The sequence below is a fragment of the Glaesserella australis genome (genome assembly GCF_003260095.1).
Classification (GTDB): domain Bacteria; phylum Pseudomonadota; class Gammaproteobacteria; order Enterobacterales; family Pasteurellaceae; genus Glaesserella; species Glaesserella australis.
This window is the reverse complement of sequence record NZ_PTPX01000017.1, coordinates 112,483-170,153: the sequence shown is the minus strand read 5'-3', so window position 1 is coordinate 170,153 and position 57,671 is coordinate 112,483. Positions and strand designations below refer to the sequence as shown.

The 57,671-nt window shown below is 40.5% G+C and carries 47 protein-coding genes, 1 tRNA gene and 1 riboswitch (2 of these 49 only partly in view); of the genes, 19 read left to right on the top strand and 29 right to left on the bottom strand.

Annotation, left to right across the window (positions count from 1 at the left end; all coding sequences use genetic code 11):
* The 5 genes from C5N92_RS09105 to C5N92_RS09085 form a co-directional block, all read right to left on the bottom strand.
* Positions 1 to 874, bottom strand: partial view of an ABC transporter permease gene (locus C5N92_RS09105; protein WP_111750537.1) — the 5' portion only. The gene continues 80 nt to the left of window position 1, outside the view; the window shows 874 of its 954 coding nt (coding positions 1-874); it begins with the start codon at positions 872 to 874; its stop codon lies off the left edge, out of view.
* A 167-nt stretch (positions 875 to 1,041) separates the two neighbouring features.
* Positions 1,042 to 2,631 (bottom strand): ABC transporter substrate-binding protein, encoded by a 1,590-nt coding sequence (locus C5N92_RS09100; protein ID WP_111750536.1) that lies wholly within the window; start codon positions 2,629 to 2,631, stop codon positions 1,042 to 1,044.
* Between the two features lie 231 nt (positions 2,632 to 2,862).
* Positions 2,863 to 3,330, bottom strand: coding sequence for a ribonuclease HI (gene rnhA, locus C5N92_RS09095; RefSeq protein ID WP_111750535.1), 468 nt, complete (start codon positions 3,328 to 3,330; stop codon positions 2,863 to 2,865).
* 78 nt (positions 3,331 to 3,408) lie between these two features.
* A complete protein-coding gene (gene purU, locus C5N92_RS09090; RefSeq protein WP_111750534.1) occupies positions 3,409 to 4,245 on the bottom strand; it encodes a formyltetrahydrofolate deformylase in 837 nt (278 codons plus the stop codon).
* Positions 4,246 to 4,418: 173 nt separating this feature from the next.
* On the bottom strand, positions 4,419 to 4,829 hold the full coding sequence (locus C5N92_RS09085; protein ID WP_111750533.1) for an H-NS family histone-like protein: 411 nt from the start codon (positions 4,827 to 4,829) through the stop codon (positions 4,419 to 4,421).
* Positions 4,830 to 5,052: 223 nt separating this feature from the next.
* Positions 5,053 to 5,222, top strand: a riboswitch (Lysine riboswitch).
* 128 nt (positions 5,223 to 5,350) lie between these two features.
* On the opposite strand from C5N92_RS09085, the gene C5N92_RS09080 reads away from it, so the two are divergent.
* Positions 5,351 to 6,898, top strand: a complete 1,548-nt coding sequence (locus C5N92_RS09080; protein WP_111750532.1) for a Na+/H+ antiporter NhaC family protein — start codon at positions 5,351 to 5,353, stop codon at positions 6,896 to 6,898.
* Positions 6,899 to 6,972: 74 nt separating this feature from the next.
* Here the strand turns inward: C5N92_RS09080 and C5N92_RS09075 are convergent, their stop codons facing one another.
* Positions 6,973 to 7,605 carry a SanA/YdcF family protein gene (locus C5N92_RS09075; RefSeq protein WP_111750552.1) on the bottom strand — a complete coding sequence of 211 codons (633 nt, stop codon included), beginning with the start codon at positions 7,603 to 7,605 and terminating at the stop codon, positions 6,973 to 6,975.
* Positions 7,606 to 7,677: 72 nt separating this feature from the next.
* The gene (locus C5N92_RS09070; RefSeq protein ID WP_111750531.1) at positions 7,678 to 8,574 is read right to left on the bottom strand and encodes a DMT family transporter; all 897 of its coding nucleotides are present in this window, start codon (positions 8,572 to 8,574) and stop codon (positions 7,678 to 7,680) included.
* 244 nt (positions 8,575 to 8,818) lie between these two features.
* Between C5N92_RS09070 and metX the strand changes: the two genes are divergently transcribed.
* Positions 8,819 to 9,892, top strand: coding sequence for a homoserine O-acetyltransferase MetX (gene metX / locus C5N92_RS09065; protein WP_111750530.1), 1,074 nt, complete (start codon positions 8,819 to 8,821; stop codon positions 9,890 to 9,892).
* 21 nt (positions 9,893 to 9,913) lie between these two features.
* Here metX and recO read toward each other — a convergent pair whose 3' ends face one another.
* The 6 genes from recO to C5N92_RS09035 all read right to left on the bottom strand — a co-directional run bounded on the left by recO (position 9,914) and on the right by C5N92_RS09035 (position 15,946).
* The gene (gene recO, locus C5N92_RS09060; RefSeq protein WP_111750529.1) at positions 9,914 to 10,630 is read right to left on the bottom strand and encodes a DNA repair protein RecO; all 717 of its coding nucleotides are present in this window, start codon (positions 10,628 to 10,630) and stop codon (positions 9,914 to 9,916) included.
* The gene (era, locus tag C5N92_RS09055; RefSeq protein ID WP_005711218.1) at positions 10,630 to 11,532 is read right to left on the bottom strand and encodes a GTPase Era; all 903 of its coding nucleotides are present in this window, start codon (positions 11,530 to 11,532) and stop codon (positions 10,630 to 10,632) included. Before era ends, recO begins: the two co-directional genes overlap by 1 nt.
* A gap of 106 nt (positions 11,533 to 11,638) precedes the next feature.
* The gene (gene rnc, locus C5N92_RS09050) at positions 11,639 to 12,310 is read right to left on the bottom strand and encodes a ribonuclease III (protein ID WP_111750528.1); all 672 of its coding nucleotides are present in this window, start codon (positions 12,308 to 12,310) and stop codon (positions 11,639 to 11,641) included.
* Positions 12,311 to 12,397: 87 nt separating this feature from the next.
* Complete coding sequence (gene lepB / locus C5N92_RS09045) at positions 12,398 to 13,360, bottom strand: signal peptidase I (protein ID WP_111750527.1); 963 nt, start codon at positions 13,358 to 13,360, stop codon at positions 12,398 to 12,400.
* 75 nt (positions 13,361 to 13,435) lie between these two features.
* The gene (gene lepA, locus C5N92_RS09040) at positions 13,436 to 15,229 is read right to left on the bottom strand and encodes a translation elongation factor 4 (protein WP_111750551.1); all 1,794 of its coding nucleotides are present in this window, start codon (positions 15,227 to 15,229) and stop codon (positions 13,436 to 13,438) included.
* Between the two features lie 339 nt (positions 15,230 to 15,568).
* Positions 15,569 to 15,946 carry a hypothetical protein gene (locus tag C5N92_RS09035; protein WP_165827753.1) on the bottom strand — a complete coding sequence of 126 codons (378 nt, stop codon included), beginning with the start codon at positions 15,944 to 15,946 and terminating at the stop codon, positions 15,569 to 15,571.
* A gap of 249 nt (positions 15,947 to 16,195) precedes the next feature.
* Between C5N92_RS09035 and metH the strand changes: the two genes are divergently transcribed.
* From metH to C5N92_RS09005, 6 genes are all read left to right on the top strand, one after another.
* Positions 16,196 to 19,882: a methionine synthase gene (gene metH, locus C5N92_RS09030; protein WP_111750525.1), complete on the top strand. Its 3,687-nt coding sequence runs from the start codon at positions 16,196 to 16,198 to the stop codon at positions 19,880 to 19,882.
* A gap of 68 nt (positions 19,883 to 19,950) precedes the next feature.
* Positions 19,951 to 20,811 (top strand): FRG domain-containing protein, encoded by an 861-nt coding sequence (locus C5N92_RS09025; RefSeq protein ID WP_111750524.1) that lies wholly within the window; start codon positions 19,951 to 19,953, stop codon positions 20,809 to 20,811.
* A 215-nt stretch (positions 20,812 to 21,026) separates the two neighbouring features.
* Entirely contained in the window at positions 21,027 to 22,112 is a 1,086-nt protein-coding gene (locus C5N92_RS09020) for a Fic family protein (RefSeq protein WP_111750550.1), read from the top strand.
* Positions 22,113 to 22,321: 209 nt separating this feature from the next.
* On the top strand, positions 22,322 to 23,161 hold the full coding sequence (locus C5N92_RS09015) for a DUF72 domain-containing protein (RefSeq protein WP_111750523.1): 840 nt from the start codon (positions 22,322 to 22,324) through the stop codon (positions 23,159 to 23,161).
* 85 nt (positions 23,162 to 23,246) lie between these two features.
* Positions 23,247 to 24,164, top strand: a complete 918-nt coding sequence (locus C5N92_RS09010; RefSeq protein ID WP_119863507.1) for a DUF5672 family protein — start codon at positions 23,247 to 23,249, stop codon at positions 24,162 to 24,164.
* A 32-nt stretch (positions 24,165 to 24,196) separates the two neighbouring features.
* Entirely contained in the window at positions 24,197 to 24,649 is a 453-nt protein-coding gene (locus C5N92_RS09005) for a hypothetical protein (protein WP_111750521.1), read from the top strand.
* Positions 24,650 to 24,700: 51 nt separating this feature from the next.
* Here the strand turns inward: C5N92_RS09005 and gyrA are convergent, their stop codons facing one another.
* A complete protein-coding gene (gyrA, locus tag C5N92_RS09000) occupies positions 24,701 to 27,355 on the bottom strand; it encodes a DNA topoisomerase (ATP-hydrolyzing) subunit A (RefSeq protein WP_111750520.1) in 2,655 nt (884 codons plus the stop codon).
* Positions 27,356 to 27,455: 100 nt separating this feature from the next.
* Positions 27,456 to 28,223 carry a TOBE domain-containing protein gene (locus C5N92_RS08995; RefSeq protein WP_111750519.1) on the bottom strand — a complete coding sequence of 256 codons (768 nt, stop codon included), beginning with the start codon at positions 28,221 to 28,223 and terminating at the stop codon, positions 27,456 to 27,458.
* 191 nt (positions 28,224 to 28,414) lie between these two features.
* Here C5N92_RS08995 and modA point away from each other — a divergent pair, with 191 nt between their 5' ends.
* From modA to C5N92_RS08975, 4 genes are all read left to right on the top strand, one after another.
* Positions 28,415 to 29,173 (top strand): molybdate ABC transporter substrate-binding protein, encoded by a 759-nt coding sequence (gene modA / locus C5N92_RS08990; RefSeq protein ID WP_111750518.1) that lies wholly within the window; start codon positions 28,415 to 28,417, stop codon positions 29,171 to 29,173.
* Between the two features lie 105 nt (positions 29,174 to 29,278).
* Positions 29,279 to 29,986: a molybdate ABC transporter permease subunit gene (modB, locus tag C5N92_RS08985; RefSeq protein WP_111750517.1), complete on the top strand. Its 708-nt coding sequence runs from the start codon at positions 29,279 to 29,281 to the stop codon at positions 29,984 to 29,986.
* Entirely contained in the window at positions 29,986 to 31,053 is a 1,068-nt protein-coding gene (gene modC, locus C5N92_RS08980) for a molybdenum ABC transporter ATP-binding protein ModC (RefSeq protein WP_111750516.1), read from the top strand. The genes modB and modC overlap by 1 nt, the downstream gene beginning before the upstream one ends.
* Positions 31,054 to 31,135: 82 nt before the next feature.
* A tRNA-Ile gene (locus C5N92_RS08975) sits at positions 31,136 to 31,212 on the top strand.
* Between the two features lie 236 nt (positions 31,213 to 31,448).
* Here the strand turns inward: C5N92_RS08975 and C5N92_RS08970 are convergent.
* A complete protein-coding gene (locus C5N92_RS08970) occupies positions 31,449 to 32,474 on the bottom strand; it encodes a TrmH family RNA methyltransferase (RefSeq protein ID WP_111750515.1) in 1,026 nt (341 codons plus the stop codon).
* Positions 32,475 to 32,620: 146 nt separating this feature from the next.
* On the opposite strand from C5N92_RS08970, the gene suhB reads away from it, so the two are divergent.
* Both suhB and dxs read left to right on the top strand, forming a co-directional pair.
* Positions 32,621 to 33,433 (top strand): inositol-1-monophosphatase, encoded by an 813-nt coding sequence (gene suhB / locus C5N92_RS08965; protein WP_111750514.1) that lies wholly within the window; start codon positions 32,621 to 32,623, stop codon positions 33,431 to 33,433.
* A gap of 54 nt (positions 33,434 to 33,487) precedes the next feature.
* A complete protein-coding gene (gene dxs, locus C5N92_RS08960) occupies positions 33,488 to 35,341 on the top strand; it encodes a 1-deoxy-D-xylulose-5-phosphate synthase (RefSeq protein WP_111750513.1) in 1,854 nt (617 codons plus the stop codon).
* A 54-nt stretch (positions 35,342 to 35,395) separates the two neighbouring features.
* Here the strand turns inward: dxs and msbA are convergent, their stop codons facing one another.
* From msbA to C5N92_RS08920, 8 genes are all read right to left on the bottom strand, one after another.
* On the bottom strand, positions 35,396 to 37,174 hold the full coding sequence (gene msbA / locus C5N92_RS08955; RefSeq protein ID WP_111750512.1) for a lipid A ABC transporter ATP-binding protein/permease MsbA: 1,779 nt from the start codon (positions 37,172 to 37,174) through the stop codon (positions 35,396 to 35,398).
* A 79-nt stretch (positions 37,175 to 37,253) separates the two neighbouring features.
* A complete protein-coding gene (locus C5N92_RS08950) occupies positions 37,254 to 37,952 on the bottom strand; it encodes an LrgB family protein (protein WP_111750511.1) in 699 nt (232 codons plus the stop codon).
* Entirely contained in the window at positions 37,945 to 38,340 is a 396-nt protein-coding gene (locus C5N92_RS08945; protein ID WP_111750510.1) for a CidA/LrgA family protein, read from the bottom strand. The genes C5N92_RS08950 and C5N92_RS08945 overlap by 8 nt, the downstream gene beginning before the upstream one ends.
* 33 nt (positions 38,341 to 38,373) lie before the next feature.
* Positions 38,374 to 40,290 (bottom strand): DNA repair helicase YoaA, encoded by a 1,917-nt coding sequence (yoaA, locus tag C5N92_RS08940; RefSeq protein ID WP_111750509.1) that lies wholly within the window; start codon positions 40,288 to 40,290, stop codon positions 38,374 to 38,376.
* Positions 40,291 to 40,347: 57 nt separating this feature from the next.
* Complete coding sequence (locus C5N92_RS08935) at positions 40,348 to 41,685, bottom strand: replication-associated recombination protein A (RefSeq protein ID WP_111750508.1); 1,338 nt, start codon at positions 41,683 to 41,685, stop codon at positions 40,348 to 40,350.
* Positions 41,685 to 42,173 (bottom strand): rod shape-determining protein MreD, encoded by a 489-nt coding sequence (gene mreD / locus C5N92_RS08930; protein WP_111750507.1) that lies wholly within the window; start codon positions 42,171 to 42,173, stop codon positions 41,685 to 41,687. The genes C5N92_RS08935 and mreD overlap by 1 nt, the downstream gene beginning before the upstream one ends.
* The gene (gene mreC / locus C5N92_RS08925; RefSeq protein WP_111750506.1) at positions 42,173 to 43,219 is read right to left on the bottom strand and encodes a rod shape-determining protein MreC; all 1,047 of its coding nucleotides are present in this window, start codon (positions 43,217 to 43,219) and stop codon (positions 42,173 to 42,175) included. Before mreC ends, mreD begins: the two co-directional genes overlap by 1 nt.
* A gap of 92 nt (positions 43,220 to 43,311) precedes the next feature.
* Positions 43,312 to 44,364, bottom strand: a complete 1,053-nt coding sequence (locus tag C5N92_RS08920; RefSeq protein WP_111750505.1) for a rod shape-determining protein — start codon at positions 44,362 to 44,364, stop codon at positions 43,312 to 43,314.
* 292 nt (positions 44,365 to 44,656) lie between these two features.
* On the opposite strand from C5N92_RS08920, the gene pntA reads away from it, so the two are divergent.
* The gene (gene pntA / locus C5N92_RS08915; RefSeq protein WP_111750504.1) at positions 44,657 to 46,186 is read left to right on the top strand and encodes a Re/Si-specific NAD(P)(+) transhydrogenase subunit alpha; all 1,530 of its coding nucleotides are present in this window, start codon (positions 44,657 to 44,659) and stop codon (positions 46,184 to 46,186) included.
* Between the two features lie 11 nt (positions 46,187 to 46,197).
* Positions 46,198 to 47,571, top strand: coding sequence for a Re/Si-specific NAD(P)(+) transhydrogenase subunit beta (gene pntB, locus C5N92_RS08910; RefSeq protein WP_111750503.1), 1,374 nt, complete (start codon positions 46,198 to 46,200; stop codon positions 47,569 to 47,571).
* Positions 47,572 to 47,676: 105 nt separating this feature from the next.
* On the opposite strand, the gene C5N92_RS08905 is transcribed toward pntB, so the two are convergent.
* The 4 genes from C5N92_RS08905 to sixA all read right to left on the bottom strand — a co-directional run bounded on the left by C5N92_RS08905 (position 47,677) and on the right by sixA (position 52,290).
* Entirely contained in the window at positions 47,677 to 49,503 is a 1,827-nt protein-coding gene (locus C5N92_RS08905; protein WP_111750502.1) for a monovalent cation:proton antiporter-2 (CPA2) family protein, read from the bottom strand.
* 88 nt (positions 49,504 to 49,591) lie between these two features.
* Positions 49,592 to 50,464: a pirin family protein gene (locus C5N92_RS08900; protein WP_111750501.1), complete on the bottom strand. Its 873-nt coding sequence runs from the start codon at positions 50,462 to 50,464 to the stop codon at positions 49,592 to 49,594.
* A gap of 144 nt (positions 50,465 to 50,608) precedes the next feature.
* Positions 50,609 to 51,514, bottom strand: coding sequence for a pirin family protein (locus C5N92_RS08895; protein WP_111750500.1), 906 nt, complete (start codon positions 51,512 to 51,514; stop codon positions 50,609 to 50,611).
* A 293-nt stretch (positions 51,515 to 51,807) separates the two neighbouring features.
* A complete protein-coding gene (gene sixA / locus C5N92_RS08890; RefSeq protein ID WP_111750499.1) occupies positions 51,808 to 52,290 on the bottom strand; it encodes a phosphohistidine phosphatase SixA in 483 nt (160 codons plus the stop codon).
* 130 nt (positions 52,291 to 52,420) lie between these two features.
* On the opposite strand from sixA, the gene pyk reads away from it, so the two are divergent.
* From pyk to C5N92_RS08875, 3 genes are all read left to right on the top strand, one after another.
* Positions 52,421 to 53,860 (top strand): pyruvate kinase, encoded by a 1,440-nt coding sequence (gene pyk, locus C5N92_RS08885; protein WP_111750498.1) that lies wholly within the window; start codon positions 52,421 to 52,423, stop codon positions 53,858 to 53,860.
* Positions 53,861 to 53,942: 82 nt separating this feature from the next.
* The gene (gene recD / locus C5N92_RS08880) at positions 53,943 to 55,892 is read left to right on the top strand and encodes an exodeoxyribonuclease V subunit alpha (RefSeq protein ID WP_111750549.1); all 1,950 of its coding nucleotides are present in this window, start codon (positions 53,943 to 53,945) and stop codon (positions 55,890 to 55,892) included.
* A 95-nt stretch (positions 55,893 to 55,987) separates the two neighbouring features.
* The gene (locus C5N92_RS08875) at positions 55,988 to 57,544 is read left to right on the top strand and encodes a SulP family inorganic anion transporter (RefSeq protein ID WP_111750497.1); all 1,557 of its coding nucleotides are present in this window, start codon (positions 55,988 to 55,990) and stop codon (positions 57,542 to 57,544) included.
* 27 nt (positions 57,545 to 57,571) lie between these two features.
* On the opposite strand, the gene C5N92_RS08870 is transcribed toward C5N92_RS08875, so the two are convergent.
* On the bottom strand, positions 57,572 to 57,671 hold the 3' end of the coding sequence (locus C5N92_RS08870) for a hypothetical protein (protein WP_111750496.1). Its footprint extends 542 nt past the window's final position; the window shows 100 of its 642 coding nt (coding positions 543-642); its start codon lies beyond the right edge, outside the window; its stop codon occupies positions 57,572 to 57,574.

Below are 57,671 nucleotides of genomic sequence, written 5' to 3'. Positions count from 1 at the left end.
TAGTAAGTACAACACCTTGAACTAAGTGTAAGTCATGGTTAACAATACCGTTGAAAATGAGTTTTCCCATCCCTGGTAAGTCAAAGATTTGTTCAATAACAACAGCACCACCTAATAAGTAACCGACACGTAAACCTAATACGGTCACAGGTGTAATTAATGCATTACGTAATACGTTGTGTCTAATGACGGTTGAATAAGGGACGCCGTTACCAATCGCGGTACGTACATAATCTTTATCCATCTCTTCAACCATAGATGTACGCACTACACGGATAAGTGATGCACAAACTGGGATCGCTAACGCAAGTGAAGGTAAAATCATTGAGTTTACATAGCCACTGACGCTTTCACTAAATGGAGTAAATCCGCCCGATGGTAGCCAGTCTAATTCAAGTGAGAACCATTGAATTAATAAGATACCTAGCCAGAAAGATGGCGTTGCGACTGCAGCAACAGAAAGTAGGCGAATCACTTGATCTGCAAAACGGTCACGATAAAGTGCAGCAATAACGCCAAGAGAGAATGAAATAATCGCAGCAAGAAAAACACCGATAAAGGTTAATTGTAGGGTTAAAGGAAATGCTTTACCGATTAACGATGTAATAGGTTGCTCTGGTGGTGTTGTCATACCAAAGTCTAATACCAAGACATTACCAATGAATCGAATATATTGAACAATAATCGGATCATTTAATCCATGTTGTTCACGATAAAGCTCTTTGGCTGCTTCACTTGCACTTTCCCCGAGAGCAACTGTCGCAGGATCTCCAGGTGTAAATTGTAAAATGATAAAAACTAATGCACTAACGCCAAGCATCATAATGGGGAGAGCCATTAATCGACGTAGTAACAGACGAAGTACGATTTCCATTTTTTTCTCCGACTACAAGAAAGGTTAGTGAGATGAGTTATTGTTATAAAGAAACAAGCGGGTCGATCAGGTTAATAATTTGCAAATTTTTAAGCTTATCTCACCGCTTGTAAACATTTCCAAAGGAAGACCTCTATTCCCCTTTAAGAGAAGGGGAATATTTTAAATTATTTACGTCCAACGCCGATGAATGAAAGACCTGTTGTTGGAATTGGTTGGAATCCATCTAATGATTTATCATTCCAAGCCGTTGGTAATTTACGGTGCACAATTGGATAGAGCGGCACGTTTGCTGCAATAATGTTGATCGCTTTTTCCCATGCTGCTTTAGCGTCAGCAGGTTCTTTTGCTTTAATTGCAGTATCAAGTAACTCTTGTAATTGTGCATACTCAGGTGTGTCAGACCAACCGAAACGTTTTTTCGGCCATACATCGCCACGGTACCACCAGCTTAATAAGAGATCTAAGTCATTACTGAATACTGATGGGTCACCCGGTGCCATCACGACTTCATATAAGCCTTTATCTACATGGCCACCATACAATGCACCTGATTGTAAGTGTTGTAGGCTCACTTTCACGCCTGGGATCTTATTCCAAGATTCAAGCACTAATGGCGCACACTCTTTCACCCAAGAATGGTCTGTTGAAAGTAATTGGAATTCTAATTTATCAATACCCGCTTCTTTCAATAATGCTGCTGCTTTTGCAGGATCATAATCATATTGCGTTGATGCTTTTACATAATCAGGGTGGGTATCTTGTACATAAGAAGTTGCCGCTTTCGCATTGCCAAGGAATACCACATCGATAAGTTTTTGAGTATCCAAGCCATAGTGTAATGCTTGACGTACTTTTGGATTATCAAACGGCGCTTTCTTACAGTTAAACATTAAGAACAATAAACCAAATGATTGAACAGATTCCACGCTACCTTTACGTTTTAAGCGTTCTGCATCTAAGTATGGTACGCTTTCCATCGCTTGAGTACGACCTGATTCTTGTGCTGTAACACGAGCAGCGTCATCATTGAGTAAGAACCAGCTCATTTTCTCAACACGCGCTGGATATGGACCGTTGTAAGCATCATAAGCTTCAAACACAATACGGTCATCTTTCACTGCAGAAACAAATTTATATGGGCCTGAACCGACTGGGTTTGCATCGAAAGTGGTTTGTCCAACTGATTCTACAACATGTTTTGGTACAATTTTGACGATACCTAAACGAAGTTTGAAGATAGAGAATGGATATTTAAGTTTAAACTCAACCACTTTCTCATCAACAGCTTTGACTGATTCAATAAATGGAATGAATTGTGCAAAGAGAGACGCTTTTGCAGGATCTAAAACGCGTTCATAAGAATAGACTACGTCTGCGGTTGTTACTGGTTTACCATCGTGGAAAGTTGCCCCATCACGAAGGGTGACACGCCAAGTGACTTCATCAATTTGCTCTGGCTCTTTTGCAGCAAGTGCAAGATATGGTTGACGTGTCGCTGGATGTAAATCTACTAAACCTTCAAAGAAGTGCATGTTTGCAGCAAATGATGATGCACCACTTGATGTTGCAGGGTCAAAACCTGTTGATAATGGATAAGCAATACCTGCTTCAATCGTAGAACCTTTTGCTGGTGCTGCATATGCTTTAGAAGCAAATGAGCCGATAGAACCAGAAAATGCAAGTCCAGCCCCTACGCCTGCAACTAACTTCATAAAGCCACGGCGAGATTCATTGTGTTCAAAATGTTTAGTCATATAAGACTCCTTGGTTAGTGTCGTTTGTATAGTATGGTTGTGTGTACTACAACACACTTTAAACAACCACAGAACTTCGCATTTAACCTTATTTTTGAAGTGTTTTAATCAAAAATAAAACTAAAAATGGATTAAAAACATCATAACACTAACAGGAGTGATGTCAACATATAGTCAAGATAAGTATTTACATTTGTGATCTATGTCACGAAATAAGCGGAAGAAGATACATTAAGAATTCGGCTGATAGCCCGTATCTTCTAAAGAAGGACTGGCTGCACCAGATTTAGCTAATTGGTCACAAAGTTCGTTCTCTCTATGACCAGAATGCCCTTTAACCCATTGCCATTCCACTTGGTGACGAGCAATCGCTTTATCTAAGGCAATCCACAAATCCTGATTTTTCACAGGTGTATTATTGCTCGTTTTCCAATGATTTTTTTTCCAGTTAAAAATCCATTGTTGAATGCCATTTTTCATATATTGACTATCGCTATGTAAAGAAACACGACAAGGCTCTTTTAAGGTATTTAGCGCTTCAACAACGGCACGTAACTCCATACGATTATTCGTCGTTAGATTGTAACCTTTTGAGATCTGTTTTTCACGTCCTTGGTAGCGCAACAAAATACCGATTCCCCCAGGACCTGGATTTCCCAAACAAGAACCATCGGTAAATATTTCAACAAATTTCATCATAAATTATAAACAAAAGGGCAATAATGCCCTTATTTTTGATTGACAAGCGGCAAGATTTAGCACATTTTTTGTAAAATCTTACATTACAATCGTTTTATTTTGATAAACAAATACACGATCTGCAAGTACTAATTCTAATGCACGGCTCAATACCGTTTTTTCTACATCTCGCCCTGCTCTCATCATTGCATCTGCCGTATAAGTATGATCGATGTTGATCACATTTTGCATAATAATCGGGCCTTGATCTAGCTCATTATTAATAAAATGTGCCGTTGCACCAATAATTTTAACACCACGTTCATACGCCTGTTGGTATGGTTTTGCACCAATAAACGCAGGTAAGAATGAATGGTGAATATTCACCACACGATTTGGATAACGCTCCACAAACTCAGGATTTAGCACTCGCATATATTTTGCAAGGACAATATAATCTGGTGCATAGTGATCGATTTGCTCGGCGAGTAACTTATCATGCTCTACACGGGTTAAACCTTCATGGCTAACCAAATGGAAAGGAACATCAAAACGTTCTGCCAAACTACGCAGTGTATCGTGATTACCAATCACAGCAGCAATTTCAACATTTAAACCACCATAATAGGTTTTCATTAAGATATCTCCTAAACAATGCGCTTCTTTTGTTACTAAAATCACAATACGCTTTTGTTTTTGGGTAATCAATTTATAACTAGAGCCTTCAGGTAAGGTAAATTGTAAATCCGCTAATAGTGTTTGGTCGTTAAAAATCCCCTGCAATTCGGTACGCATAAAAAAGCGCCCTGTATTACTGTCTACAAATTCACTATTTTTGATAATATTTAGTTGATGCTTATAGCAAATATTTGTAATTTTTGCGACTAACCCTGTTGCATCGGGACATTCTGTTAAAAGAGTTTTATTTTCGATCATATAATTATATTTTACCTATCAATAAAATTATTAAAATCAATGATATAATTATTTCAGTTTAACTTTATGTATACCTTTATATAAAGTAATTAATCTCTATTAAAGCGAAAAAATCTAATAAAACATAAAATAAAACCCACAATAAATGTGGGTTTTACTTTATATGGTTTTAATTAAATTTCAAAATCAGATAATGATTTACCCGCATCTAGAGCTTGTTGAATTTCACGCGGTGTTCTACCTTGCCCTGTCCAAGTTTTCTCATTACCGTTTACATCAATAAATTTATATTTCGCTGGGCGTGGAGCTCTTGGTTCACGTTTTTTACGCTCTACGCTCTCCCCCGCAAGCAGTAGCACAAGTTCTTCAGCAGAAATACCATCTTGATTTAATAATTCACGATACTTATTTAAGCTTTCTAAACGTTTTGCGTTTTCTGCTTCTTGAGCTTCAATCTCAGCGCGTTTCTCTTCGATCACAATAGCAATTTTCTCTGCGATCGATTCTAATTGTTCTAAAGACGCTTCACGAGCAACCACACGTAAACTACGAATATTTGATAAAGATTTTAATAAATCTGACATTTTATTCTCCTAAAGTTATTTTAATAATTCATTTACTCTTCAATTTTACTGAAACTACTTTATCATATCCTAATATATTTTTCTGGTAAATATAAAAAACTAAATTTCAGAAAAAATATGAAGAGATCGGAGTTCAAATGAATAAATCATCTTCATTTCTGTAGCGAAATTTTCTCTCCCCTATTGGCAACTGCTATATCTTCAGGTAATCTAGTGAAGTCCTACAAATTGTAGAGGTGCGACTGCAATAAGTATTCTTTTAGAGTGGAAAACGATGAAAAAAGAAGAAAGGTGTAGCCGCCGAAATCAATTAAGCGTCATCTTAATTGGTTGGTATCGTTATCGAAAGGAACGATACTGTCATAGCTTAGGCTATGGAGTGCTACTGTTAGGCTGGGTTTTTTTAGTTCACCATTCCCTTCCTTAAAATATTTATACTCATTACTAAGTGTAAGTGTATTCAGTAGATCTCTTTCTTTGTTTGGCAAATTTTATTAATTAAAAACAATCTTAGAGGTTTTATGAATCTAGTTGATTATTCAAGTTCTATATGGTCGATAGTACCAGCGCTCTTAGCGCTAGTGCTTTCTATTGTTACTCGTCGAGTATTAGTGTCTTTAAGTATTGGTATTATTGTCGGTGCGTTAATGCTCACTGGCGGAAATCCGATTGACGCATTTTTGCATTTAAAGAAAAACGTTGTTTCACTCATTTATGGTGAAGAAGGCTTAAATTCTAACAATGTGAATATTATTCTCTTCTTGCTTTTACTTGGTGTATTAACAGCATTATTAAGTATTTCAGGTAGTAACCAAGCATTCGCAAATTGGGCACAACAACGTATTAAGGGCAAGCGTGGCGCAAAATTAATGGCTGCTGCATTAGTTTTTGTGACTTTCATTGATGACTACTTCCATAGTCTTGCCGTAGGCGCAATCGCTCGACCTGTGACAGACAAATTCAAAGTCTCTCGTGCAAAATTAGCCTATATTCTTGACTCTACAGCTGCGCCTATGTGTGTATTGATGCCAATTTCAAGTTGGGGCGCTTATATCATTACTCTTATTGCAGGTTTACTGACTACTTATAGCATCACACAGTACACCCCATTAGGTGCATTTATGGCAATGAGTGCAATGAACTTCTATGCTATTTTCTCAATGATCTTGGTTTTTGCTGCAGCTTATTTCTCAATCAACCTTGGTTCTATGACTCGCTTCGAACAACAGGCTGAACAAACTGCACAGGTAAATACCGAACAGCAAATTGCAGAAACAAAAGAGACAGGTAATGTAATGAACTTAATTTTACCTATCATCACATTAATCTTCGCAACACTCGCAATGATGATGTATACAGGTAATCAGGTTCTCGCAGAAAATGGCAAACCATTTGATATTTTAGGCGCTTTTGAAAATACGACTGTAGGAATTTCATTAGTTATCGGTAGCTTAAGTTCACTTGCTGTTGCAACCTTATTGATTATGTTTGGTCGTAAAGTAAGTTTAGGGGACTATATTAAATCCTATGCTATTGGAGCAAGATCGATGCAAGGTGCCATCACTATCTTATTCTTTGCATGGACAATCAATGGTATCGTGAGTGATATGCAAACAGGTAAATACTTATCAACTCTCGTTGCTGGTAATATTGATCCTGCATTTTTACCTGCTATCTTATTTATTTTAGGTGCAGCAATGGCATTCTCAACGGGAACAAGCTGGGGTACTTTTGGTATTATGTTACCGATTGCAGCAGCAATGGCTGCAAATGCAGAACCTGCATTATTGTTACCTTGCTTATCTGCAGTCATGGCTGGTGCGGTTTGTGGTGACCACTGTTCACCAATTTCGGATACAACGATCTTGTCATCTACTGGCGCACAATGTAATCACATGGACCACGTGACATCGCAATTGCCTTATGCCGTAACCGTTGCTACAGCATCTGCAGTAGGCTACTTAGTGCTTGGCTTTACTCAATCAGCATTGCTTTCATTTACAGTAACAGCCGCTGTACTTGTTGCATTAGTCTTTATTTTTAAAGCGAAACAAACACAAACTGCTTAAATAAACATAACAACAAGCGGTCATTATTTGCAAAAAATTTGCACTTAATGACCGCTTATTTTTATAAATCAATTTTATGGGGCAGTAATTTGTGAAGGCTCTAATGTTGAAGCATCTGCGCCTAAAAGTAGCCTAATCGCCATCGCTGTTCTAGCAAAAAATTCCCTGATTCTCACTTTATAATGTCCATCAGGATATTGGGCTGCAAAACAAATTGCATCAATATTCTTAAATCTTGCTACTAATAATGCTCTCTCACAATGAAACTGTTGAGAAACAATAATAAATTGGTTTAAACGAAAGACTTTATCTGCCCGAATAATTGAATCCAACGTAGAATAGCCTGCATAATCTTGTTTAATATTTTGCAGTGGAATCCCCATTCTACGCAAATCTGTTGTCATCATTTTAGGCTCATTATAATACGCTGTTTTATTATCTCCGCTCATCAATAAATAATGAGCTTTATTGTGTAAAAATAGAGACTTAGCTGCTTCTAAACGATATTTATAATAAAGATTTGGTTGCCCTGATAAATAAAATTTTGCCGTACCAAGCACTACGGCATACTCTCGTTTGGGTAATTTTTCAATATCGGTATAAATTTGATCTCGAACTAAATAACCTGTTCCAAAATCAATCGCGAGCATAAACAGAAACAAAACAGCACAGAGCTTCAAAAGTGGTTTTACAAGACGTCGCAACATCTTTGAGCATTTTTTTAAAAAATGCTCCTTTCCTTGAGTTTGTTGTGATACTTGTAAATGTTCCATACATACCTAATCTGTTTTTGTCGTTTGCTTTGTTTCTGCGTGCGTAATATACATTGTCGCCCCAATGATAATTGCCGCCCCTAACCAAAGTTTACCCGGCGGCACCCAGTTAAAGACAAGCCAACCTGCTAAAACGTTCAATGGTAATTTAATAAAATCAAACGGTTGAATATAAGACGCATCGGCTAAATTATAGGCTTTGGCAACCGCAAGCTGTGCTAATGCGGTTAAAAAGCCCAATAAAATTAAAAAGCCAAAGTCACTAAACGAAGGCAAACTAAAACCTTCAGGGCTTAAATTCGTCAATGCAATCAATAAGTTAAATGGCGTAATTAAAATAAAGAGATAAGCCACCATGGTCGTTGGTGAATCATCACTGGATAATTTTTTCACCATCAATGAATAGCACGCCCAGAAGAACGCAGCTGCAACAGGTAACAATACGATCCAATCAAAATTTTCTGCCCAAGGTTCTAAAATAATCATCGCCCCGATAAAACCTAAGAAAGTGGCAACCCAACGTTTCGCATCCACTTTCTCTTTTAAGAAAAGCCCTGAGCCGATAGTCACAAATAGCGGCGAAGTCATTAACAAAGCAATTCCTTGCCAAATCGGAATAGGGTGAGCCAATGCCATTGTCCAACATTGAATCCCGATTGCCGAAAGAAAGACTCGAAAACAGTGTTGCCCAAAATGTTTCGTTTTTAATGACTGAAAAAAGCCCATATTCGCCATGCTTGGCATTAAAAACACAAAGGCAACTAAATATTGCACTAGCGCAATCACACTCGCATCAATATTTGAAACGGAAGTTAATTTTGGGATCAGCGTATTCACACAAGCAAATAGAAAGCCTGCGGTAATAATGGCTATTGCTCCCTTAACGGGTTGATGGTTTGACATAGAAATCCAAATAAAGAAATCAAATGGCGATAAGCATAGCCGAGACAAGAGAAATTGCAAGAATATTCCCTGTTTCTCGAATGGAATTTGAAAAATTTTATGCAAATCTGACCGCTTGTTTTAGCCGTTTAAAAATCTAGACGTTTAGATGTCTAAAATTTCTTGACGAAATCCTTTGCTCTCCGTAAACTTGCTTCTATTCATAGCAAGCGGTTGCTTTTTACCGTTTTTTGTAAGGATTTCTATGGCACAGCAGATTACTCTTTTTGATGATATTCCCCTTGAGCTTGTTCTTGGTGGAACCCTTTCGCCTGTCAATGTCGCTTACCAAACTTACGGTACATTGAATGCGGAAAAAAGTAATGCCGTGCTGTTGTGTCACGCCTTAACGGGCGATGCGGAGCCTTATTACGCACCGCCTGCGGATAAAGGCTGGTGGCAAGATTTTATCGGCTCAGGGCTAGCGTTTGATACGGATAAATACTTTTTTATCTGCTCGAATGTGTTAGGCGGTTGTAAAGGCACAACAGGTCCTGCCTCGATTAATCCAAGTACAAATAAACCTTATGGCAGCCAGTTCCCCGTCATTACGGTACAAGATATTGTGAAAGTACAGAAAGCCTTAATTGATAAGCTCGGCATTACACAACTACAAGCGGTGGTCGGTGGCTCTTTTGGTGGAATGCAAGCGACTCAGTGGGCAGTAGATTATCCTGAACGGGTGAGAAATGTGGTCAATCTCTGTTCTTCTTTAACCTTTAGTGCTGAAGCGATTGGCTTTAACCACGTGATGCGACAAGCAATCATCAATGATCCCCACTTCAACAATGGCGACTATTATGACAGCACACCGCCAGACAACGGTTTAAAAATCGCCCGAATGCTCGGTATGCTTACCTACCGTACCGATGTTCAACTCGCCAAAGCCTTTGGGCGTGAAGTAAAACAGACTGGTTCTATTTGGGGCGATCATTTCCAAGTGGAATCTTACTTGAGCTATCAAGGGGTGAAATTTTTAGACCGTTTTGATGCTAATAGCTATTTACGCTTATTAAGAGCCTTAGATCTCTACGATCCAGCACTCACCTACGCTAGCGAACAAGAAGCACTGGCTCGAATTAAAGCAAACTACACCCTAGTTGGTGTAACAAGCGATCAGCTCTTCAAACAAATTGACCTACACAAAAGCAAACAACGACTCGAAAATGCAGGCGTTAATGTCGATTTCTACGAATTTCACTCCGACTTTGGACACGATGCCTTTTTGGTCGATTACCCGTTCTTTGAAGAGATGATTAAGAAAGGGATTGCGAAATAACCAATCCGAGAAGTAAATAATTTACTTCAGCCTATTCGGCAAAATTGTTTGAAACAGCTCTCGGCTTTTGAGCGGTGCAGAACCTAAATAAGGCTTGAGGGCAATGCGAGTAAAACGTTTTGCTGCCTGTTGTGTCTCTTTATCGGAAAAATCCAGTGCATCAAAAGCTAACAGATCTTTGCCAAGAAAACTGTGGTTGTTCTGTAAAAGGGAAGCAATAAAGCCTTCATTTTCACGGAATTGATAGAGCATTTGCGGATCGACAGGCTTGCCTGTGGCGGCACATTCGCAGAAATTCACGCCGTAGCCGAGTGCTTTTAAGGTTTGAAACTCAAAGGTGCGTAAAATCGGTTCGATTTCATTCGGCTGGCTAGCAAGTTTGGTGACACAATGGAGATAATGCTGAAATAATTCTGGGTAAGCGGTATGATTTTCCAAAACTCTTGCAAGCACTTCATTCACATAAAAACCGCTATACAAGGCAAGGGTTTGCATCGGTAAGGTGAGCGATGCTGCTTCGACTTTGGTTAAGGTTTTCAAATCGCCCTTACCACTCCAACGTAGCAACAAGGGCGTAAAAGGTTGTAGCAATGATTTTAACGGCGAACGAGATCGTCTTGCCCCTTTGGCAAGTAAGGTGATCCGCCCGTGATGTTCTGTGAAAAAATCAACAAGCAGACTGCTTTCGCTGTACTCTCTGCGATGTAGTACAAAGCCACGTTGCCATTGTTCGATCATTATTCGTCAATATAACCCAAACTTCTCAACGCACGTTCATCATCTGCCCAACCTGCTTTGACTTTCACCCATAATTCAAGATGAACTTTGTTGTCAAATAAACGCTCCATATCCGCACGGGCTTCGGTGCCGATCACTTTGATCTTCTGACCTTTATTACCGATCACCATTTTTTTCTGCCCTTCACGTTCCACCAAAATCAAGCCGTTAATTTCGTAAGTACCACGTTCATTGGTTTTGAACTGCTCGATTTCTACCGTTACAGAATAAGGCAACTCCTCCCCCATAAAACGCATTAATTTTTCACGGATAATTTCCGATGCCATAAAGCGTTGCGAACGGTCTGTGACATAATCTTCAGGGTAATGGTGAATGCCTTCTTTGAGCGACTCACGCACAAATTTCTCTAAAATATGCACATTTTTGCCACGTTGAGCCGAAATCGGAATGATCTCTTTAAACGGGAATTTCTGCGATAAAGCGGTAAGATGTGGCAATAATTCTTCTTTTTCCTTGATGTTATCCACTTTGTTGATCGCCAAAATCACAGGGGCTTTGGTCGAACGCAGTTTGTTCAACACCATTTCATCATCGTCCGTCCATTTCGTGCCTTCCACCACAAAAATCACCATATCCACATCACCAATCGCACTGGCTGCGGCACGGTTCATCAAGCGGTTAATCGCACGTTTTTCTTCAATATGTAGCCCTGGTGTGTCCACATAAATCTCTTGATACGCCCCTTCGGTTTTAATCCCTAAAATACGGTGACGAGTGGTTTGTGCCTTGCGTGACGTTATCGAAATTTTCTGTCCTAGAATTTTATTTAGTAGCGTTGATTTCCCTACGTTCGGGCGACCAACAATGGCAATAAAGCCACAATAGGTTTTTTGATCTGTCATTTTTTGTTCTCTTTAAAAAGAAATTTGTAGGGTGGGTCTTGACCCACCAATAAAATCAAGATATTGCGTTAAAATGGTGGGTCAAGACCCACCCTACATTATGATGTTATTTTATCCCCAACACCCCAATCACTTTTAACGCCGCATCTTGCTCTGCTTTGCGGCGGCTGGTACCTTTGCCGATAAAAATCTCGTCAATTTTTTCTACTTTACAACTCACGGTAAAGGTTTGGTTATGGGCTTCGCCTTTAATATCTGTTACTTCATAAGTTGGGAGCGGTAATTTCCGACCTTGTAAATACTCTTGTAAGCGAGTTTTCGGGTCTTTTTGAGCTTCGCCGGGTTGCATTCCGTTAAGCAGTTCTTGATACCAATGGTGAACTCGTTCCATTGCTTTATCAATGCCTGCATCTAAATAAACAGCGGCAATAATCGCTTCCACACAATCAGATAAAATCGATTCACGGCGATAGCCACCACTTTTCAACTCCCCTGCCCCCAATTTCATATATTCACCCAGTTCAAACTGACGAGCAACAATCGCAAGGGTCTGCTCTTTGACAAGGGCGGCACGCATACGGCTTAATTCGCCTTCGTTTGCTTTGGGAAATTTTTCATAGAGAGCTTTGCCAATGGCAAAATTGAGAATCGAATCGCCTAAAAATTCAAGGCGTTCGTTATTTTTAGAGGCTGCACTGCGATGAGTGAGCGCTTGGCTGAGGTAATCAAGGTTAGCAAATTGATAACCTAATTTTCTTTGTAATCGTTCTAGTTGCATAAATTTAGACGTTGTAGGGGCGGACCGATGTGTCCGCCCATTTATATTCAATTTTACGGGCGGACACATCGGTCCGCCCCTACATATTTATTTGATTGATGTAAACATTCTCTCAAAACGTAATCCACTTGGGAATTCGTTCGGCTTTTTATCAAGACTTAACCAAATAACGCTTGCTTTACCGACCATATTTTTTTCAGGCACAAATCCCCAAAAGCGACTGTCTTCGCTATTATCACGGTTATCGCCCATTACAAAATAGTGTCCTTCAGGCACTACCCATTCACCCGCAGGAATACCGTCTTGTTTGAAGAAATACGGCTCATAATTAAAGGCTTGCGGATTGTTCAGAATTTGGTGAGTCACATCGCCAATTTCGGTACGTTCAACCTGCATTTCGCCGTGATAGAAGAAGTCAGGGTTTGGTGTTCCACCTTCATATTTAAACACCATTTCTTTGCCCGAATCACCGTGAATTACCGTTAAATTGCGAGTATGGAAATCATATTTCACACGGTCGCCACCCACGCCCACAACACGTTTGATGTAATCCACGTGTGGCTGTTTTGGGGCTTTAAACACAGCAATATCGCCACGCTCTGGTTTGCCGACTGGAATTAAGGTATTTTGCCAAATCGGATCTTTAATACCGTAACCAAACTTATTCACGAGCAAGAAATCGCCTACGCGTAATGTTGGCTCCATCGAACCGCTTGGGATTTGGAACGGCTCAAAAATAAACGAGCGTAAAATAGTAACAAGAGCCAATACACCAAACAGTGAAGCAAAAAAATCACCGACAAGGGAACGTGGCTGAATGGCTGCTTTTTCTTCCGCTGTCAGCGGTTTGCCTAAGCGTTTTTCTTCACGCTCAATCGCACGCAAGCGGCGTGGTTCGGCACTAAATTTGTAAAACGACCAAAAGCCACCGCAGATGATCACTAAGCCGACTAACACGATTGAAATGGTGTTTGGCAGCTGCATTGAGTCTAACACTTTCCAAACGCCGTAGAGTACGGTGATAAAGCCAATAGTTAAGATATTGCTCATTTATTCTCCTTAAATATAACTTCGCTCCCCCCGCTTGCGGGGGGAGCTGCCGAAGGCTGAGGGGGGAATGTGGTATTAATCCTTCCCAACGTGCAAAATCGCTAAAAACGCTTCTTGTGGGACTTCCACGTTACCGAGCGATTTCATTCGTTTTTTACCTTCTTTCTGTTTCTGCAACAGTTTTTTCTTACGGCTCACATCACCGCCATAACATTTTGCCAACACGTTTTTACGCAACTGTTTGACCGTTGAACGAGCGATAATGTGGTTTCCGATTGCCGCTTGAATAGCAATGTCGAACTGCTGACGTGGAATTAACTCTTTCATTTTTTCCACTAACTCACGACCACGATAAGGGGCATTTGCCTTATGTACAATCAATGCCAACGCATCAACACGTTCACCGTTGATCATAATATCCACACGCACCATATCTGCTGCTTGGAAACGTTTGAAACCATAATCTAATGACGCATAGCCACGAGAAGTTGATTTCAAGCGGTCGAAGAAGTCAAGCACTACTTCACCCATTGGGATTTCATAAGTTAACGCCACTTGATTGCCGTGATACACCATATTAGTTTGCACACCACGTTTTTCAACGCATAGGGTGATCACGTTGCCCAAAAACTCTTGTGGTAACAACATATTACATTCCGCAATCGGCTCACGGATTTCTGAAATGTTATTAATTGCTGGCAGTTTTGACGGACTATCAACGTAAATCGTTTCACCATTAGTTTGTTCAACTTCATAGACTACCGTTGGGGCTGTAGTGATCAGGTCTAAATCATACTCACGCTCCAAACGCTCTTGGATAATTTCCATATGCAACAAGCCTAAGAAGCCACAACGGAAACCGAAACCTAACGCCGTTGAATTTTCAGGCTCATAAAATAAGGATGCATCGTTTAGGCTCAATTTGGCTAAGGCATCACGGAACGCTTCATAATCATCAGAGCTAATCGGGAATAAACCTGCATAAACCTGCGGTTTGACCTTTTTAAAGCCTGGCAACACATCGCTTGCTGGATTGTGATGATGCGTTAAAGTATCGCCTACTGGTGCACCTAAAATATCTTTAATCGCACAAACCACCCAACCTACTTCACCTGTTTTTAGCTCGGTAGTATCTACTTGTTTTGGCGTAAAAATACCGAGACGATCTACGTTATAAGATTGCCCTGTACTCATCACCTTGATTTTGTCGCCTTTTTTCAGTACGCCATTTTTCACACGCACAAGGGAAACCACGCCCAAATAGTTATCGAACCACGAGTCGATAATTAATGCTTGCAAAGGTGCTTCAGGATCGCCCTCAGGGGCAGGAATTTTCGCCACGATCTCTTCTAAAACAAGGTCGATCCCCACGCCTGTTTTTGCCGAACAACGCACCGCTTCCATTGCATCAATGCCGACAATATCTTCAATTTCTTCGGCAACACGTTCAGGATCTGCCGCTGGCAAGTCGATTTTGTTTAAAATCGGCACTACTTCCAAATCCATTTCGATAGCGGTGTAACAGTTCGCTAAGGTTTGAGCTTCCACGCCCTGCCCTGCGTCCACCACCAACAACGCCCCTTCGCACGCCGCAAGGGAGCGAGACACTTCATAGGAAAAGTCCACGTGTCCTGGCGTATCGATAAAGTTTAATTGATAGGTTTGACCATCTTTAGCTTGATAATTTAAAGTTACGCTTTGTGCTTTAATGGTAATACCACGCTCACGCTCTAAATCCATTGAGTCCAATACCTGAGCTTCCATTTCACGATCCGACAAACCACCACAGGTTTGGATCAAGCGGTCAGATAAGGTGGATTTACCATGGTCAATGTGAGCAATAATAGAAAAGTTACGAATATTCTGCATTTTCATAAGGGCAGTAAATGTCCTATTTTAATTGTGATTGATAAAAGAAAAATAATCGGCGGATTTTACCTGAAAATTGTGCCAAAGGGAAAAGAAAGCGGTGAGATTTCGGGGGAAATTTGCAAATTTATAGAAGAAACAGACCGCTTGTAGAAAGAAACTTGATGCATTTTCCATAAATTAAGCAGTAATGTAAAAATGCTGTTTACTTATTATATAGTTTTAATGTTTCATCTATTAAAGTAAGTAGGAGAGAAATTGACACTAAAACGATAAAATGCAAGCGGTCACTTTTTGCTGAATTTTTCAGGGAAGTGACCGCTTGTTCAAAGAGTTAAATTAGTACCAATCCTTTTCTGTCACTGCCGTAGAAACATTTGTAACCATATTGGTGCTTGTGTCAATTCTTACTCGAAGATGTTTCACATTTTTCTTCTCTTTAATTGGCTCAACTAGCTTTCCTGAACCGAAAACAATCGCTAATGGTAAGGTGATAGGCAACATTACTGTCGGTGTATAGTTCATATGTTTATCATAAGATTCATAGAACCAAAGCTCGTTTAAATTACCTTCTAGCGTTATTTTGGTTGGTTCACCCATTAATTCACGAACTTGATTTTTCGTAGTTTTATTGGCGATAATTTTGCTTTCTATTGAGGTTAATGTTTGCTCGCGTAGTTTGGTACTACCTTCGTGATTTACTGTACAAGCCGTCATTGTTAATACAAGTGTTAAGCAAAGAAGCGTTTTTTTCATTTGTAGATCCTTATAAAAAGTGAGTTAAAAAAGCCACCAAATTGTACAAAAAAAAAACAAAATGCAATCAACCCATAAAAGATTGCATTTTGTTAAAAATAATTTAATTGATGAAAAATAATACAAATTTCTATTATAAAAGATAAGGTTTGACACTCCCCACGCTCGCCCCTATTATTCTTCCAATTCAGATGATTTACGGGATTTCTTATGCAACACACTAAAACCACTCAATTAAAGACCGCACTTTCACAACGTATTCTGATTTTAGACGGTGCGATGGGGACGATGATTCAACAATTTAAACTGACGGAAGCGGATTTCCGTGGTGAGCGTTTTAAAGATTCCAAAATTGATCTGCGTGGCAATAACGATCTGCTTACCCTAACGCAGCCGTTAGTGATTTCGTCTATTCACGAAAAATATCTTGAAGCTGGGGCGGATATTATTGAAACCAACACCTTTAGCTCCACCACCATTGCGCAAGCGGATTACGACTTACAAGCGGTCGCTTATGAGCTGAATTTTGCAGGGGCAAAATTGGCTCGTATTGCGGCGGATAAATACAGCACGCCTGAAAAACCCCGTTTTGTTGCGGGGATTTTAGGGCCGACAAATAGAACTGCGTCTATTTCGCCGAATGTCAACGACCCGGGTTTTCGTAACATCACTTTTATGGAATTGGTTGATGCCTATGCGGAAGCGACCCGTGGCTTAATCGAAGGCGGTTCGGACATCATTATGATCGAAACCATTTTCGACACGCTGAATGCTAAAGCGGCGGCGTTTGCCATTGACCAAGTGTTTGAAGAATTGGGCGTAGAATTACCGATTATGATTTCAGGCACGATCACGGACGCATCAGGGCGGACGCTTTCAGGGCAAACTACGGAAGCCTTTTATAACTCGCTCCGCCACGCCAAACCGCTCAGTTTTGGCTTGAACTGTGCTTTAGGCCCGAAAGAGTTGCGTCCTTATGTGGAAGTGATGTCGAAAATTTCGGAAACCTATGTGTCGGTGCACCCGAATGCCGGCTTACCGAATGCCTTTGGCGGCTATGATTTAGGGGCGGAAGAAATGGCGGCTCACATCAAAGAGTGGGCGGAAAGCGGTTTCTTGAACATTGTCGGCGGCTGTTGTGGTACAACGCCTGAACATATCAAAGCCTTTGCGGACGCGGTGGCTAACATTCCGCCACGTCAATTGCCTGAAATCAAAATCGCAATGCGTTTGTCGGGCTTAGAGCCGTTGAACATTGATGACGAAAGCCTGTTTGTAAACGTGGGCGAGCGTAATAATGTGACGGGTTCGGCGAAGTTTAAACGTTTGATTAAAGAAGAAAAATTCGCAGAAGCCATTGAAATTGCCATTGACCAAGTGGAAAACGGCGCACAGGTGATCGATGTCAATATGGACGAAGCCTTGCTCGACTCGCAAAAATGTATGACCCGTTTCTTAAACATTATGGCGACTGAACCTGATGCGGCGAAAGTGCCGGTGATGATCGACTCATCGAAATGGGAAGTGATTGAAGCAGGCTTGCAATCGGTGCAGGGCAAGGGGATTGTGAACTCCATTTCGCTCAAAGAAGGGGAAGAGAAATTTATCCACCAAGCGAAATTGGTTCGCCGTTATGGTGCGGCGGTGGTCGTGATGGCGTTTGACGAAGTGGGGCAAGCGGACACCGAAGAACGCAAGGTGGAAATCTGTACTCGAGCCTACCGCATTCTCGTTGATCAAGTGGGCTTTCCGCCTGAAGACATTATTTTCGACCCGAACATTTTTGCCATTGGCACAGGGATTGAAGAACATAACAACTACGGCGTGGATTTTATCAATGCTACAGGTCGTATTAAACGCAGCTTGCCGCACGCCAAAATTTCGGGCGGTGTGTCGAATGTGTCCTTCTCATTTCGTGGCAACAACGTGATGCGAGAAGCCATTCACGCGGTGTTCCTGTATCACGCCATTAAGCAAGGTATGGATATGGGGATTGTGAATGCTGGGCAGTTGGCGATCTACGATGATCTCGACCCTGAATTGCGTGATGTGATTGAAGATGCGGTGTTAAACCGTGTACCAGACGGTACGGATCGTTTGCTGGAAATTGCAGAAAAATACAAAAATGTGACCGCTAGTAACGAAGACACTGGCGTGGCGGAATGGCGGACGTGGCCAGTGGAAGAACGTTTGAAACACGCCCTTGTGAAAGGGATTACCAACTACATCATTGAAGATACCGAAGAAGCTCGCCAAAAATTCCCGACACCGCTTGAAGTGATCGAAGGGCCGCTAATGGCAGGTATGGACGTAGTGGGCGACTTGTTCGGTGACGGCAAAATGTTCCTACCGCAAGTGGTGAAATCCGCTCGTGTGATGAAGCAGTCTGTTGCTTATTTGGAGCCGTTTATCAACGCCGCTAAACAGCAAGGTTCATCGAGTGGTAAAGTGGTGATCGCCACCGTGAAAGGCGACGTACACGACATCGGCAAAAATATCGTGAGCGTGGTGTTGCAATGTAACAACTTTGAAGTGATTGATTTGGGTGTAATGGTGCCTGCGGATAAAATCATTCAAACGGCAATTGACGAAAAAGCGGACATCATCGGCTTGAGCGGTTTGATCACACCGTCCCTTGATGAAATGGAGTATTTTTTAGGCGAAATGAACCGCTTGAATTTGAACATTCCAGTGCTTATCGGTGGTGCAACCACATCAAAAGAACACACGGCAATCAAGCTCTATCCAAAATACAAGCACGAAGTGATTTACACCACCAACGCATCTCGTGCGGTGACGGTCTGTGCGGCGTTGATGAACCCTGACACCAAAGCGGAATTGTGGGAGCGAATGAAGAAAGAGTACGAGCAAATTCAAGACGCTTTCGCCAACAAAAAAGCCCCACGCAAGCAATTATCAATTGAAGATGCTCGCAAAAATGCCTTTGACGCTTTCGGCGGCGAATGGGCGGATTATAAAGCTCCCGAGCCAAAACAGACGGGCATTGTGGAATACAAAAACGTACCGATTGCGACTTTACGCCAATTTATCGACTGGTCGCCGTTCTTCAGACTTTGGGGCTTAATGGGCGGCTATCCTGACGCCTTCGACTATCCAGAAGGCGGCGAAGAAGCCCGCAAAGTCTATAACGACGCACAACGTGTGTTGGACGAATTAGAGCAAAACCGCAAGCTCAACCCAAGCGGCATTATGGGGATTTTCCCAGCGAACAGCGTAGGCGATGATATTGAAATTTATCAAAATTCTGACTGCACTTTATTGGCAGGCAAAGCCTACAATCTCCGCCAACAAAGCGAACGGGGCAAAAACAGCAAAAGCCCGTACAACCTGTGCTTGAGCGACTTTATCGCAAGCAAAGCAAGCGGCAAACAAGACTGGTTCGGAATGTTCGCCGTTTGTGCAGGCATTGAAGAACACGACTTAGTGGAAGGCTACAAAGCCGCTGGCGATGACTACAACGCTATCTTACTCCAAGCTGTCGGCGACCGTTTAGCCGAAGCAATGGCGGAATACTTGCACTTTGAACTGCGTATCAAAGTGTGGGGCTACACTGACGAAAGTTTAGACAACGACCGCTTAATCCGTGAAGAATACATCGGTATCCGCCCAGCCCCGGGCTACCCAAGCTGCCCTGAACACACGGAAAAACAGATCATCTGGGATTTACTCGAAGTCGAACAACGCATCGGAATGAAACTCACCGAAAGCTACGCAATGTTCCCAGCCGCCAGCGTCTGCGGTTGGTACTTCACCCACCCAGCGAGTAATTATTTCACCCTTGGCAGAATTGATGAAGACCAAGCGGTTGATTATGCAAAACGCAAGGGGTGGAATGAGAGAGAGATGGTGAAGTGGTTGGGAGTGGCGATGAAGTAAGAACAGAAAGTTTTTACTTAATGCTATATTTATTATACATCTCATAAATAATTGAAGGAAGAAAATATATGCCGAATAAACCTATCAAAAGTTTAACTGGATTTATTAGGAAAATTTCAGATCTATCAGAACAGTTACAGAATGATGAAATTTTACTTTTTCGCGGACAACGGAATAAAATACATCATTTAAATCCGAATGTATTAAGAGATAAAAATAATCATCCGAAAAATGAACACATTATGTTTAGAGAACTAATTTCTCTATATCCCGATAGATTTGGGAGTGATAAAAATACATTAGAACAACTAATTAGAGCTCAACATTATGAATTACCAACTAGATTACTTGACCTTACATTTAATCCACTAGTTGCATTATATTTTGCGATTGGTGATCTTCAAAATAAAGAGTCTGTAAATGGTAAAATATTTATATTGAAAATAAAAAAAGATAAGTTTAAATACTATGATAGCGATACTGTTAGTTGTATTGCGAATCTTGCGTACTTATCTTTTGATGAAAAACAAGAGATTATTGACAGCTATAAAAAAAATCCCAATATTACGAGAAAAGAGTTTTGTAATCTAACACCTATAACTCGATTATTACATTTCATAAAAGACGAAAAGCCACATTTTCACAATAATATAGATCCAAATGATTTATTTAAAGTGGTTGCTATTCGTTCTAAAATGAATAATGAAAGAATCATTGCACAATCAGGATCTTTCTTATTATTTGGGTTGAATATAAAAGATCTAGATCTACAGAAAAATATTGATGGTATAGATATTCGGAGTATTGAAATTCATAAGAATAATAAGGAAAAAATAAAGAAAGACTTAGATAGTTTATCTATCAATGACGCGTCAATGTTTCCTAGTATTTCAGAAGCAGCTAAATATATCAAAAATAAATATGAATAATATCCTATAGCTTATGCATAAGTGAGCTACTCCGTAGCTCTTGCTTATTTGTATCGTCCAGCTCCAGCGGAGCTGAATTATGCGTAACCCCGTACGGCTTGCCGTGCGGGGATTCTCTCTCATTTTGCGATCTCCATCGAAAAATCTCACTTTTCTATTCAACAAAACCACAACAAGCGGTAAAATTTGCTAAAAATTTTGCAAATAAAGTACAGATGAACAACGATCCATTCAACGAATATCTCCGCCATATTGAAGCGGATAAAAAAGAGAAAGGCTATGCGTGGCAAACGGCTATCGGCTTGCAAGATGTCGATGGTTTAAAGCCTTCTGCTTATCTTATTGAAACCGCCATTAAAAATATTGAAGGCGAGATTAGCCTTGAAACCGCAGAGCAATGGATTAGTCGTTATTATGAAGCGAAAAGTCCTTCTGTTGCTAATAATGACCGTACGGAAGAGGCGGATAAAGTCTCGGTGCGTATTGCAAAATTGCTGTCTGAACCCGCTTTTTCGTTTAATGCTCATCAGTATTTAGCCATTCATAAATACCTGTTTCAAGATATTTACCCACACGCTGGGCAAATTCGGACTTACAATATCACTAAAAAAGAGTGGATATTGGAAGGTGCAACGGTAACATACGGCACGGCTTCTGAGTTGAAAGCCACATTAGAATATGATTTGGAACAAGAGCGAAATTTCAGTTATAAAAATTTGTCGATGACGGAAATCATTGAACATTTGGCAGTGTTTATTTCAAGATTATGGCAAATCCACGTATTTGAAGAAGGCAACACACGCACCACTGCGGTATTTTTTATCAAATATTTAAAAACTTTAGGCTTTGAAGCCACGAACGATATTTTTGCTGAAAATGCGTGGTATTTCCGCAATGCATTGGTGCGAGCCAATTACAATAATTTGGCAAAAAACATTTATGAAACCAATGAATTTTTGATTTTGTTTATCCGTAATTTATTACTGAATGAAAACCATCTTTTGAGTAATCGGCTGCTACATATCAATCCAAATCAACTTCCCCAAAAACAGGACATTAAAGAACAAAAACAGGATATTGAAAGCCTTTTCGCCAATAAAACAGGATTTTCAAAGAAAACCCAACAGCATATTGAAACACTCTACCATACATTCGGGGGGCAAGTTTTTTCTCGTGCAGATGTTATAAATCAGCTAAATTTATCCGCTTCCCCTTCATCAGAATTGCTTAGAAAAATGTTGGAAAACGGCATTATTGAAAACGTAAAAGGGCTAGGGAAAGGGAAATATCGATTTATCTAGGGCTTACGCCCTAACTTACGCATAAATGAGCTACTCCGTAACTCCAGATCATTTGTATATTCCAGCTCCAGTGGAGCTGAATTATGCGTAACCCCGTACGGCTTGCTGTGCGGGGAAATAAATTTGCAAATTTTTCCCCAAAACAGACCGCTTGCATTTCTTTTTATTCTCCTTAAACTCATCACTTTCTTATTTTTAACAGAACTAAAATGCACACACCCCACATTTACATCGGCACAGGCGGTTATAGCGATATGGATTTAGTCGGGACGCTCTATCCGTTTGGTACGGATAAAGCCGATTTTTTGTCGATTTATAGCCAACATTACGACACCATTGAGATCAACAGTACTTTTCACGCACCGATTGGTTATAAGGCGGTGCAAGGTATGGTGGAAAAAGCGGAAGGGCGGTTGCAGTTTTCTGTGAAATTACATCAAGATTTTAGCCATCAACGCACGGCAACTGCGGAACAGGCTCAGGCGTTTTTAGCTGCGTTACAACCTTTGCGTGAAAATAACTGTTTAGCCAATTTATTTGTGCAGTTTCCATCCAGTTTTGAACGTAACCACGCCAATCGCTATTATCTGGCGGAGTTGGTTTCGTGGTTTAACGGCTATCCCCTTGCGATAGAGTTTCGTCATACCAGTTGGCATACGCCGTCGGTGTGGAATTATTTTCAAGATAAGGAAAATTTGATTTGGTGTAATGTGGATTATCCGCAAAATATCGGTTTACCTGCCTTTCAATTTTATGCCAATCAACGCACTGCTTATTTGCGTCTGCACGGTCGTAACCCGAACTGGTGGAAAGCACAATCGGCTCAAGAACGCCACGATTATCGTTATAGTGAAATGGAGTTGAAACAGTTGTCAGCTTTGCTGAATCAGCACAGAGCCAACTTTGACCGACTTTATCTCTACTTTCAAAACACCACGAAAAGTCACTCTTTTTATAATATTGAGCGTTTGAAAGATTATTTAGCGGAATTCAGTTTTAGCATCAAAACTAAACCTGACTTTTTGGTAGGGCAACAGAGTTTGTTTTAATGAGAAAACAAAAGGTTTTTTGTGAAGATTCTGTTAAAATCAATCATATTTTAATATCTTTAGATGATTAAATACTAATTTAACTATGGCTAAAAAAACATTAACTATTGTCAGTGTCACTGGCTCTCAAGCCTATGCACAGGGTGCAGTTTATTCTATTGAAACTAGTTTTCTAGAATTGCAACATAAAATTTCTCATATTGAATGTTTATTGATCAGCCCTGAACGACCATATTATTGTCCTTCATATATTAAACATATTCCTTGTAAACCTTTTAGCTATTTGGAATATAATCTTTTTATGCTTTATGGATTAGGGCAGTTTATTAATACGGATTTTTGTTTAGTTGTACAAAATGATGGTTGGGTTATAAATGGAAATAATTGGAAAGATGATTTTTTCAATTATGATTATATTGGTGCTCCAGTACCTGATCTGATTGAAGTTGTTAATAACCAATATGTTCGACGTTTTGATATTGATTTTTGGCAGAAACATAAAGATAACTTACCACCAAATATTTATGAGTCCCAAAATGGTGGTTTTAGTTTGAGAAGTCGTAAATTATTAAATGCACCTAGAGCATTAGGACTATCTTTGGAAATAAGTAATTTTGAGTCTTTCCAGCAGATTCCCCTTGAAATGAAATGGAATTTTAATAGTGATATTAGACATGCGGAAGACAGCTATTTATCTTGTATAAAACGTCAAATCCTAATGCATCATGGGATAAAGTTTGCCCCAAGAAATATTGCAGCGCAATTTAGTGTAGAATATTTGCCCATACAGAAGATAGAGAATATACCACTTGATTCATTATTTGGTTGCCATTTTTCTTCTTTACTCACTCTTATCGGCTCTAAAAAAGTTCAAGTTAATGTGAATATTTATTCATTAAATGATTTTTCAACTAATAAGTTATTGAATTTATTATCTACATATAATTATGAATTTATAGTTCCTACAGAGTTTAATAAAATAAATTTTAATCGTAATGCATAACTAATATTTCTCTTATTTACCATAATCTTATTATGAATAAATTCAAACTCATATTATTAATTTCAACATTTGTCACTCTAGTTTCGTGTACAAATACCCAATTAACTAACAAAGTAAAAAAAGGTTACTTAAAAGATAATATTAGCCAAGAAGAATTATATAATGTAATAAATTTTAAACGTTATTATTATGATTGCCGTAATTTTGACACAGGAACTCGTTCTTATTTAATAAGTTATTTCCCATTATCAAAAGAAAGTCGTAAAAAAGAGAACTTTGGTTTTTATTTTCAATTAGATGGAAATAAAGTAGAGCCATTTGATCATATTCAAAATAAAGCGCTTAATGGTCGGGGCTCTCGTTTTGAAGTCATCTATCGTTCATATCATCCAATCCAAGGTGCTTATGTTGATTTGGTCGCTAAAGAGCAAAGCTCTATTTACTACAAAAACAACATACCTTGGTTAAAATGTCGAGAAGCATAGTTTAACAATAAGTAATATAAAACCCACCATTTAGGTGGGCTTTATTAGTAACTAGGCTACACTTTCTGCTTCATCATCTTCAATTTCACAGATTCGCTCAAGGCTGACAACCTGTTCATCTTCGGCTGTACGAATAATGCGTACCCCTTGCGTATTACGCCCTACAAGGCTTACTTCGCTTACACGAGTACGAACAAGGGTTCCTGCATCGGTAATCAACATAATTTGATCGTTTTCTTCCACTTGAACAGCCGCAACCACTTTGCCGTTACGTTCATTCACTTTAATCGAAACAACCCCTTTTGTTGCACGAGATTTAATTGGATATTCGCTTAATGCAGTACGTTTTCCGTAACCGTTTTGAGTTACAGTTAAAATTTCGCCTTGAGTATGTGGGATCACAAGAGAAACCACTTTGTCTGTGGTTAAATTTACGCTTGACGCATCTTCTGCTTCTTCGTTTTCTACGGTTTCAATTTCAACTTCTTCCACATCTTCCGCTGAAATTTCGGTCGTTGCCAGTTTGATACCACGAACCCCTGTCGCCACACGTCCCATACCACGCACCGCTGTTTCGGCAAAGCGTACCACTCGACCTTGTGCAGAGAACAACATAATTTCGCTGTCGCCGTTAGTAATATCTACGCCAATTAATTCATCGCCTTCGCGAAGTTTTAACGCAATCAGACCGCTTGATCTCACGTTGCTAAACGCATCTAAAGACACTTTCTTCACCGTGCCACTTGCCGTTGCCATAAAGATAAATTTATCAGCACTAAATTCACCATTTGGCACAGGAAGAATCGCTGTAATACGTTCATTTTCTTCTTGAACCAACGGCAGAATATTTACAATCGGCGTGCCTCTTGCGCCACGGCTTGCCTGTGGTAATTGATACACTTTCAACTGATATAAACGTCCACGGCTCGAGAAACAGAGAATGGTATCGTGCGTATTGGCAACCAATAATTTTTCAATGAAATCATCTTCTTTCATTTTGGTTGCCGATTTACCTTTACCGCCACGGCGTTGTGCTTCGTAATCGGAAAGTGGTTGATATTTCACATAGCCAGCGTGCGATAGGGTAACAACTACATCTTCTTGAGCGATTAAATCTTCAAGGTTGATATCACCTGATGCTGCGGTAATCTCTGTACGACGCTCATCACCAAATTCTGCTTTGATTTTTTCTAGCTCTTCACGAATCACTTCCATTAGGCGTTCTGAGCTATTTAAAATGCGTAATAATTCACCAATTTCGACCAACAATTCTTTGTATTCATCGACAATTTTTTCGTGTTCTAAACCTGTTAAACGGTGTAAACGTAACTCTAAAATTGCACGAGCTTGTGCTTCAGATAAATAATATTGACCATCACGCACGCCAAATTCTGCAGCGAGATCTTCAGGGCGAGACGCATCTACACCTGCGGCTTCTAGCATTTGGGCAACATTACCTAATGCCCACGGACGAGCTAATAAACCTTCACGGGCTTCATCTGCCGTTTTAGAGTTGCGGATTAGCTCAATCACAGGGTCAATATTCGCTAAGGCAATCGCCAAGCCTTCTAAAATATGCGCACGCTCACGGGCTTTGCGTAATTCAAACACTGTACGGCGAGTAACAACTTCACGGCGGTGCATCACAAAGGCTTCAATAATCTGTTTTAAATTAAAGACCTTTGGTTGACCGTGATCGAGTGCCACCATATTGATACCAAAGGTTACTTGCATTTGAGTAAGGGCATAAAGATTATTTAAGACCACTTCACCCACAGCATTATTTTTTACTTCAATAACAATCGAAATCCCTTTTTTATCGGAATAATCTTCAATGCTGGAAATCCCTTCGATACGCTTATCACGCACTAACTCGGCGATTTTTTCGATCAAGTTCTTTTTATTCACTTGATAAGGTAGCTCGGTAACTACAATTTGCTCACGCCCTTTGGCTGTGGTTTCTACACTTGCTTTAGCGCGAACATAGACTTTACCACGCCCTGTGCGATAAGCATCTTCAATCCCTTTACGACCATTGATAATCGCCGCCGTTGGAAAATCAGGGCCAGGGATATGTTGCATTAATTCTTCAATCGTAATCTGATCGTTTTCGATATAAGCCAAGCAACCATTTAACACTTCATTTAAGTTATGTGGCGGAATATTGGTCGCCATACCTACCGCAATACCTGATGAACCGTTTACCAATAACGCTGGGATTTTGGTTGGCAACACATCAGGAATCATCTCTTTGCCATCATAGTTTGGCGAGAAATCGACGGTTTCTTTATCTAAATCCGTTAATAATTCTTGCGTGATTTTTTGCATACGCACTTCGGTATAACGCATTGCCGCAGGTGCGTCGCCGTCAATCGAACCAAAGTTCCCTTGACCATCAACCAACATATAACGAAGAGAGAACGGCTGCGCCATACGCACGATGGTGTCATATACCGCAGAATCACCGTGTGGGTGGTATTTACCGATAACGTCACCGACCACACGGGCAGATTTAACGTAAGGTTTAGATGATGTGTTGCCACTTTGATCCATCGAGAAAAGTACACGGCGGTGGACAGGTTTTAAACCGTCACGCACATCAGGCAAGGCACGCCCAACAATCACCGACATGGCATAGTCTAGGTAGGAGTTTTTCAGTTCTTCTTCAATACTGATGGGGGTAATATCTTTGGCTAATTCGCTCATTGAAATTTCCTAATCATGTGATAAAAATGCCCAACTTTCAGGGGCGAAAATTGGGCGAGATTTTATCACAAAATCGGAAAGAAAGGGGAAAAACTTGATGCTATAACGTTACCAATACAATTTGTTCAGGATCAATACTGATCCAAACCTTATCTTGAATCTGAAATGAGTGTGTATTCGTCGCTGTCGCATAACACTCCCCGTCTCCAACACTTAAAGTAATCTCTTGGTGATCGCCTTTATCATAAACCGCACACACTGTCGCAGAAAGCTGATTAATACATTGTGGTTCTTGTTGATGAATTTGAATCCAAGGCGCTTTTACCATCAAGATCACTTCTTTATCTTGAACTAAATTTAACCGTTTTGCACTTTGCATCGTGATACAAGCGGTCAGATGTTGAGAAAAGTTTGCAATATGAATCTCAACGTAACAGAGTAAATCTTCCTCCCTTAATTTCGCTACTGTTCCTAAAAACTGATTTCTAGCGCTACTCTGCAAGGCAAATTTTGCTGTTGCACTCAACACACTATTCAGTGGAATCGATTCATCTTGCAAAATAGCGAAGGCTTTTTGCTGGGTCTGCTCTAGCAAATCATAAAGTTGCAACAAACGTTCTGCATAGGATGTCAATACAGTCCCACCACCATTTTTTCCCCCAATGTTACGCTCTAATAAAGGTTTAGGACTGATGGCATTCATTGCTTCAAGGTGATCCCAAGCACTTTTATAGCTTACATTCGCATTTTTTGCGGCTTGATTAATTGAGCCACATTCACGGATCGCTTTTAGTAAGGTAACACGTTTAGGATCAACAAAAAGTTGCTGATGTAATTTAATGGTTAGTAAAATTTCACTGTCTAACATATTATCCCCTTTTCTACATTTATTCCGCTAAATTATCCGTCTTTCTATAGGTTAATGAAAAGTAATTTTTTGTATAGATTTTTGTTTTAAAGTCATTATATAATGACATACATAAAGAAATAACTTCTTTATCACTCCTAACAAAAAGTAAACAAAAACAATTAAGTTCAACCCTAAACATTGGAGAACCTATGAAAAAAACCTTTACAAAACTTGCACTTACCGCAGCGCTTGCTTTAGGCGCAAGCTCTGCATTTGCAGAAAATATCACGGTATTTGCTGCAGCATCAATGACAAATGTGTTACAACAAATCGGTGATGAATATAAAAAAGCACATCCAGAAGATACACTAACCTTCTCTTTTGCGGGTTCTTCAACATTGGCAAAACAAATTGAACAAGATGCACCAGCGGATCTTTTCATTTCTGCAGACCAAAAATGGATGGATTATGTGGCAGAAAAATTGCCAAATAAAACTAAAAATATCACCACATTAGCGCAAAATGAATTAGTGCTTATTGCGCCAGCAGACAGCACAATTAAAGTGGCGACAATTAAAGATATTAACTTCAAAAATGCCATCGGTAATAGCTATTTAGCAGTAGGCGATGATAACGTGCCTGTTGGTCGTTATGCCAAAAAAGCACTTGAATATTTAGGTGTTTGGGGTGATGTAGAAAACCGTTTATCTAAAGCAAAAGATGTCCGTGCGGTACTTTCTTATATTGAACGTGGCGAATTACCGTTAGGTATCGTTTATTCAACCGATGCGAAAGTGTCTGACAAAGTGAAAGTTGTGGCAGTATTCCCGCAAGAAAGCTACGGTAAAGTGGTTTATCCAGCAGCAACGGTAAGCGATAAAGCAGAAGCAAAACGTTTCTTAGATTTCCTTTCAACACCAAAAGCAAAAGAAGCCTTTGAAAAAGCAGGTTTTAAACCAGCAAAATAATTTCTTATATCACTAGCACGAGTATCTCGCTCGTGCCTATAATATATCAACTGAAAGCAAGCAAAAGGCTTGCGACGATATATCACTTTAATAAAACGAGCCATAATGCCCTTTTTTGATTTTTCTCGACAAGAACTCAATGCCATTTATTTAAGTCTGAAAATTGCCAGCGTTGCCATTATTTTTGCCCTTCCTTTTGCAATTGGTGCAGCTTGGTTACTTGCCCGTAAAGAATTTTGGGGTAAAAACTTATTTAATGGCATTATCCATCTTCCCCTTGTACTTCCACCTGTCGTCATTGGCTACCTATTGCTTATTTTAATGGCAAAAAAAGGGGCAATTGGGCAATATCTGTGGGAATGGTTTAACTTTTCCTTTAGCTTTTCATGGAAAGGGGCTGTCCTTGCTTCTATGGTAATGGCATTTCCCCTTATGGTGCGTTCTATTCGGCTAGCCTTTGATGCTATCGACCCAAAACTGGAACAAGCCGCAAGAACCCTAGGTGCAAGCCCCGTCAAAGTTTTCTTTACGCTCAATCTTCCGCTCTCATTTTCAGGCATTGTAGCAGGTGCGGTATTAGGTTTTGCTCGCTCGCTAGGTGAATTTGGTGCCACTATTACATTCGTTTCAAATATTCCCAACCAAACCCAAACGATTCCAGCGGCACTTTATACTTTCATTGAAACCCCTGATGGCGAAATGGCAGCGGCTCGCCTTTGCTTAATTGCGATTGCGATCTCACTTATCGCCCTTTTCTTCTCTGAATTATTAGCCCAACGCCAACAGCGTTTCCAAAAAGCGAGGGATAATTAATGACTGCAAAACATTTACACATTGATGTTGAACATCAATTTGGTGAACTAGCGTTAAAAGTCCATGTCGATATTCCCGCCAAAGGCGTTACCGCTATTTTTGGACGTTCAGGTGCGGGGAAATCCAGCTTAATCAACCTTGTCGCAGGTTTAACGAAACTTAAAAAAGGCAAAATTATTTTAAATGAACGAACCTTGTTTGATGCAGAAAAAGGGATTAATCTCGCACCTGAAAAACGCAAAGTAGGCTATGTATTTCAAGAACATCGACTTTTTCCCCATTATCGTGTGGAAGGGAATTTGAAATATGGTTGCAAGCGGTTCGATCAGGCAAAATTTTTGCAATTAGTCGAATTATTGGGGATTGCCCATTTGTTAGACCGTTTCCCCATCAGCTTATCTGGTGGTGAAAAACAACGTGTTGCCATTGGCAGAGCCTTATTGAGTGAGCCTGATATTTTATTGATGGACGAACCTTTATCCGCGCTCGATCTTCCCCGTAAAAATGAGTTAATGGAATATCTTAGCAAATTAGCAAAAACGCTCGATATTCCCATTTTGTATGTTAGCCACAGCTTAGATGAAGTGATTCGGTTAGCCGATAATTTATTGCTATTAGAAAATGGCAAAGTGGTTGCCTTTGATAAAACCGCTGAAGTCTGGCACAGCCCAATGTTTTCTGCTTGGCAACCCGATTCACAGCGAGTCACCTTACTTGAATTACCCGTTGCAGAACAACAAACAGATTATGCGATGCAAGGTTTAGCCATTGGTGAACAACGTATTTGGATTCATCAACAACCACGCTATCAGCTCAATGATTTAGTGCGAATTACGATTAAAAGTAAAGATGTCTCTCTCGTTCTAACTAAACCTGAACAGACTTCTATTCGTAATATTTTGTGTGGCGAAATTTGCAAAATTGAACCACAATCTGACCGCTATGATATTGCACTCAACGTCGGCTCGCTTGAAATTTGGGCAACCATTAGCCAATGGGCATTTGATGAATTAAATCTCGCGCTCGGACAAACTGCCTATTTACAAATAAAATCCGTCTCGATTTAGCCTGTTTTTTCAGCTAGTAAATCTCGCTGACTAGCTTTACAGCGAGATTTTCTCTATAATGTCTCCCATTCAATTCAAATCTCCCCCCTTAGCTCAGTCGGTCAGAGCAGGCGACTCATAATCGCTTGGTCACTGGTTCAAGTCCGGTAGGGGGGACCATCTTGCATTTTTTACTTTATCTTATTCTTTAATATCATAAAAAACGATATTAAAAATATCTACGCAACAAACAACTACAATACTACTTTTCTAAATAAACTCAGAATATTAATTAGAAAAATTCATTATGTTTTGTCGCGCTTTAAATATGAAAAAATAATCCAGTTTAGAGCTTAACTGGATTATTGGATTTGGTTAAATCATCTTAACTATATCAGTATTAATGACTATTCTTATTAAAGAATATGACTTTGATACCACTGCGCTAATAAAATTCCAGCATTGACAGCGACATTCAAACCACTATTTAACGGATTTGCAAAAGAAAGCTGTACCACCGTATCTTCAGGGTATTCTGCATCATTTGGGACAATTTCACTTAGTACAAAAACTACTTTTTCCGATAACGCCGTTTTTGCTAATGATTTTGCTTGTTTTTGACGGGTTATGTGAACAATCTGATAGCCCGCATTGCGTAATTGGGTTAACGCAATTTGTTTATGTTTGGTTTCTAATGGGTGCACAAACTCTAATCCACCTTCCGCAACACGTGCTGCATTGCTTGAATTAAGAATATCGTTGCTTTCTACAATAATCCCTTTTACGCCATAAAAAGCACAGGTGCGCATAATTCCACCTACGTTTTGTGCATTATTGACGCCGTCTAATAAAACTAAACAATCACGTTGTCGTGGTAATTTTAAGTAGCCTTCTAATGAAAATGGCGATGCTTTTTTCACTAATAAGCAAATACCGCCATGATGTTCTGTGCCAGTGACTCGTTCCATTTCTTCGCTATCGACAACATGATAGGCCTTTTTCTGTTCTGCAAGATAACTCAACAATTCACCTGCTTTCTTTGCTCCTTCTACCGTTGCCCATAGGCGTACAATGGCTTCAGGACGTTGTTGAAATAAGGTATGGCAAGAGTTTTCGCCATAGACTTTCATTTCTGTAGCTCTGTTATTACGAATTTTTTCAGGCGCTCTTGGCGAAAGTGGCCCCGTTTTCTTTTCGACAGGCTTATTGTCTCTGCCTTTCACACTAATTTGTACCGAGCCTTCACGTCCTGCTTTTTTGGCTTCCGTAGGATAAATAGCGTAATTGGGTTTGTCGCTTGCTTTATCATGTGTCCTAGCGGTATTACTGAACTTACCATGCTTTTCTTTTGATTGACGTGGTTCTTTATCTTTGAATTTTGGCTCACGACGCTCTTCAGCGGTTTTAAAACGTGGCATTTTACTGTTAAATTTATTATTCATAATCATCTTTAGGGTAGGAAAAATTGATTGAAGTATAGCAGATCATACCTATCTCACGGTAGGCTTTTTTCTCTTCCCTATTTCTTTATTCTCCAACTTTCTCTATAATTCTAATCCTTTTATGTTCTTTAAAATCTGGTGGAATTATGAATCCAATGTTAAATATCGCTATTCGTGCTGCACGAAAAGCGGGCAATATTATTGCCAAAGGCTATGAGCAGGCCCCGCAAGATACACAAGTTGCTCAAAAAGGCTCAAATGATTATGTGACTGAAATTGACAAAGCGGCAGAAGCAGCAATTATTGAAGTTATCCGTAAATCTTATCCTGATCACGCTATTGTCGGAGAAGAGTCAGGTGTTTTAGCTGGCGAAAATAACGATGTTCAGTGGGTGATTGATCCATTAGATGGAACAACTAATTTTGTGAAGCGCTTGCCACACTTTGCAGTTTCGATTGCTATCCGTGTGAGTGGTCGTACTGAAGTGGGCGTTGTTTATGATCCAATTCGTAATGAATTATTTACTGCGGTACGTGGTGAAGGTGCAAAATTAAACGAATTCCGTTTACGCATCAGTAACGAACGTCGTGACTTACAAGGTACTGTGTTAGCAACAGGTTTCCCATTCAAAGTGGCAAAACATCGTACAGCACACTTAAATATGATTGAATCCCTGATGAACAACGGTGTAGCAGATTTCCGTCGTACAGGTTCTGCAGCGTTGGATTTAGCTTATGTAGCTGCAGGTCGTGTAGATGGTTACTTTGAAATTGGTTTAAAACCATGGGATTGTGCCGCAGGTGATTTAATCGCTCGTGAAGCGGGTGCATTAGTGACGAATTTTGTAGGTGGTACTGATTACTTAAAATCAGGCAATATTGTTGCAGGTAGTGGTCGTGTTGTAAAAGAAATCTTAAACAGCATTCAACCAACGCTTACTGAAGAATTGAAAGTATAATAATTAAGAGATAATTTTGGTGGGCAAAGCCCACCCAACTATTAAGATAAGCCTATGCAAAAGACCTATCCATTGCTCAGTCAAATCAACTCGCCAGATGATTTGCGTTTATTACCCAAAGACAAACTTCAACCGCTTTGTGATGAACTTCGTGCCTATTTATTAGAGTCCGTAAGCCAAACAAGTGGTCATTTAGCTTCTGGATTAGGTGTTGTTGAACTCACTGTTGCATTGCATTACGTTTATCAAACACCCTTTGATCAACTTTTATGGGATGTTGGTCATCAAGCTTATCCGCATAAAATTCTCACGGGCCGTCGTGACCAAATGCATACCATTCGACAAAAAGATGGATTGCATCCTTTTCCTTGGCGTGAAGAAAGTCCGTTTGATGTGTTAAGCGTTGGACATTCTTCAACGTCGATCAGTGCTGGACTCGGTATTGCAATTGCAGCGGAAAAAGAGAATGCAGGGCGTAAAACGGTCTGTGTGATCGGTGATGGGGCAATTACTGCAGGTATGGCATTTGAAGCGATCAACCATGCAGGTTCTATCCACACAGATATGTTGGTTATTCTTAACGACAATGAAATGTCCATTTCTGAGAATGTCGGCGCATTAAATAATCATCTTGCTCGTCTCTTTACGGGTTCTCTCTACAGCACTTTACGTGAAGGTGGAAAAAAACTTCTTTCAGGTTTACCTCCTATCAAAGAATTTGTACGTAAAACAGAAGAACACGTTAAAGGGTTTGTTTCACCTGTTGGTACGATGTTTGAAACCCTTGGTTTTAACTATATTGGTCCTATTGATGGACACGATATTGAAGAACTGATTTCTACATTGAAAAATATGCGGAATATGTCAGGTCCGCAGTTCCTTCATATCAAAACCAAAAAAGGCAAAGGTTACAGCCCAGCAGAACAAGATCCTATTGGCTTTCATGGCGTGCCAAAATTTGACCACACAAGCGGTAAGTTACCGCAAACAAAATCCGCACCGACCTATTCCAACATCTTTGGCGATTGGTTATGCGAAATGGCAGGGCGTGATCCAAAAGTGATTGGCATCACTCCTGCAATGCGTGAAGGATCGGGAATGGTCGAGTTCTCCAAACGCTTCCCACAACAGTATTTTGACGTAGCGATTGCTGAACAACATGCCGTGACATTTGGCGCAGGGCTTGCAATTGCCGGCTATAAACCTGTAGTGGCGATCTATTCGAGCTTTTTGCAACGTGCTTACGATCAACTTATTCACGATGTGGCGATCCAAAACTTGCCTGTGATTTTTGCCATTGACCGTGCTGGAATCGTGGGTGCTGATGGACAAACCCATCAGGGTGCCTTTGATTTGAGCTTTATGCGTTGTATTCCAAATATGACGATTATGTGCCCAAGCGATGAAAACGAAATGCGACAAATGCTCTACACCGCTTATACGATGAACAGCCCTGTTGCCGTGCGTTACCCACGTGGAAACGCTCAAGGCGTGGCTCTTGAGCCGATGCAAGCCCTTGAAATTGGCAAAGGTAAACTTCTTAAACAGGGAGAGAAAGTCGCTATTTTGAATTTTGGTGCGTTACTCAATGAAGCAAAGCAAGTAGCAGATGCTAATAACTATACCCTTGTTGATATGCGTTTTGCTAAACCGTTAGACGAAACGTTAATCGCAGAACTAGCCGACAGCCACGAATTACTCGTTACCCTTGAAGAAAACGCTATTCAAGGCGGGGCTGGCAGTGCGGTTAATGAGTATTTGCAAAAAATTGGTAAGATCAAACCGCTTGTTATGCTAGGTATTCCAGATTTCTTTGTTCCACAAGCGACACAAGCGGAAAGTTATGCGGATTTAGGATTAGATGCTAAGGGAATTCAAAACCGAATAACGCAGGCATTAAAAGCATAATAATCATAAAGCGAATAGTAATATTCGCTTTATTTTTTACTACTTTATACAAGGTTACTCACTAAATTGCATTTGATGTAACTGTTTATAAGCTCCACCTTTTTCTAACAAGGCTTTATGTGAGCCTCGCTCAATAATTTCTCCATGATCAACCACTAAAATTTCATCAGCATTTTCAATGGTAGATAAGCGGTGTGCAATCACTAAAACAGTACGATCTTTTTGTAACTCATCAAGTGCAGCTTGAATGGCTCGCTCTGACTCTGTATCTAACGCTGAAGTTGCTTCATCTAATACTAGCACAGGCGAATTGCGTAATAACGCCCTTGCAATCGCTAAACGTTGGCGTTGTCCGCCCGATAAACTCACACCGTTTTCGCCAATTACTGTATCTAACCCTTGTGGCATTTTTTCGATAAATTCCGTTGCATAAGCGGCTTTTGCAGCCGCTTCGATCTGCTCACGGCTATATTTATCTTTAGCAGCATAAGCAATATTGTTAGCGATCGTATCATTAAAGAGATGAACCTGTTGTGAGACAATCGCACACTGCTCACGCAAATTGTTTAAAGTGTAATCTTGAATTTTGTGGTCGTCTAAATAGATATTGCCCGAATCAATTTCATAGAAACGTGTAATCAAATTCGCTATCGTCGATTTACCCGATCCTGAACGCCCTACCAATGCCAAGGTTTTGCCTGCAGGCAGATTAAACGAGATATTTTTTAAAGCGGGTTGTTCTTTGCCAAAATAGGTAAAAGTCACGTTTTCAAAGCGAATATCGCCTTTGGCTCGCTCAATTTGATAGGTTCCCTCATTTTTCTCTGTTGGCAAATCAAACAAAGTAAAGAGCGTTTGGCTCGCTGCCATTCCCCGTTGGAATTGGGCATTGACGTTGGTTAAGGTTTTCAGCGGACGTAAAATACCCATTAACGCCCCGATCACCGCTGCAAATTCCCCTGCGGTTAAATCATCACCAATAATTTCAGGTGAACCTGCAACAAAAAGAACCACCGCTAAAGCAAGAGACGCAATCACTTGAATAATCGGGTCAGCAATGGCACTTGCTGCCATCATTTTCATTCCCTTGCGACGCATATCATTACTGGTGTGATTAAAACGCTCTTCTTCAACTTTTTGTCCGCCGAAAGAAAGCACCACTTTATGTCCACGTAACATTTGCTCCGCACTTTCTGTCATATTTCCCATAGATTCTTGCATATTACGGCTCAAGGTACGGAAACGTTTCGATACAACTCGAATTAAAATGGCAATCACAGGACCAATTAAAAAGAGAACGAGCGATAAACGCCAGCTGAAATAGAACATTGTTGCAATAAGGAAAATGATATAAACGCCTTCCCTTACCACACTTTGTAAAGCATTTGCTGAAGAGCTTGCAATTTGTTCTGAATCATAAGTAATACGAGAAAGCAATTTGCCTGATGAGTTTTGGTCAAAAAAAGTAACGGGCATAAACATGAGATGTTTAAATACCTTCTGACGCATATTCATAACAACCTTGCCCGAAACCCAAGCCAAGCAATAAGCGGAGATAAAGCTCGTAATTCCTCGTGCAAAGATTAAACCCACAACAATAAATGCCATCATTTTCAAGAAACTACGTTCTGATTCACCAAAACCTTCATCAATTAATGGCTGTAACATTGTAATTAGATAAGCATCCGCCGCAGCATTGAAGATCATCGCAACCATCGCTGCAACAATCCCCCACTTAAAAGGAGAGATCATCGGCCATAAACGTTTAAACGTTTGCCAAGTGGATTGATCTTGTGTCATATCATCAAGAGAAAAGGGATTTTTTGCTGTCATTATTAGGTTCTCTAAAAATAGGAAGTGGCTATTTTAAAGGGAAATTGCGATTACACCAAATTTAAAAGTAATAACTCGTTTAAAAGTAGTAACTTGCTACAAATTTAAACACAATCGGAGCAATCAATGATGAAAGTAACCCACATAACACAAGGGAAACAGATGCATAACTACCCGCCTTGACACTATATTCCATTGCCCTTGCTGTACCTAAGGCGTGAGAAACAGCTCCCATACTTAACCCTATCGCTCGGGTGTTGCGTAGCTTCATCAGTTGCAAAATTGCAATACCAAAGGCAGATCCTGTAATCCCCGCAATGGCGACTGCTACTGCCCCTAATGCTGAATTGCCACCGATTTCATTGACAATCGAGATCGCAATGGCTGTTGTCACAGATTTAGGCAAGATCGCTGCAATAATCTCAGGGTTTGCTCCGAAAATTAACGCCAAGATAACACCGCTTGTCATCGTTAAAAAAGTACTGACGAGCACAATCAAGCTGATTTTCTTCCAATGCTTACGAATTTGGGGGAGCTGTTCATAAAAAGGTACGGCAAGAGCAACTACCGACACACCCAATAGCTGATTAAACAGAAAATTGCCCTCGTAGTAATCGTTAAAAGGAATATCGGCAAGCAGTAAAATTCCGATGATCAGCAATAACGACAAAATAAAGGGATTGAGAATAGAAGATTTTAGGCGTTTGTTCACCTTTAATGCCACAATAAACACCGCCAATGTGATCAACTCGTAGGCGTAAATCCAAAAATTAGTCATCACGCTTTTCTCCCTGTGAGTCTTTTTCTGTTTCTTTTTCAAAAAGCCACTGAGCTAAATAGCCAATCACTACCAAACAAATCACAGTACTTAAAAAATTTGCCAATAACAAGGCTTCTAAATGAGCAGAAAGTACATCAACTTGTTCAATAATGCCCGCACAAATCGGTAGGAAAAAGATCGTCATATAACGCAGTAACGGGCGAGTAGCAGGGTAAACCCAGCTCACTTTGACCAATTTTGTGACAAGCAGACTAAACAAAAGCAACATTCCCCAAATACTTTCGGGAATGCCTATCGGAATAAGTAAGTTGAGCCACTTTCCCAAATAGAGCAGTAAAAACAGCAACGCAAGTGCCGTAATAAAACGTAGGCTTTTGATTAACATAACATTTTGATTAATATGAACTTTTCAATAAAACTATTTCTGCAAAAACGCAATCACTTTCCCCAAATCCCTTGTGCGTTTGGACGGCGGTAAACTTTTTAGGAATGTTGAGCCATATTGTCGCATCACAAGGCGAGAGTCGCAGATAATCACCGCTCCCCTGTCTGTCACATCGCGGATCAACCGCCCTACCCCTTGTTTTAAGGTAATCACTGCTTCAGGAATTTGAATATCGTTAAACGGATCGCCCCCTTGTAGTTTGCAATCTTCCATTCGGGCTTTGAGCAACGGCTCGTCAGGGGCAGTAAATGGCAATTTGTCGATAATCACCAACGACAAAGCATCACCACGTACATCAATCCCTTCCCAAAAACTTTGGGTCGCCACCAATACGCTATTCGGTTCAGCAATAAATTTCTCAAGCAGACGGCTTTTGCTCGTCTCCCCTTGTAGCAGAACGCTTAGGGAGCTATGTTCTCGCAAAAAATCCGCCAAACCACGCATCATAAAATAAGATGTACAGAGCAAAAAACAGCGTCCATTATTGGCTTCGATCACTGGCTGAAGTAACTGCCCCAATGCCGTAAGCGTATGGGATTTGTTAGTATCGGGCAAGTAACGTGGCACACAAAGCAACGACTGATTAGCATAGTCAAAAGGGCTTTGTAGCACCATTTGCTCAGCATTCTCAATGCCAAGCCGTTGGCAAAAGTGATCGAACTTGCCCCCGACTTCAAGGGTCGCAGACGTGAAAATCCAGCCGATTTGTTGCACTTTCATCTGTTCGCCAAATTTATCTGCCACCGTCAGCGGTGTGATGTGCAAGCCGAAAGATCGCCCATTGATTTCATACCAATAGCAGTAGCCGACCACGCTAGTATCGCCCAATCTTTTGAGCTGTGCTTTGACTTCCGCCAAACGTTCAAAGATTTTATCCAGCGTTTCAGAACGACCGAGCGATTTTTTCACCACTTCGCTCAAAAAATCGATATTTTCATTCAACTTTTTGAACCCTTCGACCACTTTCGGATCTTGCAAAATTTCTCGCAAATTGCCCCGCTTGTTGCCGTCTCCCAAAAGCAAACGGAAATCCTGCACCACTTTTTGCAGGTGATCAGACGCTTTGCCTAATTGAGACGCATCTTTTAATTCGGTTCGATAGACAATGTTGCAATCTTTACAAATATCAAACAGTTGGCGAGATGTTAAAGATTGCCCGAAATACTGGCTGGCAATATCGGGCAGTTGGTGAGCCTCGTCAAACACCACCAATTCCGCTTCAGGAATAAGCTCGCCAAACCCCGTTTCTTTCACCGCCATATCCGCACAAAAGAGATGATGATTAACCACCACCACGTCCGCTTCCAACGCCTTACGCCGAGCTTGCACCACATAGCACTCTTTGTAATTTGGGCAATCCGACCCTAAACAGCTCTCCGCCGTTGAAACCAGCTGTGGCAAAATCGGGCTGTCTTCGGCAATGGTGATACATTCGCTTAAATCACCTGTTTGGGTACTGCTGTGCCATTTCCGCACTTTCGCCAAATCCGCCAACACCGACCTGTCGCCAACCACGCCCATTGCAATCACCTGATCGAGCCGTTCCAAACAGAGATAATTCGCCCGACCTTTTAACAGAGCCACTTTTCCCTTATATTTCAACGCCTTTTGAATGGTCGGCAGGTCTCGATTAAATAGCTGATCCTGTAAATTTTTTGACCCTGTGGAAATAATGGTTTTCTTGCCCGATAACAACGCAGGCACAAGATAAGCAAAGGTTTTGCCCGTTCCTGTTCCAGCCTCAATCACCGCACTTTTTGCAAATTTTACGGCTCTTCCGACCGCTTGTGCCATTTCTAACTGAGCATCACGGGGGCGAAAACCTTGAATGTTTTTACTCAAAGTACCATTTGGGCTAAAAGCGTCGGTTATTTTTTCGGAGAGTTTCATATAGTTAGCTTTGATATTCAAATTACAAGCGGTTAGATTAGGATAATTTTTTGCAAATTATTTATAACGTTGCATCGTACCCAACTGATCCAACTCTTTCAACCACGCCATTTTTTCTTTGATCTGCTTTTCCATTCCTCGTTCGGTCGGGAAATAGAATTGCGTCTCTTTTAATTCAGGAGGAAAGTAGTTTTCCCCTGCGGCGTAGGCGTGGGGTTCATCGTGAGCGTAGCGGTATTCTTCGCCGTAGCCGAGTGATTTCATTAAATTGGTTGGGGCGTTGCGAAGATGTTCAGGGACATCATAATCTTTACCCTCTTGGGCAAGGCGTTTAGCTTGTTTGAATGCAGTGTAAACGGCGTTGCTTTTTGGAGCAACGGCAAGGTAAATCACCGCTTGAGCAATAGCTCTCTCGCCCTCATAAGCTCCGACTCTTGTGTAGCAATCCCACGCAGACAAGGCAACTTGCATTGCTCTTGGGTCAGCATTGCCGATGTCTTCAGACGCAATGGCAAGTAGTCGGCGTGCAACGTAAAGTGGGTCGCCACCAGCGGTTAAAATGCGAGCATACCAGTACAACGCGCCGTCTGGTGATGAACCACGAATAGACTTGTGCAGAGCTGAAATTAGGTCGTAATAGCGGTCGCCACCTTTGTCGAAACGGGCTTGGCGTTCGCCTAATACTTCGGTGAGCAAGGATTTATCGAGCAATTTACCTTGTGGCAGCTGCTCTGCCATATCGCTCATTAATTCAAGGCAGTTTAAGGCAAAACGTCCGTCTCCATTGACGTAATCTGCTAGCAAATTCAACACATCATCTTGAATAATCAGCTTTTCGTTACCCAAACCACGCTCTTTATCCGCAATTGCATTTTGCAAAATTTTCAGAATATCAACCGCTTGTAGTGGCTTAAGAATGTAGATTTTGGCTCGTGAAAGTAGGGCGTTATTCAGTTCAAAGGACGGATTTTCAGTCGTTGCCCCGATAAAAATAATCGTGCCGTCTTCAATATGTGGCAAGAAAGCGTCTTGCTGACTTTTATTGAAACGGTGGACTTCATCGACAAACAATAAAGTGCGTCTGCCTGATTGACGGTTAAGTTTCGCTTTTTCGATTGCTTCTCGGATCTCTTTAATGCCACTCGTTACTGCAGAAAGTCGTTCCACTTCTGCATCAAGTTCACTCGCAATGATTTCAGCAAGGGTGGTTTTGCCCGTGCCAGCTGGCCCCCAAAAGATCATTGAGTGGCTATGTCCTGCTTCAATCGCTCGGCGTAGGGGCTTGCCTGTGCCGACCAAATGAGATTGTCCCACATATTCCGCCAAATTGCGTGGACGCATTCGGGCGGAAAGGGGGCGAAAATCGGCTGAGAAATCGAAAGATAAGCTGTTCATTAGCGTAAATGTAGCCCCCGTCGGATATGTCGCATTAGTAGGAAAATCCACGGCCATAAGATACCGCTTATAATCGCCCCGATGATCTCTTGTGTATTAAATTCGGCACTGTGCAATACCAGTTCAATAAAGAAAATTAAAAAGCGAATAAGAGCGATATATGCCATTACCAACAGGCTTTGTAACCAAAGGGAAAGGTTACGCAAAATCAGGTGGTATTTGGCAACGAAATAAATAGCAATGGATAAAACCAGTGCATGAATACCCAAAATAGAACCTAGCACTAAATCCCAAACAATACCGGCTAGAAATGCGGTACCAACGCTAATTTTATCTGGTAATGCTAACGCCCAATAAATAAGCACTAACACTACCCACGTTGGACGCAAGCCTTGTAGATCAAGGGGCCACGGCATAATTTCTAACACAAAGGCGATCACAAAAATAAAAGTAAGCACTAACAGTTGGAAGATCATATTTTCACGCATTATTCTGCCCCTTGTTCTGTGCTGTGGTTTGCATCACTTTCAACTTCAGGCTGTGATGCTGGGTTTTCGGTTTCATCAGGCTCTGTGCTTTCTTCTTTCGGTTCTTCGCGTACTTGCTCTTTTTTGCTATTTTTCAAGCGGTCTAATGGGTTCAAACTTTTACGTCGTTCTTCCACCGCATCTCGCACATCTTGTGGAGATAGTGTATCAGACTTACGAATTTCCTCGCTTGTTGGCCATAATAAGAGTAAATATCGTAAACGCTCTAATGAGGCTAATGGTCGAGCAGTCGCTCTAGCAAAATGGTTTGAACCGTCGTTTTGTACCGTTTCGATCACCGCAACAGGATAACCTTCAGGGAAACGTCCACCTAAGCCTGATGTGACTAGCACATCACCTTTCGCAATATCAACGGTTCTCGGCAAATTATCCAAAATCAATTCATCGTTATGCCCGTTGCCGTTAGCGATAGCTCGCACATCATTGCGCAAAATCTGAACAGGAATGGCGTGGGTCACATCGGTTAAAAGCAGCACTCGGCTACTTTTTTCACCAACCGAAATCACTTGCCCCACAACGCCCCGTTCGTCAATCACAGGCTGTCCGACAAAAGCCCCGTCGCTTTGCCCTTGATTGATCACCACTTGCTGACGATAAGCGTCCATTTCAGCAGTTAATACTTCTGCTACTTTTTTATACTCATCTTGACGCAATGGCGAGCTAAGTAACAAACGCAAACGTTGATTTTCGACTTTAAGCTGATCTAGCAGTAATAAATCTGCATTTTTCTCACGCAGCTGTTCCTTTAATACACGATTTTCTAACTGCAGTTTTTGACTGTCGATAAAATTATTACTTACACCATCTAATACTGTTCTTGGAGTATTTGCAAAATAGTAAAGTCCGCTCACTGCAGTTTCTAATACGCTACGCATTTGAATCATGGCGCTACTTCTACCATCTAACAAAATTAATGCAATAGAAATAACGACTGCAAAAAATAGTCGGACACCAATAGGAGGTGCCTTCGCAAAAATAGGTTTCATATTTGTTTAAAAATTAACTCATCTATTTAAACGCAAAATGGACAATAGCCGTTGATATTGTCCATTTTACTTTTTAATTCACTAATCCTAGATTAGTTATCATCACTGAAAAGATCACCACCATGCATGTCGATCATTTCAAGGGCTTTACCACCACCTCGAGCCACACAAGTTAAAGGATCTTCAGCCACAATAACTGGCACGCCTGTTGCATCAGAAAGTAACACATCAAGGTTTTGTAATAATGCACCACCACCTGTTAATACCATACCTCTTGCAAAAATATCGGCTGCAAGTTCTGGTGGACATTGTTCTAAAACACCTTTTACTGCTTCAACGATACCATTTAAAGGCTGCTCTATCGCTTCAAGAACTTCTTTTGAGCTTAATTCAAATGTACGTGGTGCACCTTCTGCAAGGTTGTGACCATGAACTTCCATTGTACGAATTTCATCATCATTTTGAATATAAGCTGTTGCAATTTCTTTCTTAATACGCTCTGCAGTTGTTTCACCGATAGCAGAACCATAGTGACGGCGAACGTACGCGATGATCGCTTCATCTAATTTATCGCCACCAATACGCACCGATGCAGAATGCACAATGCCATTTAATGAAAGTACAGCAACTTCTGTTGTACCGCCACCGATATCAATCACCATAGAACCCGCAGCTTCTGCAACAGGTAATCCCGCACCAATTGCAGCTGCCATTGGCTCTTCAATTAAATAAACTTCTCGAGCGCCTGCACCAATCGCTGACTCTTTAATTGCTTTACGTTCTACTTGCGTTGCCCCTGCTGGCACACAAACAAGTACACGAGGACTTGGACGCATAAAATTATTGCTATGCACTTGTTTAATAAAGTGTTGTAACATTTTTTCTGTCACATAGAAATCTGCAATCACCCCATCTTTCATTGGACGAATTGCTAAGATACTTTTTGGTGTACGACCTAACATTGATTTTGCATTACTTCCTACTGCAGCAATACTTTTTAATGAACCAATACGATCTTGACGAACAGCCACAACAGAAGGCTCATCTAGAACAATACCCTGCCCTTTTACATAAATAAGAGTGTTTGCAGTACCAAGGTCGATAGAAAGATCATTTGAAAAAAGTCCAAGAAATTTTTTAAACATATAGGGAATCCATTGAAACAGAATATTATTTTAAATAGCCACATCTCTTTATAAAGAGACAAAATTGGGCGTAAATATAGCAAAAAAGCCCCCATACACCAAGGAATTAATTCATTTTTTTGTAAGTTTTTAAGAAGATAACACCGCTTGTAACGATTCTAGTCAAAAAATAGCTTTATTTATGCCTTTCATTAGAAATTTTTTACCCAACGATATAAATAAATGGTACATTTAGCTTGTTTTAACTTTGAAAAAACATCTTTATTTCAACACTAACCATATAGGAGTCTTTATGCTTATTGGTGTACCAAGAGAGCTGTTAGACGGTGAAACTCGTGTGGCAGCAACGCCAAAAACCGTTGAGCAGATCAGAAAACTTGGCTTTGAAGTCATCATTGAAAATAATGCTGGCTTTAAGGCAAGTTTTGAAGATGATGCATTTGCACAGGCAGGTGCGACTATCGGCAATACAAAAGCAGTTTGGAATGCAGACATTATCTTTAAAGTCAATGCGCCAACAGACGCAGAAATTGCATTAATCAAGGAAGGAGCAACACTGGTTAGCTTTATTTGGCCAGCACAAAATCCTGAATTGATGGAAAAACTTTCTGCGAAGAAAATCAATGTGTTAGCGATGGACGCTGTGCCTCGTATTTCTCGTGCCCAAGCCCTTGACGCACTAAGCTCAATGGCAAACATTGCAGGTTATCGTGCCGTAGTTGAAGCTGCTCACGAATTTGGTAGCTTCTTTACAGGACAAATCACCGCCGCAGGTAAAGTGCCACCAGCGAAAGTGTTGGTCATCGGTGCAGGGGTTGCAGGTTTAGCGGCGATTGGTGCGGCAAACAGTTTAGGTGCAATCGTGCGTGCTTTTGACTCTCGTCCAGAAGTAAAAGAGCAAGTAGAAAGTATGGGTGCAAGCTTCCTTGAAATTGATTTCAAAGAAGAAGGTGGCAGTGGCGATGGCTATGCAAAAGTGATGTCGGAAGAGTTTAACCGCCGTGCATTAGCACTTTATGCTGAACAAGCGAAAGAAGTCGATATTATTATCACCACCGCACTTATCCCGGGTAAACCAGCACCACGTTTAATTACCAAAGAGATGGTTGCCACAATGAAACCTGGTTCGGTAATTGTCGATTTAGCGGCTGCAACGGGCGGTAACTGCGAATTATCGCAAGCAGGCAAAGTTGTCACCACTGAAAATCAAGTGAAAATTATCGGCTATACCGACTTACCAGGTCGCTTACCAACCCAATCTTCTCAACTTTACGGCACAAACTTAGTCAATCTCTTAAAACTATTATGTAAAGAGAAAGACGGTAACATCAATATCGACTTTGAAGATGTGGTATTGCGTGGTGTAACCGTTATCCGTGATGGCGAAGTTACATGGCCTGCTCCACCAATCCAAGTTTCTGCTCAACCACAACAAAAAGCAGCAGCTCCAGTTGAGAAAAAAGAAGAAAAACCAGCAGATCCACGCATTAAATACGGCTTACTCGGTTTAGGCGTTGTGACATTCTTATGGTTAGCGTCTGTTGCACCAGCGGCATTCTTATCTCACTTCACCGTGTTCGTGTTAGCTTGCGTTGTCGGCTACTATGTGGTTTGGAACGTCAGCCACGCACTCCACACGCCATTAATGGCGGTAACCAATGCGATTTCAGGCATTATTATCGTTGGGGCATTATTGCAAATTTCACAAGGCAGTTTCTTTATCAGCATTCTCGCCTTTATTGCAATTTTAGTGGCAAGTATCAACATCTTCGGCGGCTTTAAAGTCACCCAAAGAATGTTAGCGATGTTTAGAAAAGGTTAAGGAGAAAGAGTATGTCTTTAGGTTTAGTACAAGCGGCATATATTGTCGCAGCCGTTCTCTTTATTATGAGCCTTGCAGGGCTTTCTAAACACGAAACGGCAAAAGCAGGTTGTTGGTATGGCATTATCGGTATGACCATTGCCCTAATTGCAACTATTTTTGGCCCACAATCACAAGGTACCATTTGGATTTTAATCGCAATGGCTATCGGTGGTGCTATCGGTATTCGCCAAGCGTTAAAAGTAGAAATGACCGAAATGCCAGAGCTTGTGGCAATTTTGCACAGCTTCGTGGGTTTAGCAGCGGTGTTAGTTGGCTTTAACAGCTACGGCTTAGCACACGAAACCGATCCTGTGTTACAAAATATCCACAATGTTGAAGTATTCTTAGGCATCTTTATCGGTGCGGTAACTTTCACAGGCTCTGTGGTGGCATTCGGTAAATTGCGTGGCATCATCAACTCAAAAGCGTTAATGCTTCCACACCGCCACAAATTAAACCTTGCGGCATTAGTCGTGTCTGCATTATTAATGGTGGTATTCTTAAACAACCCTGAGAATATCTTCCCAGTATTAATAATGACATTAATTGCCCTTGCATTCGGCTGGCACTTAGTGGCATCTATCGGCGGTGCGGATATGCCTGTGGTGGTCTCAATGTTGAACTCTTACTCAGGTTGGGCAGCGGCAGCGGCAGGCTTTATGTTAAGTAACGACTTGTTAATTGTAACGGGTGCGTTAGTGGGTTCATCAGGTGCAATTCTCTCTTACATTATGTGTAAAGCAATGAACCGCTCGTTTATCAGCGTTATCGCTGGTGGCTTTGGTAACGATGTACAAGTTAGCTCTGATGCAGAACAAGGTGAACACCGTGAAACCACCGCAGAAGAAGTGGCAGAAATGCTCAAAAATGCAAGCTCTGTGATCATCACCCCAGGATACGGTATGGCAGTGGCTCAAGCACAATATCCTGTAGCTGAAATTACCCAAAAATTGCGTGATCGTGGTGTAAATGTGCGTTTTGGTATTCACCCTGTTGCAGGTCGTTTACCAGGTCATATGAACGTATTACTTGCGGAAGCGAAAGTGCCTTACGATGTGGTATTAGAAATGGACGAAATCAACGATGATTTCCCTGATACTGATGTGGTTTTAGTTATCGGTGCAAATGATACCGTAAACCCAGCGGCAATGGACGATCCAAACAGTCCAATCGCAGGTATGCCAGTGCTTGAAGTGTGGAAAGCACAAAACGTTGTTGTGTTCAAACGCTCAATGGCAGTAGGTTATGCAGGCGTACAAAACCCACTGTTCTTCAAAGAAAACACCCAAATGTTATTTGGTGATGCGAAAGAACGTGTGGACGATATCTTAAAAGCACTTTAATTGACTAAAACATAAGGCTCACATTTGTGAGCCTTATTACTATATGAGAACAAGCGGTTAGATAAACTGAATATTTTTCAATTGAAACCACTAACGATATTATAGCTATTCTTTATTCTCTCTCGCCCTTTCCAAAATATTTTGAATTTCCAGCATAGTTTCTTGATCTTCTGCAAGAGCAATTTTGCGCATTTCTTCATTTTTGAAAATATCAAGTTTTGGATCATAAACTTCTGCCATTAATTTGACTCGGTGGCGATCTCGTTCAAAATAATATTGACAAATTTCTTCTGCCACTTCAGGCTCAACACCAACCATTTCTAAGGCTGCTCGTCCATTACGTAAAGCAGAGTCAAAGGTTTCACGGATTTGTTTATCCGCACCCGCTTTATAGAGTTCAAACACATGGATACGGTCATACGCCCTTGCGATAATTTTGATATTTGGATTCATGGAACGAGCGAGTTCAACAATATGTGTCGCTTGATGTTTATCATCGACTGCTACAATGAGCAATTCCGCCGTTTCAATACCTGCATTGTGTAAAAGTTCAGGTCGTGTTGCATTACCATAGTAACTCTTAATGCCATACTGCTTTGCACTTTCAACTTGCGATTCATTCAAATCAATAATCGTTGGATGATAACCTGACATCGTTAAAATATGATTGACGATCTGACCATAACGCCCAATACCCACAAGGATAATTGGATGTTTCTCATCAATATGATCATCTGCCCTTTCTTCCGTTTTACTCATCAAACGTGGTGCAACAAACTTATTGTGTAAAATGATCGTAATCGGTGCAAAAATCATAGAAAGCACCACAATCGCCGTTAAATTTGCTTGCTCTTCTAATGAAATAACACCTTGAGTTGTTGCCGCAGCATATAAGACAAAGGCAAACTCACCACCTTGTGCCATAATTACTGCTCTGTCTGCCGCTACACTATTTGTACTTTTCATGAGTTTTGCAATCAAGAAAATACAAAGAGATTTGACCACCATCATGGCAATAACCGCAGAAAGAATTAACGCCCAGTTGTTAAAAACAACATTTAAATCTAACGCCATGCCGACGCCAAGGAAAAATAATCCGAGCAATAATCCACGGAAAGGCTCAATATCTGCTTCTAATTGATGACGGAAACTAGACTCAGAAAGTAACACACCTGCAACGAAAGCGCCCATAGCAGTCGATAAACCACCTTCTTCCATTAATAATGCAGAACCCAATACCACAAACAACGCTGCGGCAGTCATTAATTCTCGGATTTTGGTTTTCGCTAATAAACGGAAAAGTGGATTAAGTAACCAAATCCCGACAACAACTAATGCCGTTACCGATAATCCAGCAATACCAATTTTTTGCCATACTGGTTGAGCATCTGCGATATGATTTGGATCCGTTGGTGCAAGGAACGTTACAATCGCAAGTAATGGAACGATAATCAAATCTTCAAACAATAAGATTGAGACCATTTTCTGCCCTCTTGGGCTTGCGATATCGCCACGCTCACTTAATACTTGCATCACGATTGCAGTAGAAGTTAAAACAAAGCCTGCTCCCCCTACAAAAGAAACTTGCCATGAATAGCCGAAACTCATACCAACAAAGGTAAGCAACACCGCACAAACGACTACTTGCATGCTTCCTAAACCAAAAATTTGACGACGTAGTCCCCATAAATGAGATGGTTTCATTTCTAAACCGATAATAAATAGAAACATTACCACGCCAAGTTCTGCAATATGAATGATTGATTGGGGATCTGAAAAAAGCTTTAACCCGAAAGGACCAATAGCAAGTCCAGCAGCTAAATAACCAAGAACAGAGCCTAAGCCCAAACGTTTAAATATAGGTACAGCAATAATTGCTGCACCAAGCAGTGTAACAACACTGATTAATTGACTTGCACCTTCGGCCGCCATTTTTCACCTCAAAAACTAAGAAAATTAATATTCTGTGAATACGCAAAAAGCCGGAAAGGATTCCGGCTTAAATTTAAGTGGATATTGACTATTGAGCAATAGAACCAAACTTACCCGCTTGCACATCTCGCATTGCTTGAATAATTTCAGCTTCTGTATTCATTACAAAAGGTCCATATCCGACAATAGGCTCATTAATTGGTTCACCCGTTAAAATTAACAATTTAGCATCTTTTGTCGCTGTAATCTCAACGTCTGCGCCACCGCTGACAAAAGTGGCTAATTCACCACGAGAAACCGCATCTTGTCCATTGATTTTAATTTCACCGTCTAAAACAAGGATAATTAAATTATGACTTTCAGGCACAGCAAAAACATTGCTTTTACCTGCATTCATACGCACATCCCACATATTAATTGGTGTAAATGTGCTTGCTGAACCCGTTACACCATCTAATTCCCCTGCAATTAAACGAGCATAACCTGCATCATTGGCAAATTGTACTACAGGAATTTCTGCAGAAGTAATCGCTTGATAACGTGGTTTTGTCATTTTATCTTTGGCAGGTAAATTAACCCAAAGTTGAACCATTTCAAACATTCCACCTTCTTTTGAGAATTTTTCTGAATGGAACTCTTGGTGCATTAGACCTGAACCCGCCGTCATCCATTGCACGTCACCTGTACCAATGGTACCGCCACCGCCATAAGAATCGCTGTGTGAGACTTCACCTTGATAAGCTACCGTCACAGTCTCAAAGCCACGGTGTGGATGTTCGCCAACACCACGTGGATGATAATCGCGGTTTGGTTCAAAATAACGAGGTGGATTGTAATCCATTAATAAGAACGGACTTAAATTTTCACCTTTATCATGATAGCCAAACATAGATTGAACTTCGAAACCATCACCGACCCAATGTTTTGCTGGTGCACGACGGATATTTGCTAATTTTTTCATTTGAAACCTCTTTTGTTTAATTCATTCAATTTAGGAAAACGATGTTTTCTTGCTTAAGTGAGCTCATTATATAATTTATAAAAAATTGATAAACTGTATAAATATAAAAACACTATCTACCAAAAAGAAATAAATCAAACATCATTATACTTTCATTTTATCAGGTACGCTTGGCGCTGGTAGACGCTTTAATACAGTACCTTCTAAATTAATATCGCCAAAACGGGCGTGACCGCTATTCCAATCAGAGACTGCTTGTTCTAAAGACTCCACGCTGTCTCCCACAAAATTCCACCAAATGACCGTTGGATGTGGCAGTGGCTCACCACCTAGTAACATAACGTGTGTGCCAGCATCTGCCCAAAGCTCTAATTCACCCGTCGCATTTTGACAATCTGATAGTACTGCCAATTCATCTGCTTTATAGCTTTCACCATTTACTTTCACTTCACCTTTAAGCACCAAAATGCCATATTCAAAGGTAGGTACTTTTTCAATGTCAAAAGATTGCGCTTGTGTAAACTGCATATCTACGCCAACAAGTCGGCTAAATTGTGTTGTCGGTGCGGTATGCCCTAAATAGCTTCCTGTCGTCAGTACATAGTCAATCCCGTTTTCACTCCATTCAGGCAGTTCAGGATAATGCTCAAAATTAGGCTTAATCTCTTGATTCATCGGTAATGCAATCCAAAGTTGTACCGCATGTAAATCATGAATACCTTCTGGTGTTTGCTCTGTATGACTAATACCATAATTTGCCCCAGTCCCAGCCGTCATTAAATTGACTTGACGAGGCTTAATTAACTGACGATGACCAAGGCTATCTTGGTGCCACACTTCACCTTGTAGCATCCAAGTAAATGTTTGTAGGTTGGTATGTGGATGTAATCCAACTTGCAAACCTAAAGAATCTTCTTCAAACTCAGCAGGGCCTGCATGATCTAAAAAACACCAAGCCCCCACCGTTTTACGCTGTGGCTGTGGTAATAAACGTGCAACAGGAATCCCGCCAACGTCCTTGGTTTTTGCTAAAATTTTATCTACGCTCATGATTAGCTCCTATTTTGTATTTGTATCTGAATTTATCTTTAAAAAAATATTCTATGTACTTTAAATTAATTTAACCAATTAATAAATTATCATTTTATTGATTTACTTTTTACTAAAATAAAATAATAGATCGTAGATACTCATGAATTTTGCAAAAAATTACAACAAACTGACCGCTTGTACTATTAAAGTAGAAACGTAAAAAGGTGTATCTCCGTTCTTCCCACATTGTTGAAAGAAATACTGTTGTGATAACAATACAAAACCGTTGCTATTATCAACCTAACGTAATTTTATGGATAAACCACGTCAATCACTTTACCAACATCTTGCTTCCACTCAATTTCCGCAATCACCGCAGGATAAAAATTCACATTGTGTTTGGTTAAGTGGTAAACCAAGTCAAATACTAAAGGTAAATGCGAAATAATCAGTATATTTTGCGCACCTTCTTCTCGTAAAAAATGTAAATAATCAACCACTATATTCGGATTTCCACTCGGTGTAATCTCTTCCCAGATTTCTTCAATATTTGCAAAACTTTGCACAAATCCGACCGCTTGCAAGCCTTTAAATACATTCTCTTTTGTTTGTTGCGCTCGCAAATAAGGGCTAACAATGACTTTATCTAGCTTAATCTTTTGATTATTAAAGATTTCCCCTAATTTCTTCCCTTGTTCAAAAGCCATCATATGACCATTCTCAGTTAAAGGTCGTTCATTGTCAGTTTTTGCATGAAAACTAGCTTCACCGTGACGCATTATCCAAATATTCATTCAAGATCTCCTAATTCGTTATTTAAACTGAACATTTTTGAGCGTATAATGCACGGCGTTTTTTAGTGTTGCAAGCAACACTATCAAAGATTTCTATCATTTATACAATTCAATCAGGAGAAAATACATAATGTCTCGTAAACTCAGAAGAACCAAAATTGTTTGTACTATGGGTCCAGCAACAGATCGTGGCAATACATTAGAGAAAATTATTGCTGCAGGTGCAAATATGGTTCGTATGAACTTCTCACACGGTGTGCCTGAAGATCATATTGGTCGTGCAGAAAAAGTACGTGAAATTGCAAAACGTTTAGGTAAACACGTAGCAATTTTAGGTGACTTACAAGGTCCTAAAATCCGTGTTTCTACCTTTAAAGAAGGTAAAATTTTCTTAAATATCGGTGATAAATTTACTTTAGATGCAGAATTACCAAAAGGCGAAGGTCATCAAGACGCAGTAGGTCTTGATTACAAAAACTTGCCAAACGATGTTGTTCCTGGCGATATTCTTTTATTAGATGACGGTAACGTGCAATTAAAAGTGCTTTCAATTGATGGCGCAAAAGTCTTTACAGAAGTGACTGTGGGCGGTCCATTATCTAATAACAAAGGGATCAACAAATTAGGCGGTGGTTTATCTGCTCCAGCTTTAACTGATAAAGATAAAGAAGACATCAAACTTGCTGCGAAAATTGGTGTGGATTACCTAGCGGTATCATTCCCGCAATCAAGTGCAGATTTGAACTATGCTCGTCAATTAGCGAAAGAAGCGGGTTTAGATACTAAAATCGTGGCAAAAGTAGAGCGTGCTGAAACAGTCGCAACAGAAGAAGCGATGAACGACATCATTTTAGGTGCGGATGTTATCATGGTTGCTCGTGGTGACTTAGGTGTTGAAATTGGTGATGCTGCGCTCGTTGGTGTACAGAAAAAATTAATCCGTCGTTCACGTCGTTTAAACCGTGTGGTAATTACCGCAACACAAATGATGGAGTCGATGATCAAAAAACCAATGCCAACCCGTGCGGAAGTAATGGACGTGGCAAATGCGGTATTAGATGGTACTGATGCAGTAATGCTTTCAGGCGAAACTGCAAATGGTGATTACCCAGTTGAAACAGTGAAATCAATGGCAGAAGTGTGCTTAGGGGCAGAAACTATGCCAAGCATCAATGTCTCACGTCACCGTATGGAAGACAAATTCACATCGGTAGATGAAGCAGTAGCAATGTCTGCAATGTACACTGCAAACCACTTAGAAGGCGTTTCTGCAATTGTGGCATTAACTCATTCAGGCGAAACTGCAAAATTAATGAGCCGTATCAGCTCTGGTTTACCAATTTATGCTCTTTCTCGTAGCGAGCAAGCATTAAATCGCTGTGCGTTATACCGTGGTGTTACCCCAGTTTTCTATGACCAAGATAGCCGTACTATTGATGGTGCGAAAAAAGCCATTGCTTTATTAAAAGAGCAAGGTTATTTAATGACTGGTGATTTAGTACTCTTAACTCATGGTGATGAGTTAAAAGAAGGTGGTACAAATACTTGCCGTATTTTACGTGTAGAGTAATTTATCATGTATAAAAAAATCCACGCAAATGCGTGGATTTTTTTATATACTTTCTCTACCAATTTTTCTCTCTTTTTTGCCTATGTTAGCCTTACTGAACGAGTTAAAAAAAGAAAATATTATCTCTGAACTCAACTATCAATTCGCCAAGCTTATTGACCGTAAGCAACAAAATCTTGGCTATACTCTTGAGCAACAAAACCTTGCTATTTTACTTAGTGCCTTGGTTTCTTTTCACGTTATGCAAGGACATAGCTGTATTCGCTTAGATTCCCACTTAGCTAATAATCCCTTTGGTTTACAAGGGAAAAATTTAACTCGTCCGTTCTATCAAGAGATTTTGCAAAAAATTGGCGAAATCTCACCGCTTGCATGGCAAGAAACCTTAAAAGAGCATATTGCTTTTAGCCAAGATCCTGAACAAGTAGCCCCGATGTTATTTCAATATGGAAGAGTGTATTTCTATCGCTATTGGCAAGCAGAAAATCGGATTGCTCATTATCTACAACAAGCGGTCAGTTCAGAGCAATATTTTGCAAATGTTGCCCAAGATCGTGAAATTTTAGCCCAATTTTTTGAACCACAATCAGAGATCGATTGGCAGAAAGTCGCCGTTGCTACGGCGCTTAATAATCAATTTTGTTTAATTTCAGGCGGTCCCGGAACAGGTAAAACTCGGACAGTCGCTATTTTACTTGCCGCCTTACAACAAAAGCAGCTAAAACAAGGTTTAGCCCCCTTACAAATTGCACTTGCTGCTCCAACGGGCAAGGCAGCGGCTCGCTTGAAAGAATCAATTACAAACAGTTTGCGAGAGCTTAATTTGCCACAAACGTTACAAGAGAATATCCCAACATCAGCGACAACGATTCACTCACTGATTGGCATCACCCCACATAGTGATCTTCCCCGCTATCATGCGCAAAATCCGTTACATTTAGATTTATTAGTAGTAGATGAAGCTTCTATGATTGATATGTTTGTGATGGAAAAATTGTGTAATGCGCTCAAACCAGAAACCCGTTTGATTATGCTAGGCGATAAAGACCAACTAGCCTCTGTCGAAGTCGGTAATGCGATGGCAGAATTGGGCGACTTGATTCAATTTGACTATAGCCCTGAACATAGCGACTATTTAACGCAAGTCACAGGCTACCCGATTTTTGCCAAAACGCCGCACGTCCCTGCTATTTGCGATTCCCTTTGTCATTTACGTCGTAGCTTCCGTTTTAACGAAAACTCAGGTATTGGACGAGTTGCCGCAGAAGTAAATGCGAAACAAGCGGTCAAATCATGGCAATATTTTACAAATGCTGATTATGCTGACTTGCAACTACATACTTACCCAAACATCACCGAATTTTCTGAAAAAAGTGCGTGGATTCAACATTGTGTCAATATGGTGACTCAAAAAGCCGTTGCGCTTTATCGTGCATATTTAGATAAAGTCAAAGCTCGTACCATTTCACCTGAAAAAGTTTCTGTCTCAGAGATTTTTGCTGAATTTCAGAAAGTCCGCTTTTTATCCGCTCTGCGTGTTACTGAACTAGGCGTTGAACGCTTAAATCAAACCATTGCAGAAGCCTTACAGCAAGCGGGGTTAGTTCAGTTTAAACATAGCCGAGATAGCTACATAGGTAAGCCGATTTTAATCACCGAAAATGCGCCACAACTTTCCATTTTTAGTGGTGATATTGGACTGATTCTTCCTGATGAAGCGGGCAAACTTCGTGTCTATTTTGAAACGAAAAAAGGCGATAAACATCTTGAGCTTTCACCAAGCCGATTACCAAGCTATGAGCCAGCCTATGTGATGACCGTACATAAATCTCAAGGCTCTGAATTTGAGCATGCCTTATTGGTCATGCCGTTAAATATCGCACCTGTTCTAACCAAAGAGTTAGTCTATACGGCGATTACTCGTGCAAAATCAGCCTTTACGCTATTTAGCGATGAAAAGGTGTGGAAACAAGCGGTAAAAGCAGAAGTTCAGCGTCAAAGCGGATTACAAATTCAATTACTCGGGAAATAATTTTGATGAATGAAAAAATTATGATTTAAACCAAATTTTTTCAGGCAGAAAAGGAATAGAATAGCAAATATAAGTCGTATTCTTGGGCGTGTTGTATGAGTATAAATCAAAATATAGGGAAATTACTGAAACAAAACTTTTCGTCAGGATTAGTCGTTTTTTTAGTCGCATTACCACTCTGTTTAGGGATAGCTTTGGCATCAGGCGCTCCCCCACTTGCTGGGATTCTTTCTGGTATTGTTGGTGGCATTGTCATTGGTGCATTAAGCTCTTCCCATATCAGTGTGTCAGGCCCCGCGGCAGGACTTGCGGCGATTGTGCTTGCAGCCATTACAGAACTTGGTTCTTTTGAACTCTTTCTTTGTGCAGGGCTGATTGCAGGGGCCATTCAGCTTTTACTTGGTTTTATTCGTGCAGGCAGTATTACTAACTATATTCCTGTTGCTGTGATTGAAGGCATGCTGGCTGGGATTGGGGTTATTATTATTCTAAAAGAATTACCTTACGCGCTAGGGAGTAGTGAAACGTTATCTCAGCTTATCCAAAATAGTACGCCAATACATTTCGGCTCATTGCTTATCGCGACAATCTCTATGGCGATTATGATTGGTTGGGATCGACATCCTAAGTTAAAAAAAATCAAATTACTACCATCTGCCCTTGTCGCAGTCATTGTAGGGATTTTGCTTAACAACCTATTTATCTATTTTAATTTGCCACTTGCGATACCGAGCTCACAACTTGTCCAAATTCCCGTCCCGCATTCTTTAGAAGAAGCTGAAAATCTTATTCGTTATCCAAATTTTTCAGGTTTTTCGAATAGTATTGTTTGGGTTACAGGGATTACGATTGCGGTTGTGGCATCAATTGAAACACTTCTATCTATTGAAGCCGCAGATCGCCTAGATGTTCATCGCAGAATTACCGATAACAACCATGAATTACGCGTACAAGGCTTTGCCAATATCCTTGCGTCTTGTATTGGCGCATTGCCAATGACTTCTGTGATTGTACGTTCATCTGCAAATGTGAGTGCTGGGGCAACGCATAAAATTTCAGCTGTTATTCATGGTATTTTATTGTTCATGTGTGTCGTTTCTATTCCGACGCTATTAAATCAAATTCCCCTTGCAACCTTAGCAGCTGTACTCATTTTAATCGGTTTTAAATTAACTCACCCAAAACATTACAAACATTTTTGGCGCAAAGGAATCTATCAATTTATTCCTTTTGTGGTGACAATGATTGCCGTTGTTTTCTTAGACTTATTAAAAGGTGTAGGAATTGGCTTAGTCATCAGCATTCTCTTTGTCTTACATGGTAATATGAAACGCTCTTACTATTTAAGCCGAGAAGAGTTAAGCGAGGCCGATGAAATTGTGCTTGAATTAGGTGAGGAAGTCTCTTTCTTAAATAAAGCAGCTATAAAGAAAACGCTAAAAAATATTCAGCCAAATTCTAAAGTGACAATAAATGCAGAAAAAGCACTTTATATTGCTAGTGATGTATTGGAATTACTTGAAGATTTCACAAATGTCTATGCTCAAGAGAACAATATTCAAGTGAAACTGCGTGGCTTCAAGTACGATTATGAACATCAAGAAGGTGTAGAACATACTCATATTCGAGTAGAACATCGAAGTCGAATTTAACGTAAAAAGGGGCTTTCGCCCCTTTATTTATTTTACAAAACTATCAAACTCAAGTTCGTAATTATCACCATCTCTATTATAAGAAATAAAGCGTGGGAATTTTTCACCTTCAAATTTCTTCACCGTG

Excerpts from the sequence above, each read along its gene's own strand:
- C5N92_RS09005 (WP_111750521.1), top strand. The coding sequence starts at position 24,197 with ATGAATAAATTCAAACTCATATTATTAATTTCAACATTTGTCACTCTA.
- mreC (WP_111750506.1), bottom strand. The coding sequence starts at position 43,219 with ATGAAACCTATTTTTGCGAAGGCACCTCCTATTGGTGTCCGACTATTT.
- C5N92_RS08995 (WP_111750519.1), bottom strand. The coding sequence starts at position 28,223 with ATGTTAGACAGTGAAATTTTACTAACCATTAAATTACATCAGCAACTT.
- sixA (WP_111750499.1), bottom strand. The coding sequence starts at position 52,290 with ATGAATATTTGGATAATGCGTCACGGTGAAGCTAGTTTTCATGCAAAA.
- rnhA (WP_111750535.1), bottom strand. The coding sequence starts at position 3,330 with ATGATGAAATTTGTTGAAATATTTACCGATGGTTCTTGTTTGGGAAAT.
- recD (WP_111750549.1), top strand. The coding sequence starts at position 53,943 with ATGTTAGCCTTACTGAACGAGTTAAAAAAAGAAAATATTATCTCTGAA.
- C5N92_RS09010 (WP_119863507.1), top strand. The coding sequence starts at position 23,247 with ATGGCTAAAAAAACATTAACTATTGTCAGTGTCACTGGCTCTCAAGCC.
- msbA (WP_111750512.1), bottom strand. The coding sequence starts at position 37,174 with ATGACAGCAAAAAATCCCTTTTCTCTTGATGATATGACACAAGATCAA.
- metH (WP_111750525.1), top strand. The coding sequence starts at position 16,196 with ATGCAACACACTAAAACCACTCAATTAAAGACCGCACTTTCACAACGT.
- pntB (WP_111750503.1), top strand. The coding sequence starts at position 46,198 with ATGTCTTTAGGTTTAGTACAAGCGGCATATATTGTCGCAGCCGTTCTC.
- modA (WP_111750518.1), top strand. The coding sequence starts at position 28,415 with ATGAAAAAAACCTTTACAAAACTTGCACTTACCGCAGCGCTTGCTTTA.
- dxs (WP_111750513.1), top strand. The coding sequence starts at position 33,488 with ATGCAAAAGACCTATCCATTGCTCAGTCAAATCAACTCGCCAGATGAT.
- C5N92_RS09020 (WP_111750550.1), top strand. The coding sequence starts at position 21,027 with ATGAACAACGATCCATTCAACGAATATCTCCGCCATATTGAAGCGGAT.
- C5N92_RS09015 (WP_111750523.1), top strand. The coding sequence starts at position 22,322 with ATGCACACACCCCACATTTACATCGGCACAGGCGGTTATAGCGATATG.
- C5N92_RS09035 (WP_165827753.1), bottom strand. The coding sequence starts at position 15,946 with ATGACGGCTTGTACAGTAAATCACGAAGGTAGTACCAAACTACGCGAG.
- pntA (WP_111750504.1), top strand. The coding sequence starts at position 44,657 with ATGCTTATTGGTGTACCAAGAGAGCTGTTAGACGGTGAAACTCGTGTG.
- C5N92_RS08905 (WP_111750502.1), bottom strand. The coding sequence starts at position 49,503 with ATGGCGGCCGAAGGTGCAAGTCAATTAATCAGTGTTGTTACACTGCTT.
- C5N92_RS09075 (WP_111750552.1), bottom strand. The coding sequence starts at position 7,605 with ATGTTGCGACGTCTTGTAAAACCACTTTTGAAGCTCTGTGCTGTTTTG.
- gyrA (WP_111750520.1), bottom strand. The coding sequence starts at position 27,355 with ATGAGCGAATTAGCCAAAGATATTACCCCCATCAGTATTGAAGAAGAA.
- C5N92_RS08950 (WP_111750511.1), bottom strand. The coding sequence starts at position 37,952 with ATGACTAATTTTTGGATTTACGCCTACGAGTTGATCACATTGGCGGTG.
- C5N92_RS08875 (WP_111750497.1), top strand. The coding sequence starts at position 55,988 with ATGAGTATAAATCAAAATATAGGGAAATTACTGAAACAAAACTTTTCG.
- suhB (WP_111750514.1), top strand. The coding sequence starts at position 32,621 with ATGAATCCAATGTTAAATATCGCTATTCGTGCTGCACGAAAAGCGGGC.
- era (WP_005711218.1), bottom strand. The coding sequence starts at position 11,532 with ATGACAGATCAAAAAACCTATTGTGGCTTTATTGCCATTGTTGGTCGC.
- C5N92_RS08895 (WP_111750500.1), bottom strand. The coding sequence starts at position 51,514 with ATGAGCGTAGATAAAATTTTAGCAAAAACCAAGGACGTTGGCGGGATT.
- modC (WP_111750516.1), top strand. The coding sequence starts at position 29,986 with ATGACTGCAAAACATTTACACATTGATGTTGAACATCAATTTGGTGAA.
- metX (WP_111750530.1), top strand. The coding sequence starts at position 8,819 with ATGGCACAGCAGATTACTCTTTTTGATGATATTCCCCTTGAGCTTGTT.
- C5N92_RS09100 (WP_111750536.1), bottom strand. The coding sequence starts at position 2,631 with ATGACTAAACATTTTGAACACAATGAATCTCGCCGTGGCTTTATGAAG.
- C5N92_RS08920 (WP_111750505.1), bottom strand. The coding sequence starts at position 44,364 with ATGTTTAAAAAATTTCTTGGACTTTTTTCAAATGATCTTTCTATCGAC.
- lepA (WP_111750551.1), bottom strand. The coding sequence starts at position 15,229 with ATGCAGAATATTCGTAACTTTTCTATTATTGCTCACATTGACCATGGT.
- modB (WP_111750517.1), top strand. The coding sequence starts at position 29,279 with ATGCCCTTTTTTGATTTTTCTCGACAAGAACTCAATGCCATTTATTTA.
- lepB (WP_111750527.1), bottom strand. The coding sequence starts at position 13,360 with ATGAGCAATATCTTAACTATTGGCTTTATCACCGTACTCTACGGCGTT.
- recO (WP_111750529.1), bottom strand. The coding sequence starts at position 10,630 with ATGATCGAACAATGGCAACGTGGCTTTGTACTACATCGCAGAGAGTAC.
- C5N92_RS09025 (WP_111750524.1), top strand. The coding sequence starts at position 19,951 with ATGCCGAATAAACCTATCAAAAGTTTAACTGGATTTATTAGGAAAATT.
- C5N92_RS08900 (WP_111750501.1), bottom strand. The coding sequence starts at position 50,464 with ATGAAAAAATTAGCAAATATCCGTCGTGCACCAGCAAAACATTGGGTC.
- rnc (WP_111750528.1), bottom strand. The coding sequence starts at position 12,310 with ATGCAACTAGAACGATTACAAAGAAAATTAGGTTATCAATTTGCTAAC.
- mreD (WP_111750507.1), bottom strand. The coding sequence starts at position 42,173 with ATGCGTGAAAATATGATCTTCCAACTGTTAGTGCTTACTTTTATTTTT.
- C5N92_RS08970 (WP_111750515.1), bottom strand. The coding sequence starts at position 32,474 with ATGAATAATAAATTTAACAGTAAAATGCCACGTTTTAAAACCGCTGAA.
- C5N92_RS09080 (WP_111750532.1), top strand. The coding sequence starts at position 5,351 with ATGAATCTAGTTGATTATTCAAGTTCTATATGGTCGATAGTACCAGCG.
- C5N92_RS08945 (WP_111750510.1), bottom strand. The coding sequence starts at position 38,340 with ATGTTAATCAAAAGCCTACGTTTTATTACGGCACTTGCGTTGCTGTTT.
- yoaA (WP_111750509.1), bottom strand. The coding sequence starts at position 40,290 with ATGAAACTCTCCGAAAAAATAACCGACGCTTTTAGCCCAAATGGTACT.
- C5N92_RS09070 (WP_111750531.1), bottom strand. The coding sequence starts at position 8,574 with ATGTCAAACCATCAACCCGTTAAGGGAGCAATAGCCATTATTACCGCA.
- C5N92_RS09085 (WP_111750533.1), bottom strand. The coding sequence starts at position 4,829 with ATGTCAGATTTATTAAAATCTTTATCAAATATTCGTAGTTTACGTGTG.
- C5N92_RS08935 (WP_111750508.1), bottom strand. The coding sequence starts at position 41,685 with ATGAACAGCTTATCTTTCGATTTCTCAGCCGATTTTCGCCCCCTTTCC.
- purU (WP_111750534.1), bottom strand. The coding sequence starts at position 4,245 with ATGATCGAAAATAAAACTCTTTTAACAGAATGTCCCGATGCAACAGGG.
- pyk (WP_111750498.1), top strand. The coding sequence starts at position 52,421 with ATGTCTCGTAAACTCAGAAGAACCAAAATTGTTTGTACTATGGGTCCA.